Origin of the sequence: Caballeronia choica (assembly GCF_001544535.1) — a bacterium.
Taxonomy (GTDB): Bacteria; Pseudomonadota; Gammaproteobacteria; order Burkholderiales; family Burkholderiaceae; genus Caballeronia; species Caballeronia choica.
The window spans coordinates 113,301-166,925 of sequence record NZ_FCON02000003.1; the positions used below are offsets into that span (position 1 = coordinate 113,301).

General features: G+C 58.5%; 40 protein-coding genes, 1 tRNA gene and 5 pseudogenes (1 of these 46 cut by a window edge). 33 read left to right on the forward strand and 13 right to left on the reverse strand.

Annotation, left to right across the window (positions count from 1 at the left end):
- Positions 1 to 877: the 5' end (the start) of a polyphosphate kinase 1 gene (ppk1, locus tag AWB68_RS02425; RefSeq protein WP_200828609.1), read on the reverse strand. The gene continues 1,187 nt to the left of window position 1, outside the view; 877 of the gene's 2,064 nt are visible here — the first part of the coding sequence; its start codon is at positions 875 to 877; its stop codon lies off the left edge, out of view.
- A gap of 221 nt (positions 878 to 1,098) precedes the next feature.
- Here ppk1 and ppx point away from each other — a divergent pair, with 221 nt between their 5' ends.
- Entirely contained in the window at positions 1,099 to 2,607 is a 1,509-nt protein-coding gene (gene ppx, locus AWB68_RS02430; RefSeq protein WP_087642765.1) for an exopolyphosphatase, read from the forward strand.
- A 98-nt stretch (positions 2,608 to 2,705) separates the two neighbouring features.
- Here ppx and AWB68_RS02435 read toward each other — a convergent pair whose 3' ends face one another.
- Together AWB68_RS02435 and AWB68_RS02440 are read right to left on the reverse strand one after the other, a co-directional pair.
- Positions 2,706 to 3,518, reverse strand: a complete 813-nt coding sequence (locus AWB68_RS02435) for a GNAT family N-acetyltransferase (RefSeq protein WP_087642766.1) — start codon at positions 3,516 to 3,518, stop codon at positions 2,706 to 2,708.
- 105 nt (positions 3,519 to 3,623) lie between these two features.
- A complete protein-coding gene (locus AWB68_RS02440) occupies positions 3,624 to 4,082 on the reverse strand; it encodes a SixA phosphatase family protein (protein ID WP_087642767.1) in 459 nt (152 codons plus the stop codon).
- 163 nt (positions 4,083 to 4,245) lie between these two features.
- Here AWB68_RS02440 and AWB68_RS02445 point away from each other — a divergent pair.
- The 7 genes from AWB68_RS02445 to AWB68_RS46255 all read left to right on the forward strand — a co-directional run bounded on the left by AWB68_RS02445 (position 4,246) and on the right by AWB68_RS46255 (position 10,970).
- A tRNA-Pro gene (locus tag AWB68_RS02445) sits at positions 4,246 to 4,322 on the forward strand.
- A gap of 663 nt (positions 4,323 to 4,985) precedes the next feature.
- Entirely contained in the window at positions 4,986 to 5,594 is a 609-nt protein-coding gene (locus tag AWB68_RS02450; RefSeq protein WP_125482854.1) for a hypothetical protein, read from the forward strand.
- A gap of 153 nt (positions 5,595 to 5,747) precedes the next feature.
- The gene (locus AWB68_RS02455; protein ID WP_087642769.1) at positions 5,748 to 6,728 is read left to right on the forward strand and encodes a hypothetical protein; all 981 of its coding nucleotides are present in this window, start codon (positions 5,748 to 5,750) and stop codon (positions 6,726 to 6,728) included.
- Positions 6,729 to 6,926: 198 nt separating this feature from the next.
- The gene (locus tag AWB68_RS02460) at positions 6,927 to 7,658 is read left to right on the forward strand and encodes a hypothetical protein (RefSeq protein ID WP_087642770.1); all 732 of its coding nucleotides are present in this window, start codon (positions 6,927 to 6,929) and stop codon (positions 7,656 to 7,658) included.
- A 151-nt stretch (positions 7,659 to 7,809) separates the two neighbouring features.
- Complete coding sequence (locus tag AWB68_RS02465; protein ID WP_087642771.1) at positions 7,810 to 9,126, forward strand: hypothetical protein; 1,317 nt, start codon at positions 7,810 to 7,812, stop codon at positions 9,124 to 9,126.
- A gap of 277 nt (positions 9,127 to 9,403) precedes the next feature.
- Complete coding sequence (locus AWB68_RS02470; RefSeq protein WP_125482855.1) at positions 9,404 to 10,528, forward strand: HNH endonuclease; 1,125 nt, start codon at positions 9,404 to 9,406, stop codon at positions 10,526 to 10,528.
- Positions 10,529 to 10,778: 250 nt separating this feature from the next.
- Positions 10,779 to 10,970 (forward strand): hypothetical protein, encoded by a 192-nt coding sequence (locus AWB68_RS46255; RefSeq protein WP_125482856.1) that lies wholly within the window; start codon positions 10,779 to 10,781, stop codon positions 10,968 to 10,970.
- Between the two features lie 609 nt (positions 10,971 to 11,579).
- Here AWB68_RS46255 and AWB68_RS02475 read toward each other — a convergent pair.
- The 3 genes from AWB68_RS02475 to AWB68_RS02485 all read right to left on the reverse strand — a co-directional run bounded on the left by AWB68_RS02475 (position 11,580) and on the right by AWB68_RS02485 (position 18,222).
- Positions 11,580 to 13,889, reverse strand: coding sequence for a pentapeptide repeat-containing protein (locus tag AWB68_RS02475; RefSeq protein WP_087642773.1), 2,310 nt, complete (start codon positions 13,887 to 13,889; stop codon positions 11,580 to 11,582).
- Between the two features lie 707 nt (positions 13,890 to 14,596).
- Entirely contained in the window at positions 14,597 to 15,625 is a 1,029-nt protein-coding gene (locus AWB68_RS02480) for a 5-methylcytosine restriction system specificity protein McrC (protein ID WP_087642774.1), read from the reverse strand.
- The gene (locus AWB68_RS02485) at positions 15,622 to 18,222 is read right to left on the reverse strand and encodes an AAA family ATPase (RefSeq protein ID WP_200828610.1); all 2,601 of its coding nucleotides are present in this window, start codon (positions 18,220 to 18,222) and stop codon (positions 15,622 to 15,624) included. The genes AWB68_RS02480 and AWB68_RS02485 overlap by 4 nt, the downstream gene beginning before the upstream one ends.
- A gap of 533 nt (positions 18,223 to 18,755) precedes the next feature.
- On the opposite strand from AWB68_RS02485, the gene AWB68_RS02490 reads away from it, so the two are divergent.
- Positions 18,756 to 19,163, forward strand: coding sequence for a hypothetical protein (locus tag AWB68_RS02490; RefSeq protein ID WP_087642776.1), 408 nt, complete (start codon positions 18,756 to 18,758; stop codon positions 19,161 to 19,163).
- Here AWB68_RS02490 and AWB68_RS02495 read toward each other — a convergent pair.
- A protein-coding gene (locus tag AWB68_RS02495) for an IS3 family transposase (RefSeq protein ID WP_087642777.1) occupies positions 19,141 to 20,702 on the reverse strand; the annotation gives its coding sequence in 2 pieces (ribosomal slippage) (positions 19,141 to 20,264 and positions 20,264 to 20,702; 1,563 coding nt in all). The genes AWB68_RS02490 and AWB68_RS02495 overlap by 23 nt on opposite strands.
- Positions 20,703 to 20,810: 108 nt before the next feature.
- On the opposite strand from AWB68_RS02495, the gene AWB68_RS02500 reads away from it, so the two are divergent.
- The 5 genes and pseudogenes from AWB68_RS02500 to AWB68_RS02525 all read left to right on the forward strand — a co-directional run bounded on the left by AWB68_RS02500 (position 20,811) and on the right by AWB68_RS02525 (position 27,018).
- Positions 20,811 to 21,305: a BCAM0308 family protein gene (locus tag AWB68_RS02500; protein ID WP_087642778.1), complete on the forward strand. Its 495-nt coding sequence runs from the start codon at positions 20,811 to 20,813 to the stop codon at positions 21,303 to 21,305.
- 603 nt (positions 21,306 to 21,908) lie between these two features.
- Positions 21,909 to 24,335, forward strand: a pseudogene (locus AWB68_RS02510) (ATP-dependent Clp protease ATP-binding subunit); the annotation flags it as partial.
- Positions 24,332 to 25,004, forward strand: a pseudogene (locus tag AWB68_RS02515) (phosphoribosyltransferase). The pseudogenes AWB68_RS02510 and AWB68_RS02515, both read left to right, overlap by 4 nt.
- Positions 25,004 to 26,320 carry an erythromycin esterase family protein gene (locus AWB68_RS02520; RefSeq protein WP_087642780.1) on the forward strand — a complete coding sequence of 439 codons (1,317 nt, stop codon included), beginning with the start codon at positions 25,004 to 25,006 and terminating at the stop codon, positions 26,318 to 26,320. Before AWB68_RS02515 ends, AWB68_RS02520 begins: the two are co-directional and overlap by 1 nt.
- Positions 26,321 to 26,367: 47 nt before the next feature.
- A complete protein-coding gene (locus AWB68_RS02525) occupies positions 26,368 to 27,018 on the forward strand; it encodes a dienelactone hydrolase family protein (protein WP_200828615.1) in 651 nt (216 codons plus the stop codon).
- A 60-nt stretch (positions 27,019 to 27,078) separates the two neighbouring features.
- On the opposite strand, the gene AWB68_RS02530 is transcribed toward AWB68_RS02525, so the two are convergent.
- From AWB68_RS02530 to AWB68_RS02540, 3 genes are all read right to left on the reverse strand, one after another.
- Positions 27,079 to 27,396, reverse strand: a complete 318-nt coding sequence (locus AWB68_RS02530) for a hypothetical protein (protein ID WP_087642782.1) — start codon at positions 27,394 to 27,396, stop codon at positions 27,079 to 27,081.
- A gap of 105 nt (positions 27,397 to 27,501) precedes the next feature.
- A complete protein-coding gene (locus AWB68_RS02535) occupies positions 27,502 to 27,945 on the reverse strand; it encodes a hypothetical protein (RefSeq protein WP_087642783.1) in 444 nt (147 codons plus the stop codon).
- 154 nt (positions 27,946 to 28,099) lie between these two features.
- On the reverse strand, positions 28,100 to 28,435 hold the full coding sequence (locus tag AWB68_RS02540; protein WP_087642784.1) for a c-type cytochrome: 336 nt from the start codon (positions 28,433 to 28,435) through the stop codon (positions 28,100 to 28,102).
- A gap of 769 nt (positions 28,436 to 29,204) precedes the next feature.
- On the opposite strand from AWB68_RS02540, the gene AWB68_RS02545 reads away from it, so the two are divergent.
- From AWB68_RS02545 to AWB68_RS02575, 7 genes and pseudogenes are all read left to right on the forward strand, one after another.
- Positions 29,205 to 29,678, forward strand: a complete 474-nt coding sequence (locus tag AWB68_RS02545; RefSeq protein ID WP_087642785.1) for a hypothetical protein — start codon at positions 29,205 to 29,207, stop codon at positions 29,676 to 29,678.
- A gap of 255 nt (positions 29,679 to 29,933) precedes the next feature.
- Complete coding sequence (ppsA, locus tag AWB68_RS02550) at positions 29,934 to 32,348, forward strand: phosphoenolpyruvate synthase (protein ID WP_087642786.1); 2,415 nt, start codon at positions 29,934 to 29,936, stop codon at positions 32,346 to 32,348.
- A gap of 197 nt (positions 32,349 to 32,545) precedes the next feature.
- A pseudogene (locus AWB68_RS46260) lies at positions 32,546 to 33,474 on the forward strand (1-phosphofructokinase family hexose kinase).
- A 479-nt stretch (positions 33,475 to 33,953) separates the two neighbouring features.
- Positions 33,954 to 34,697 (forward strand): HAD family hydrolase, encoded by a 744-nt coding sequence (locus AWB68_RS02565; protein ID WP_087642789.1) that lies wholly within the window; start codon positions 33,954 to 33,956, stop codon positions 34,695 to 34,697.
- A complete protein-coding gene (locus AWB68_RS02570; RefSeq protein ID WP_200828611.1) occupies positions 34,694 to 36,508 on the forward strand; it encodes a glycoside hydrolase family 65 protein in 1,815 nt (604 codons plus the stop codon). Before AWB68_RS02565 ends, AWB68_RS02570 begins: the two co-directional genes overlap by 4 nt.
- Positions 36,426 to 36,983, forward strand: a complete 558-nt coding sequence (locus tag AWB68_RS50750) for a glycosyl hydrolase family 65 domain-containing protein (protein ID WP_268810911.1) — start codon at positions 36,426 to 36,428, stop codon at positions 36,981 to 36,983. The genes AWB68_RS02570 and AWB68_RS50750 overlap by 83 nt, the downstream gene beginning before the upstream one ends.
- Positions 36,983 to 37,303: a hypothetical protein gene (locus tag AWB68_RS02575; RefSeq protein ID WP_087642790.1), complete on the forward strand. Its 321-nt coding sequence runs from the start codon at positions 36,983 to 36,985 to the stop codon at positions 37,301 to 37,303. The genes AWB68_RS50750 and AWB68_RS02575 overlap by 1 nt, the downstream gene beginning before the upstream one ends.
- Before the next feature lie 370 nt (positions 37,304 to 37,673).
- Here AWB68_RS02575 and AWB68_RS02580 read toward each other — a convergent pair whose 3' ends face one another.
- Positions 37,674 to 38,513: a universal stress protein gene (locus tag AWB68_RS02580; RefSeq protein WP_087642791.1), complete on the reverse strand. Its 840-nt coding sequence runs from the start codon at positions 38,511 to 38,513 to the stop codon at positions 37,674 to 37,676.
- A 620-nt stretch (positions 38,514 to 39,133) separates the two neighbouring features.
- Between AWB68_RS02580 and AWB68_RS02585 the strand changes: the two are divergent.
- The 9 genes and pseudogenes from AWB68_RS02585 to AWB68_RS46265 all read left to right on the forward strand — a co-directional run.
- Positions 39,134 to 39,710, forward strand: a pseudogene (locus AWB68_RS02585) (lipocalin family protein); the annotation flags it as partial.
- 356 nt (positions 39,711 to 40,066) lie between these two features.
- Positions 40,067 to 40,492: a hypothetical protein gene (locus AWB68_RS02590; RefSeq protein WP_087642792.1), complete on the forward strand. Its 426-nt coding sequence runs from the start codon at positions 40,067 to 40,069 to the stop codon at positions 40,490 to 40,492.
- A 421-nt stretch (positions 40,493 to 40,913) separates the two neighbouring features.
- Positions 40,914 to 43,547 (forward strand): magnesium-translocating P-type ATPase, encoded by a 2,634-nt coding sequence (gene mgtA, locus AWB68_RS02595; protein WP_445344357.1) that lies wholly within the window; start codon positions 40,914 to 40,916, stop codon positions 43,545 to 43,547.
- Positions 43,548 to 44,639 carry a lysylphosphatidylglycerol synthase transmembrane domain-containing protein gene (locus AWB68_RS02600; protein WP_235028168.1) on the forward strand — a complete coding sequence of 364 codons (1,092 nt, stop codon included), beginning with the start codon at positions 43,548 to 43,550 and terminating at the stop codon, positions 44,637 to 44,639.
- A 245-nt stretch (positions 44,640 to 44,884) separates the two neighbouring features.
- Positions 44,885 to 46,021: an ABC transporter permease gene (locus AWB68_RS02605; RefSeq protein WP_087642794.1), complete on the forward strand. Its 1,137-nt coding sequence runs from the start codon at positions 44,885 to 44,887 to the stop codon at positions 46,019 to 46,021.
- Positions 46,022 to 46,023: 2 nt separating this feature from the next.
- Positions 46,024 to 46,722: an ABC transporter ATP-binding protein gene (locus AWB68_RS02610; RefSeq protein WP_087642795.1), complete on the forward strand. Its 699-nt coding sequence runs from the start codon at positions 46,024 to 46,026 to the stop codon at positions 46,720 to 46,722.
- Positions 46,719 to 47,804, forward strand: coding sequence for an HlyD family secretion protein (locus AWB68_RS02615; RefSeq protein ID WP_087642796.1), 1,086 nt, complete (start codon positions 46,719 to 46,721; stop codon positions 47,802 to 47,804). The genes AWB68_RS02610 and AWB68_RS02615 overlap by 4 nt, the downstream gene beginning before the upstream one ends.
- Entirely contained in the window at positions 47,782 to 49,272 is a 1,491-nt protein-coding gene (locus AWB68_RS02620) for an efflux transporter outer membrane subunit (protein ID WP_087642797.1), read from the forward strand. The genes AWB68_RS02615 and AWB68_RS02620 overlap by 23 nt, the downstream gene beginning before the upstream one ends.
- 270 nt (positions 49,273 to 49,542) lie before the next feature.
- Positions 49,543 to 49,671, forward strand: a pseudogene (locus tag AWB68_RS46265) (IS110 family transposase); the annotation flags it as partial.
- A 237-nt stretch (positions 49,672 to 49,908) separates the two neighbouring features.
- On the opposite strand, the gene AWB68_RS49230 reads toward AWB68_RS46265, so the two are convergent.
- Positions 49,909 to 50,241 (reverse strand): hypothetical protein, encoded by a 333-nt coding sequence (locus AWB68_RS49230; protein WP_235028169.1) that lies wholly within the window; start codon positions 50,239 to 50,241, stop codon positions 49,909 to 49,911.
- Positions 50,242 to 50,826: 585 nt separating this feature from the next.
- On the opposite strand from AWB68_RS49230, the gene AWB68_RS02635 reads away from it, so the two are divergent.
- The 3 genes from AWB68_RS02635 to AWB68_RS02645 all read left to right on the forward strand — a co-directional run bounded on the left by AWB68_RS02635 (position 50,827) and on the right by AWB68_RS02645 (position 53,195).
- Positions 50,827 to 51,327, forward strand: a complete 501-nt coding sequence (locus AWB68_RS02635) for a hypothetical protein (RefSeq protein WP_087642809.1) — start codon at positions 50,827 to 50,829, stop codon at positions 51,325 to 51,327.
- 495 nt (positions 51,328 to 51,822) lie between these two features.
- Positions 51,823 to 52,035 (forward strand): DUF2934 domain-containing protein, encoded by a 213-nt coding sequence (locus AWB68_RS02640; RefSeq protein ID WP_235028170.1) that lies wholly within the window; start codon positions 51,823 to 51,825, stop codon positions 52,033 to 52,035.
- 509 nt (positions 52,036 to 52,544) lie between these two features.
- Complete coding sequence (locus AWB68_RS02645; RefSeq protein WP_087642798.1) at positions 52,545 to 53,195, forward strand: BON domain-containing protein; 651 nt, start codon at positions 52,545 to 52,547, stop codon at positions 53,193 to 53,195.
- A gap of 9 nt (positions 53,196 to 53,204) precedes the next feature.
- Here AWB68_RS02645 and AWB68_RS48090 read toward each other — a convergent pair.
- Positions 53,205 to 53,625: hypothetical protein (locus AWB68_RS48090; protein WP_160109948.1), on the reverse strand; the 421-nt coding region annotated here is incomplete at its 5' end.

Here is a 53,625-nt window from a genome sequence, read left to right on the forward strand (position 1 = left end):
TCACGCGATAGCAGTCGCGCTCGTTCAACTGGCTTTCATCGAGCAGGCGCCGGATCATGTGCGGCGGCGTCTCCGCCGATACTTCGAGCCGCACCGCATTGCCGAGATGCCGCGCCGGCAATTCGCCCTGCAGCGCGACGCGCAGGTTGGTGATTTCGTCTTCGTCGACGAAGAGTTCGCTGTTGCGCGTGATGCGAAACTGGTTGCAGCTTCGCACGTTCAGGTGCGGAAACAGCTCGTTGACGAAATGCTGCATCAGCGAGCTGAGCAGCACGAAGCCGTGCGGATACCCCGAGAGCGCTTCCGGCATGCGCACGAGGCGCGGCAGCGCGCGCGGCGCCTGCACGATGCCCATCACCGCCTGACGTCCGAAAGCGTCCTTGCCCTCCAGTTCGACCACGAAGTTCAGGCTCTTGTTGAGCACGCGCGGAAACGGATGCGCGGGGTCGAGGCCGATCGGCGTGAGGACGGGCAACAGCTCGTTCTGGAAGTATTCGCGCGCCCACGCGGTTTGCTGGGCGCTCCATGCCTCGACGCCATGAAAGAAGATGCCTTCGCTTTCGAGCGCGGGCAAGACGGTCTCATGCAGCATCGCGTATTGCTGGCGCACGAGCCGGTGCGTGCGCTCGACGACGAGGTCGTACACGTGCTGCAACGACATGCCGTCGGGCGAGAGCGACCCGGGGTTGTCGCGCATCTGTTCCTGCAGGCCCGCCATGCGGACCTCGAAGAATTCGTCGAGATTGCTGCTGGTGATGCAGATGAAGCGGAGTCGTTCGAGAAGCGGTACGGCGGTGTCGGCGGCTTGCGCGAGCACGCGTTCGTTGAATCCCAGAATGCCCAGTTCGCGGTTGAAAAGCGGGTAGCGTGTGGACATCGGTGAGGAGAAGAGGGGGTCGATGGACAGGACGAAAGGACGTTCGGAAGGTCTCACAGTAAGATTAAGTTTTCGTGACACTGCAAGTGTCACAAATTCTACGCGGATTGGGAATAGCGTCGCGTGAGGCGCGCCCGTCATCGTCCGCCGACTTCCGACACGCTTGGATTAGAATTGGTGCGCCGCCGCGAAGCGCCCCTTCACATGAATCTGGACATTCGATGGTCACTCAACCGCATCTTCTCGCCGCCGTAGACCTGGGTTCGAACAGCTTCCGGCTGATCGTCGGACGCGTCGAGGAAACGGCGGCCGGCAGCCAGATTTATCAGGTCGACGCGCTGCGCGAGCCGGTGCGGCTCGGCGCGGGGCTCTCGCGCGACAAATATCTCGATCGCGCCTCGCAGTTGCGCGGCTGGGATGCGTTGAAGCGCTTCGGCGAACGCCTGCGCGATTTCCATCCGGACCATGTGCGCGCGGTTGCCACCAATACGCTGCGCGTCGCGAAAAACGCCAACGAGTTCATGGCCGAGGCGGAAGTGGCGCTCGGTTTTCCGATCGAAGTGATCGCGGGCCGCGAGGAAGCGCGGCTCATTTATGCGGGCGCCGCGCACTCGGTGCCGGCGAGCGCGGGCAAGCGCCTCGTGGTGGATATCGGCGGCGGCTCGACGGAATTCATCATCGGCTCGCACTACACGCCGATCCACATGGAAAGCCTTTATATCGGCTGCGTGAGCCACAGCCGGCAGTTCTTCGCGGCAGGCAACGTCGACGAGTACACGATGCGCCAGGCCGAACTCGCCGCCAAGCGCGAGATCCAGATCATCTCCGCAGAATACAAGCACACGGGCTGGGACCAGGCGATCGGCTCGTCGGGCACGGCACGCGCGCTCGCCGAACTCGTCGAGGCGAACGGCTTCAACGATCCGCACGTCACGCACGGCATCTCGCGCGGCGGGCTGGAGCGCCTGAAGCGCGCGCTCATCAAGGCGGAGAACGTGAACCGGCTGAAGCTGATCGCGCTGAAACCCGACCGCGTTCCGGTGCTGGCCGGCGGCCTCTCGATCATGCTCGGCGTGTTCGAGGAACTGGGCATCGATTACGTCGATACGACCGATGGTGCGCTGAGGCTCGGCGTGCTCTATGACCTGCTCGGGCGTTCGCAGCATCAGGACATGCGCACGGTGACGGTGGAAGGCTTCAAGCGCCGCTACGGCGTCGACGCCGCGCAATCCGGCCGCATCGCCGAACTGGCGATCAGCTTCTACGACCAGCTCGACGAACCCGACGAGGAGCGCCGCCAGGAGAATCGCATGTTTCTCGCGTGGTCGGCGGCGCTGCATGAGATCGGCTTGTCGATTGCGCACAGCGCGTATCACAAGCACTCGGCGTATATCGCGAGCCACGCCGACATGCCCGGCTTCTCGCGCACCGACCAGGCGCGGCTCGCGGCGCTCGTGCTCGGTCATGCGGGCAAGCTGGGCAAGCTCGCGCATGCACGCGACGTCGACTGGACCCTGCTGTTCTGTCTGCGGCTCGCAGCGCTTCTCTGCCGGCGACGCACCGATGCCGGCCTGCCGCGCATCGAGGTGAAGCAGGCGGGCAGCGGCTTCGACGTGCGCCTGCCGAACGAGTGGGTCGCGAACAATCCGCTCACCGACTACAGCCTCGTTCAGGAAGCGACCGAATGGGAGAAGATGGGGCGGCCGTATCGCGTCGTGTATACGGACTGAGTGTGCGTTGCGCGTTGCGTGCTTCGGATCGGAGGCCCTGCCGGGTGACAAGCGCGGTAGGGCCTGTTTTTTGACCCGGCGATGCGTCGATCCGTCGATCAGCGTGCGTGCGCGTCGCCCATGAAGTGGCGTGCGTAGCGTGCGTTGATGTCGGAGAGGCGGAACAGCGTCAGGAAGTCCGCCGTGTTGAAGTCCGGGTCCCACGCGGGCGCGCCGCAAATCTTCGCGCCCAGCCGCAAGTAACCTTTGACGAGCGGTGGCGGGCTCACCTCGACGCCCGTGCGCAACTCCTCGACCGGCAGCGGCGTATGCGGGAACGCGCGGTATTCGGGGGCAGTCAGCGCGTCGCCGGCGAGCGAGCAATACAGGTTCGCCGCATAGTGCCCGCCATCGATCATGCCGACGCTCGCGCAACCGAGCATTGTCTCGTAGCCGTTTTGCATCATGTACGTCGCGAGACCGCCCCACAGCGACATGATGACCGCGCCGCTGCGATAGTCGGGATGCACGCACGAGCGGCCGACCTCGACGAGCTTCGGCCTCAGGTGCGTCAGGCGCGACACGTCGAATTCGCTTTCGGCATAAAGACGCCCGATGCGCGAAGCCTGATGCGGCGGCAGCACGCGATACGTGCCGACCACTTTCAATGTATCGAGATCGCGCACCAGCAGGTGGTCACAGAAGGCGTCGAATGCATCGACGTCGAGGCCCTCGGGGCCCGACAGGCGTGCGCCCATTTCCTCGGAGAACACGCGATAGCGCAGGCGCTGCGCTTCGCGCAGCGCGTCGTCGGTGCGGGCCCAGGCGACCTGGAGGCGATGTTGTCCGGCAACGGCAACGGCGGCGCGCGGAAGACGGCGTCGCGAGTCCTGCGTAAGCGGGGCGAGCGTTTTGAACGGTGAATCTTGCATTGGCGTTCCTCGATGGGAGGCTTGAGTCCCCGCCAATGTAGTAACCGCGCATGACGCTCGCATGGCGTGCCAATGACGATTCGATGAAACGCCGTATTCAGGCGCTCAAAGCAGATCGGGGTTCGCCACCGCGCGCAGGACGATCTGGCCGTCGCCGCCGCGCGCGCGTTGCTGGAACCACCAGATGCCGGCTTTCTTGACCGACCAGTCCGCAACGTCTCCGGTGAGCAACAACGACGCGACGTGGCCGAGCGTCGGCTGATGACCGACCACGACCACCGTTTCCGCGACGCCTTCCGGCCAGCGGACGGCATCGAGCACGGCCTGCGCGCTGCCGCCGGGCGCGAGTTCCTCGACGACGCGATAGCGGTCGCCGAACGCTTCGGCCGTCTGGATCGTGCGCGTGGCGGGGCTGGCGAGGAACAGGGCGTCACCGTCGATACGGTTCCTGAGCCACTTGGCGACCGCCTGCGCCTGCTTGCGTCCGCGCGGCGTGAGCTGGCGGACGAGGTCGCTCGCCGCCTGGTCTTCGGCTTCGGCATGGCGCCAGAGAATGAGGTTCATCGATTGTCTCCGTGGGACTGAATGCTTCCTGAGTCTGCGCTCTGAATTCGCGTTGACTCCGTTGGACCGCCAAACGCATCGCGCGTGCTGCTCGGAGCCTGCAATCTCTGTCGATGCTTTTCATTGCGCATGGTTCGGGAAAACGCTATCATCTGCGGCTTGTCGGAGCGTAGCGCAGCCTGGTAGCGCATCTGATTTGGGATCAGAGGGTCGAAGGTTCGAATCCTTTCGCTCCGACCAATGAAATCAAGGGGTTAGCCGTCATTGACTGCTAACCCCTTTTCCGTTTTGGGAGATGGTGGCGAATTTCCACAACTTTCCCACAACCGGCTCGCTCTGCTTGCGCCGCGTGCTATTCGGTGCAGCGGCGCCACGCAAGCGGACGCAATGTTCGCAAAGCAGGTTCGGGCTATGCATGATCCCTTTCCGTATAGCTTGGAACCGCTACACCAGCAGCCAATTGCCCTGAACCGTCGGGCAAATACGATCGTGATACCCCCGGCGTCTCCCAGGGCGTTATCAAGCGGTATAGGCCGACGGTGCGATCAGTATCGCCCCCTCGGGCACGTGCGCACACATTGACGACGGTCGACCGACCTGGTGTATGAATCCTTTTTCCTCGACAACCCCCCACCCCGACCGGGGGAGCGGACCCCGAGCCATCGACCGGAGGTACCCGACCTTCACCGCGCGCTCTTTTGGGGGCCCAAAAATTCAGATGTTTACCATGTGCTGTATTACGATAGGTAAGATACGCAGCGTAAACAAAAGCTCGTCGCGTCTCGCGCACTCAAAGCTCCGACGAGCCGAGGTCAGGCTCCACGTGACAGCACGCAGCGAGCGAACGAAATAAGTATCACTCAGCGCGGGGCGACGAAACGGATGCTTCGCAAGCGTGCAACTATGTCTTATTTCGATGCCGACTACCTTACTGCACTCGACGCAAGAGCAATCGCCCGCTATCACGCGATCACCGGCCTGCGCGCCGACTACAGGTTGCACACGGAACTCGGACCCCAGCCCTACGAAGGTGACATCGAGAACGCTCGTATTGTCGTCCTGATGAACAATCCCGGCTTCGACGCGACAAGCACGCTCGACGACCATCGCTTTACGCGCGACGGCTGGCCTTACGCCTCTTTCCATCCTGACGCCCCCGCTGGAATGCGCGACTATAGCATCCCGCGTTTTCGCGACCTGATCGCGGAGTTCGGTGCGCAACAAGTATCGCAGCGGCTTGCAATGCTGCAAATTCACCCTTGGGCGAGCGCTGCGCTGGATGACCCGAAGCGGTTGGCATTACCGTCTATGACACTTGCCCTCGAACACGCGCGCAATGCAATACACCGTGGTGCACTCGTGATGATCGGACGCGGCGCATGGCACTGGCTCCCCGCGCTGGGACTCCCAAAAGGAGCGCTATTCGAACATCCAAGTCCGCGCGTCGTGTACTGGAACCGCCAGTCCCTCCCTGCTGACATTTTCGAGGCGATGCGTCGCGCCATGGAGTAGCCGTGCGTAAATATTGATGCTATCCAGTCCTCTTGAGGCGCTATAGCTGTTAACAAGCACCCGCGCTCAACTAAATAGGCGGCTCGCGAAAATTGTATTTGTTTGTGGGGGGAGATCGAGAAAGGTCTCATCCATATAGGTGAACGTCCATCTATGAAAAAGTTGGCCAGAATTTCCTTTAATTCGTCAGGCTGGAATCGCCCAACCGGCGAAGCCCGTCGTCTGGAAAAAGATAGCTTTAATACGGAGAACGGTTTTGGCTTCGAGGACTGGCTATTCAGAGAGGAATGGCTGCTAGACGGTTGGCGCTATTCGTTCCTGCAGGGCGTAAACGACAGTAGAAATCCTCTGTTGAAGGAGGGTAGACCGTTCGATGTCACGCTTTTTACTATCGAGCCGGACAAGCGCCGCAGATATGTGGCGACACTACGCGATGCGGAATGTCTTGACGACACGCAGGCGGCTGATGCTATCAAGGCATTTGAGCAGAATGGGTGGCTTAGTCAAATGAAACTGGAGATCGGGAACGTCGGCGGCAATCTAGGAGCGCTGACCGACCACAGTTGGGCACCCTACATCCTCAACCTTCGGTTCCGTATCGAAAACACGGAACGATATGCCCCAGATGCGTATGCTGTCGACGGAGATCCAGTCTTCAGGCTCAACCGCTACAATCTTCCAGACCAACAAGACAACAACGATAATCTTGGCGGCTCAATTCGTACCGGTCGCGAGTCTTCTCTAGACGCGCTGTCGTACATGCGTAAGGCAATCGGTCCGGTGAAGTGCTCGCCGGAGCACGCTCGAATGCAACACCGCCTCATGTCGGAACTCAAACAAGAATATGCAACGGCGCGAATCGTTTGCGAAGAGAATTTTGTCGACGTCACAGTTGAGACCGACAACGAGCTAATTTTCTATGAGATCAAATCTGACCTTGCGCCGCGTACAGTTCTACGGCAAGCCGTCGGGCAACTTCTGGAGTATGCGTTTTATCCGAGAAAGCAAACTCGATACGCAACCCGCTTGGTAGTGGTTGGTCGTCGACAACTGTCGCCAATGGATCAGGCGTACTTGTACACGCTGTGCGAACAATTTTCTCTGCCACTCGAATATCGTATGGTGGAGATATGAGTACGCCTTCAGGGTACGGGGAATATGGATAGGGAAAAGGGAAAGCTTTACAACGAAACTGACGATATCATGGAGCGGATCGCGTGGAAGAAAGGGCAGCTATAAGCGGGCTTGCGTCCCCAAAAAGAGGCCTCCCCCTCCACAATGAACCGCACTACGTAAGATTTTCTCCGACCGGGGCGGAAAGAGGGACTTCATATGGACACTCAACGAGATGCCGTAGAGGTTGACGATTATTCGTGGGATGACCCCGTACATGACAGCACCCTGCGTCTCCTTGACTACAGGGGCGCCGTCGCGGATGAGATACCGGGGCAGGCGGTGCCGATGGCGAAAATCGCCGCGGCTATCCACGAGAGCGCCAGATATCTCACAGCGGACCAGCACGAGCAGGTGATTGGATGGCTCAAGACCTGGAAACTGTGTGATATCCCGCGAAAATACAACGAGTCGACGTTCGAGAGCCAGTTTGCACGGCGTCTGAATTGGTTGAAGGCCAGCGAGATGCAAACTGGACTGTTATCGAAGGTCAAATGGAGTTTGTTCGCGGCAAAGGCATGCGCCATTCTTTTGGCGCTATGTGCCGCAACTGTCGCTGTCGTTTTCTTTGACGGTCACACATGGCGCTGGTACGAATCGTTCGGCGCATTCGTGGTATTTGTTGCCATTTATGCAATTTGCTCCACGTTTGATACGAAAGCGCAGCTCGCGGCGAAGGAGCAGGACCGACGCTATTTCCTGGCATCGCTCAGAGAGGCGCAGACCGTCAGCGAGCTCAGTCAGGCTGGGCTTTTTGCGTTCATTCCAGAGTCGACGCCACAGCCGGGAAGGCCCTTCAACGAGTGGGCGAGCGTACTTGCGATGCGCTCAGCACAAGAGCACCTAAGCGACGCGCTCTACACTGACCCCGACTGGTTCCTTCGGCGCTGACCAATGTCCGCGCAGCGTCAGCGTGCCGGGCAACATCGACTTGCAGCGCCCCTCACATAGCCGTGCCGCAGCCGACGTGCCGCCTGCTTGACGCATCGGAGCCTCCGGGTACCCGCGAGACTCCGCCGCGATAGCAAAGGAGAAGTCGCCAATGGCCTGGGATCACACCACGAATCCGGTGATTACACGTAACCGGCTGCGCTTTTCGTCCCCGGACGCCGTCTATGAGGCCCTGGAGCAATACGGGGCCTACTTGCGGGAAAACCAGTTCCGGTTGGGCGATGAAGACCTCGAGCAGGCATTAGCCGGACGTAACGCTCCCCTGATAGACCTGGCGCTTGCGAAAAACGCGCGTTCTCACAGTCTGGTGGCGCAACTTTACAAGCGCGCGCTGGCCGGCAGCGGCGACGCTGACTACGACAGGGCGATACGCTTGAACTGTCTGTCGAACCGGGGTGTCATGGGCGCGCTGTACTCGAAAGAACTGATCGATCCCCAGTCGCCGGCAGTGAATGAGGGTCACCGGCTGGCTCTGGAGGGCGATGAGGAAGAGCTGGCAATCCTGATGAGCAATCCGGGTATTCGCGGCTTTCTTGCTGCGGTCTATACCCGGAAAGACTGGTTGCAGGATATTCCGGATGAGCGATGGCGGCTGCTGGTGCTGAAATCGGTGGGCAACCCCGCGATTAACCGGGACGACACAGACAGCAGGAACCCCGACCTGTTAGCCTGGGACCTCCGGAAAGCCCTGCGCGGGCTACTGGGCAGCGCGCCGGCGCAACCAGATTGGGTCCTCACGCTGCACCAGTTGCTGCTCGAACTGAGCCCGCCACGTGTTTGGGGATTCGACAGCGAACAGGCCGTGATTGACATCCTTGAACGGTGGAAAGGCATAACTGTGAAGAGCGAATTCGGCGACCGGGAACATGAGGGCTACTTTACGCCCCAGCCGATCGCCGAAGAGTTCCGCTGCCTTGTCGCGGCCTTGTACGGAAGCGTGCTCGTCGACAAAAAGTTGGTGTCTGTGGGAAAACCTGACTCTGACGACGTCGCGCTGCGTTGTGCGTACTACGGTAACTCGGCAAAGACAGTGGAGGAGATGAAGGCGGCGTACGAAAAAGACGGTGACATTTTCACGTTCGGTGCGCTGTTCAACAACAGCGTGATGCTTGAGCCGGCATGCCGTGCGGAACTTGAAGCACACCTTACGCGGGACACCGACTGGCTGCGCAAAAAGCGTTATAAGCAGTTGCAGGCGGAGCACGACTGGTTCGATCCGCGACCAGTGAGCGAATTGCTGGAGATCGCCGATACTGGCGCTGCCGAATCTGCTGTGCAGGAGAATCCCGAACTACGCGCCCTGGCTAGCCAGATGACGGATCTGAAAACGCAGATCGCCGGCCTGTCAAAAGTGCTTGTCTGGGGGCTGATCGTAATCCTAGCCATCCTTGTGTTCTGGCGCCGATGAACACTGCGGCACTGTCGACTCGTCAGGCTACGGCAATTAGTTGATTCGAAAAGTCGACCCCAGGTGGAAGTATGTCCGCTAAAGTTCAGAAGCCAACCCTGCGGTTACGACAAGGGAAGTTCGTGGGGATGCCGGGCATCCGGGGAGCACATAGACGCCGAACTTCCGAAGGCGGCCAGTTTCGGCCGCTCGACCAAAGCTTCTTAATCCGCGACAATTTGGGCGGCCGGCGCTGCAAGAGGCGTAACCGAACCGCTTGAATCCATGGAGACGAAAATTGTCGGAAAACACCTCTGTTTGCTCAGTGTGCGGTTTTTCGTTCCCCACTTCTAGTATGGTGCGCGAACATGTATTCCCAAAATTCCTTATGGGAAAAACCGCTAAGAATAATGTTGTCTTAGTGTGTCGCAACTGCAACGCTGCCATGAATATGCGGCCGACCGAGATAGAGTTCACTGCGCTCCTTGTTTATCTGATGGGGAAGACTCCCGGATATACCGATATTGTTCAGGAATCTATATTTGGCCAAGAGGAACGCTATATAGCCGACATCGTTGCCACTCGCGTGCGAAATTTGCAGCGCACGAGGCTCCTAATCGAATGCAAATCTTCACGTTTTGTTTCGTTCGATAGGATCAATGACGTAGTCAGTCAGCTTAAAAAATATAAAGAAGCCTACGGCGAATGCCAGCCTGTGTTTGCAATTCCAGCAACACTCAGTGAAAGCGAGGCTCAAGCGTTAAAGGTTGAGGGAGTTGAATTATGGGATCTAGATTTCTTGGCAAAGACTTTCGCGAAGCAGTTGGAAGATGCGCCTATCGGCTACTTCAAAAACATTCTTCTAATGAGGGCGCGACGAGGTTCTGCGACAACGCGCGCAAGTGAGCTGAGCGCTTCACTGAAGGCGTGCCAACCCGGCAAGCAGGACTGGAGCATCTATCAAAGTCTTGTTGGAAACATCCTCGAATACTTGTTCTGTCCAACCCTCACGAAGCCTCTATCTGAGCACGCCGACGGCACGAAGACGAATAGACGTGATTTCATCATACCCAACTATGCGGAATCAGGTTTTTGGTCATTTTTGCGAAATCGATACATGGCCGACTATCTGGTCGTGGATGCGAAGAATTACAGCCGTAAAATACGGAAAACCGAAATCCTGCAAGTAGCCAATTACCTTAAGCCGCAGGGAGCTGGGCTCGTTGGACTGATCTTCTCGCGTAACGGTGGCGACGCCGCGGGATGCGCCCATACACTGCGAGAGCAATGGCTAATTCATGAGAAGATGATCCTCGTGTTTAACGACATGGAAGTTGAGTCAATGTTGAGTGCCAAGGAGGACGGCAGAGTGCCTGAAGAGATGGTTGAAAAGAAGATTGAACAATTCCGTCTATCAATTTAGCTCTGCCGGAGCGTTCGATGCGTCATGCGTAATCGTTGGGTTGCCCTTCCGAGAAGGTTCGCCTTGAGGCCGGTCAATTGGCTGCTTCGGGTCGGCTATGGAAACTCGTGACTGACAGAAGTCCGCCGGCCTTCGGGCCGCCGAGGAACTTCAGGACTCGGCCGGATCCGGCCCTTCGACAGCGGCATGCAAATCCGTCACAATCAGAGTACAGCGGTCTTGCAAGCCGCGACGATTAGCTGGAGAGGATATGACTAAAGACATTAAGCGCTCAGTTCGAGACAAGTACAAACGACGACTACAGTGGCTGGCGCCCGCCATAGAACAATACGAAATTGCCGCATCTGAACGAATTGAGCACGGTGGAAGGATTCAAGATCGAGAAGAAATAGATGCAATTCTACGAGCGATTGAGCCTCTGAAAGATCTTAACGGGGCATAACTCTTTGGCCGGCGAGATTGAGTTTCAGTTGCACACCGATAATTTCACGGAGAATACCTCCGCCGCATTAGTCCCGCTGTCGCTTTCGAGATAGATCGGAGACTGCGCCGAGCTGGAAATGATCTGTGCCGAAAAATATGCTGTCCGCCGTCGAGACGTTGTTAGCGCGAAGTGCGGACACTTCGCCTGTTGGTCCGATTGTTGCAGCGGTTTTTGAACGACCGCTGAGGAGAAAGATGACTGTCTCTTGTGGGTGGACTTCTGTCCTACGCGGACCGATCGACGGCGAAGCACTCCGCCTATTCAACGTCGGACCGGATTCGGCTCAGGCCGTGTCAAAACGTGCGCCGTGAATGTTCCGCGAAAATGCCAACTCATCAGGACGCCCTGTGTTGGCTTCGCAGCCCTTCGGGAGGGGTAAAGTGACACCCGAAAACCGAGAGCTTTTGAGTTTTGACACACCCTCGGCCAGTTGCTGCAGTTCGCCGATGCCACCATTCGGACATTCAAGCGGCCGATTCACTCAGCAAACGGCCGTTCGATCGCCGATGTCGATCTTCCATTCTTTGCCATTGCGGACCCTGCCGTTACCGGTGCTCGAGAGCGCGGCTATGATGCGCTCTCCGGCCGCTTTTTGTTGCAGGCATCCAAAAGTTGCCGTAAAAATACGTCCACCCGGCCATAATATTGTGAAACCTCATTTGGGTCTTCGGTGACTGTTTCGTGCATGGGCGAGACACGCGCCGATGAAATTATTAACGAAGGTACGGACCAGGTTGAAAAATTAGAAAGCCTCATCATTTCTCCTTGACAGGATTGAACTATAAATGATCTTTGAAGCGATTTTCGAATCTCATCGCGTGTAGTGTCCGTATCTTGCTCTCCATTCGGATCCGATAAATATACTCCTAGCGTCCACAAAATAATGCCTCTCATGGGCCACTTAATATCATTTTCTTTTCGTTGAAAAGAAATACCTGCGGTATAAGCGGCGCGTCCCGCCTTGACTGCAAATCGAGAATCGTATTTGTTTTTTGCGCATAACTCCGCAGGACCAACGCACTCATATGGCGGAGTCGTTTTCCGAATAGACGTATCTATGCCAACCATTGCCAGGATGCGAGACATCGCTTGTCGCGCTCGGGGCAAAGATGGAGAAAGCGAAGCCAAGGATGGCGTATCTGCAAAAAGATTCGCATTTGCTATCGTATCTGCGACGTTTGCACTGATATGGCCGGTGACAATCCTATCCAAATTGGCGAAGTCAAAGCCATCGGGTGGTCGCCCAAAATCAGGATCCAAAGGCTCGCGGTTTGGATTCAAAGCGCCAACGTCAATCGTGCCACTCAGATCAGCTTTGACGAGGACTGCGCCTACAAATGTAGCATACTGCAACGCCGTCGCCTGCATTTCTGTACGATAGAGACATGCCGCACGGAAGTTGGCGGAAGTCAGAATGGCTCCAGCCATCTTGGCGTCCGTTAGATTTGCGCCGACGAAGGATGCCCCCGCCAGATTCGCGCCCGTTAAATTCGCGCCCTCAAAACTCGCTCCGTCGGCGGAAGCCACCGATAGGTTCGCGGCGACTAAGCTACTTCCGATTGCAGAAACCCCTCGCATGTTCGCATGATGCAAGTCAGCGTCATAAATGGTTGCATAGTCAAGATTAGCGCCTTCAAGATGAGTAGTTTCATCCGCGAGCAATCTTGGGATTACTGAAAATGAGAAATCGGCGAATCTTAAGTCGCGGTCGGTAATGTCCACAGTAGGCAATTTGAGGATCTCGTCGGCCAACGTTTGCGAGAATCCATCAGACGTAGATCCCAAAGTGTGTCCGATAATTCTTTGATGGGAAAGTACAATATTTCGATTAACAATAAGTGCTTTTCTATCGACGAGGTTGTCACCACATTTTTCATTTTCGAAGAGCCAGCAAGTCACGATAAACGTCTCGCCACCCCGCAGGCGAACACCTTTAGCAACAAGTAGATGCTCGGGCAGCATTTTGATCAGTTGTCGTTCGAACGTGTCGCCGGGAATCGTCGCGATATAAATAGAGGTAAGGACAGAAGCAAATCCAATGAACATGAGTCGATGTTGTCCTTGAGTTCTGTCTTTCCTAAACAAGCGAACAGACGCTCGAAGATTGGTCGATCTAAGGCGGATCAAGCGACAGAAAATCAAGTAGCCCATTTTTGCGGAAATAGGGCTCATTGAGCGGGCCCATTGGCGGAATGTTCTCGTTGTACGACCAAAAATTCTAGGCCACAAATAAACCAGTGCCATCACATCAAGCACGATCAAAAATCGATGGAAATTTGTGGCAAACTCACTATGGTATGCAAGGAAGCGGATTTGTGCCCCAATCAATGACCCGAGTGGCAAAATGACAAACGACAACCATGTTACGAAAGAGAACCAAAATCGAAGGCCATCATTGCCGCGACGGATTACCAAATGATTTAGCGGAAAAGCACTTAGAGAAATTATAGTCTGCGTCCATTCGATATCCTTTGCTTCGGCCAGAGAATTATTTAATATCCCTAATTTGTCGCCAAGTAGTCCTAGCTGAGCGAGAATACCAATATGTAGCGTAGTCAACAGAAGTGGTGCGAACAAGAAGAACGCTTGCAGTGGTACAGAAATATCTGCCACTGGCAATTTTAGTGATTGACCTAACAGGAGATCAAGGTCTGTGGTCTGCCAGATAACGACGCTCAAGTAGAGAGCGATGATGACATAGGTAATAAACCATGTCCCCAGGACCTTGCCCGCTTCATTAATCGAACTCACTAGAGCGGGACGATCTAAGTCGAACGTTTTACTCGCCGAAGTTCCGTGTTCGACAAGACGCGGCTTCTGGCCATTCAGAACTACAAGTGTCCTACGCCTGTGCTTCATTCTTGTCGTTCGCCACATGTGCGTCTCCTCCCCTAAGCCCGCCAACTCGGTTTGTCCGTCTAATTCAAAGTGTGGACATCTTATGCCTGTCGATTTGTTGCCTACCTAACATATCACCAAGATCGTCTATTGCGACGACCAAAATCGCCCCAACGGTACCCGAACACCCCCGTACAATCTTTATATCGCATCGACAGACACATAGGTCGGAACTTTAGATACGCTTGCAGCAGGAGTTGTCGTTGGCGCTGCCCTGATACAAATTTCGGAAATCGACCTTCGAGCGACAGGTGGTGCTGTATCAGCGAATGGCCGTTGAACTTTGGAAACTGCCGTAGAGGTCGGCCCGCGGCGAAGGGCAGTTCAGGGTCGGCTGCGGAAGCTCAGCCTGGTCGGTGGCCGCGCGTTGCAGTACCGACCCCGTGCTTACGGGTTCGGCCATTTGCGGCCGTTGCCCGTGCTTTCACACGGATATTAAAACGTCGGCTCCGCACCAACCTACGGACCTTCATGCACGGCTCATGTTCATCGTCGTCGGCCGGAATTCCACCACCCTCATTAAATCGGGAACGGTTGTCGCAGACGTCAGTTCGCCCCGTATGCCGAAAGTCGGGTGATTTCACGGAGTCAGTCGCGATTTCTCGCGGCTTGATACTTTCCTGATCGAGACGACGGGTCGGCCCGACCTGGGCATGTGGGTCAATTTAGCGTCGGTGTCAACAAACTCAGACGATAAGCGCATTGAGAGTGCCTTTTATTTTCTGCCAAGACTCTTGTAAATCGATCGTTGCTATCCTAAGGTCTCGTCCTTTGATCTGATAACTCACGTCGAAATGATGCGACGCTGCTGGATATAAGAGGATGCCCTCCGGAACCGGTCGACCCGAGGCGGCATTGGGCCCCGCCTGCTGGTCCACATAGGTTAATATTTGGTACAGGTGCTCAGATCGCAACGAATTCTTTCTAAAATACGGTTTAAATAAGTCAGGTGTATATTTTGTATCAAGAATTATATGACGCGTGTCGCTTACAAGCGTCACGTCGGTTCGCATGCGAGGCAGTAAATGCGCGTCCGCATTTGGGGCGGCATCCCATTTGATATGAGAGCTTGTTACCTTGTATTGCTTCGCCTCGATTCGGAAGTAATTTAGTACGAAATCTTGGAAGACACGCCACATCTTTTTCTCGTCTCGAAAAAATTCGGTAGCGCGATATCCACTGCCTGCTGCCTCAGGCACCAAATAATCAAACGCCAGTTGACAAACTTCCAACATTAACGCGTAGATGCCGAATAGGCGGATTCGCCGGGCTCGGTCGAAAATCTCACGATCGAGCATGATGGATGAAACCGATGCCAGCATAGGCCGCAATTTCGACAGTCTGTTGCGAAGCTTCTCGTCTACAGATTCGCAGCGTGCGAAACGATCGACCGTAGCTTTTATTATTCGATTGTGTAGCGTGTCCTCGGACAATTCGTCGTAAGTACACCGCGCAATTCCGCGCTCAAAAAGCATTCGCTGTATGGACTGCCCACACTCGACCCTACCCCGAAGTGTTGCCATGTCGTCTGCGCGCTCCACATATTCCTTGTGTAGGCCCCGCTTGAGAAGCGATGCGACGCCGTCAGCTAGCATGAGACTTAGCAGATTCTCCAAATTCTCGACTTCCAGGCCACCCGTTTCAATAATCTTTAACGAATCCAATCTGTCCCACGCGTAGCAAAGCATGAGATATAGGTTTTGAATCGGGATCATTGGAAAAGCTCGTCAACAATTAATTCTATATCTGACGGATTTTTATCAAACCAATATTCGTGCAGCAGCGGCCTGATTTCTGTATCGATGATTTGGTAATAATAGTCTTCATCCGACAGCGACGAAGGTTTTGACGTGCAAAAATAGCTGTGGCCGATACAAAACCCGTCGCGAAGTTCCAGATCGTCGGCTATCTTCTGATTTAAAATTTCAAAGCGATCGACGATATGATTCGCATATGCCTCGGACCATCCGAGTTCTTGCAAAAATTCTGAGAATTTCTGATGCCCAAAGCCTGGGATTATTGGAACAAAAGCGAATCGCCGACGTAGAGCGTAATCGATAGACGTCAGTGAGCGATCAGCCGTGTTCATTAGTCCAATTATCAAAAGATTTTCCGGTACGTAGAATTTTCCATCGTGTTCGTCGGAATAGGCAAGCTGCAGAGCCCACTCGGGGCTACGCTTATCAGCCTCAATCAGCATGAGAAGCTCACCAAAAATTTTCCCCAGATTTCCACGATTTATTTCATCGATGACGAAAACGAATTTTTCATCTGGATTGTCCCGCGCTTTTTCACAGAATCGATAAAAAACTCCGTCGCGTATCGCAAAGCCACTGCCGTCGCGCTTCGGCCGGAACCCCTGAATGAAATCCTCGTAGGAGTAGGCTTGATGGAACTGAACCGTTTCTATCCGATCCGCGGCCCTGAATCCGATTGTTGCATATGCGAGCCGCTTTGCAACGAACGTTTTCCCGACTCCAGGTGGCCCCTGCAGGATTATGTTTTTCTTAATTGAAAGGAGCCGCTGCGCTCTCTCGAAAACCGATCTCTCGATAAATAAATTCGCGAGCGCGTCATCAATTGCATACGGTTCAACGAGTGGAGCTTCAATTTCCTCGTGCTCGAGGCGAGCGAATCCGAAGGCGTTTTGATTCAACAAGTTTGATGGCTTCGACCACGGCTCAACGGCTGAGAATGCGGTGATAGCAAGGGGCGGCTCCAACTCGTCGATTTTTCGGACTAGAAGCCAGGTTTTGAATATTTCACTTTGTTTAGGACCTGCGCAACGGATTCCTTGCTGCGCAGGCGGCGTGTGTTCGGTCCAGGGACTGACAAGTCCGTCAAGTCCACGGGAACTGATGTATCGATCGCATTGCAGTCGATGTGTAATCCGTCCATATCCAGAATTGATGTACAGGAAGAACGAGGCGCCCAACTCTCGGCCCGCGGGCTCGGGAATTAGAAAACTCCACCACGATGCGAACGCTCCCGTTTCTTCGATTAACTTTTGAGCGTCAGACAGCCACTGATGCTCTTTTGACGTTCCAATTAGACACAGTTGATCAGCTTGTGAGGGGGGCCAATGGCCTTCGAGCACGCAGTCGAAACCGAGTTTCTCGAACACGTGCTTCGCTTGTACATCCGTATAGAGCGCGTAGTCCGCTACCCCTGGAAGCTTGCTGAATACCGCACCAACGGGCTTCCGCGTATCACCAATGCGGATCATCCAATGCCCGTCACTACCGGCCGATGTCGGGACCTCTGTCGTACTTCTCTCATACGCGTCTCTGACGTCGGATGGGTTCAATCGAAGCGTCAAATTTCCAACTTGGAACTCTTGCCGCGCGTCCTTCATGGCTTCAAGGATCGCCTCATATAATGCCGCCGATAGTGGTCTTATCGCGTGTTGAACGTTGTAACCTTCTTGGTTCTTCAGGCGCAAGCCGAGATCAGCGGGCAGTGGCCGCGCCGGGGACACTTCCGACCAGTCTATGAATCTGGCTTCGAAGTATGTGTACTCCGGCGACTCCTCGGGGCTGGGAACGCGCCTTATCGCAGGACCGAGTCGTCCAAAGCCGAAAATTTCAACGCCATTTTGTGATTTGCGATCAACGATTACCCAACCCCCGCCGATCAACTTTTTGTGATTGGGTACATTCGACCCATATCGATAGATCTGTCCCTCCAAGTCGCCCCAGAGACTATTGGTGTTTGAGCGAATAAGGAGGTAGTTGTTAGGCGCGGATACGGATGGATCGGACTGAGGAAGCGCGGTTTCGATTGAGGCTGCTGGTGGGTTCAAAAGCATCTCACGTACGAATTCGTCAAGTGAGTCAAAGGCGGACAATATTTTGGAGTGGTTGTCATCTCCAACGCGAGCAAAACCAAAAAACTGTTTAGGTAGATATGCGGTAAGTGCAGAAAGAGGGATTTCGACCGGCGTCGGTTTCGAAAGGAAGAAGATGTATTGCCAAGTCTTGCCGTCGTCTGTTTGACCCCACAACGCTCGAGCTAGATTTATGCTATCCACCTTGTATAAGACTTTTGCCACAAAGCGGTATTTGGCCCCGAACACGCAGAACATCCAGTCTCCGATCTCCAGCGCAGGGTAATAACTGTCATTCATCTTGCCGGGAACCGCCCCCCAGGCATATAGGCCCCCGTCCAGATTGATTTGCTCAAGCGCCGGCAAGTGTTCGGTCCCGACGTTTTCACGCACCGTCGCGGCATTTATCGGCCGCGTGATTGAGACGTCGAGATGCTTCCTGGCCTCCGGGTCACCTGCAGTGAAAACGAAAATGTTTTGCGTCACGTCCCTCTCCATGGCATCTAGTTCGACGAGAGGATGCCACATCGCGGCGCGGTGCGGCCATTGGCCGCCGACTTCGAACCATGTGCTAACAGTTCGCGGCTTTTCGGACTTCGCGGCCGGCCCGCTGCGCTCACCCTTTTGGATTGGAATGACAGGCGAGCGCCTCGTCACATTGAGCCGCGGACGTTTGTAACGCTTCGCGCCAGGTATCAGCGGATGGCAGCTTTCAAGCGACGCTTAGGATAAGGGCGACTTATGTCTATCATTTGACACCGCGCGATCTCAGCGAATGCTTCCGAGACTCAACAGTTGCTGTCTGAGAGAAGCGTAGGTCCCTGATTCTTTCAGCGAGGCTACACTATGCGACCGATGACTTGACGCGAGGCGGCGTCGAGTTCTCACAACGATGTCCGCCGCGACAGCGCTTAATCAGCGACTCGTGCAGACGAAAATCTGCTTGGCTTGGGGCTCGGAGGTCAGATGCGCTGCCTGCGAGTGGGCCAGTCGAAAACAACATTTCACAGGAAAAATAGATGATTTTCGAACCTACTCCGGAGCAAATAAGTCGACTCACGAGCATCGAATTGGTCCAACTCATGAAGAGACTGCTATTGGCAGAATGTCGGTTGGTCGACATCCCTCTTCGCGCTGCAACGGTACCGTTGCAGATTACCATCGGTGACGGTGGTGAGGACGGGCGGGTTGAATGGGCCGGAGGTGTGAACTCGACCGACTTTTTCCCTTCCAGATTTTCCATCTTTCAATCGAAAGCGCAAAATCTAACTGAATCGGCGGTTTTCGACGAAGTCGCCAAACGTCCGAAAAACGGGCCGCCGGTGCTCAATAACGCTGTGTCCGAGATGCTCGCCAAGAAGGGCGCCTATGTGACGGCGCGTGTCAAGGTACTTGTCGCCTCAGTCATGCAGCCAAAGGCTGTTTAAGTGTGGCGTGCGAGGCTACCGTGACGACTGACTCGCGCTCCGGATTAAGGGTGACGGCGCCGATTGGTGTCCAGTCTCGCGTGCAGCGTGACCAGCGGGCCGGGTTGCGTTCCCGCGCCTGCACATACACCTCGTGACGCGCCGCGAGGATCACGTGGTCGTCGCCGTCATGGCGCTGCGCCGGGCTCACGTAGCGGATGCTGCTGTGGCGATGGTCGAAGTTGTACCAATGCACGAAGTCGCTCGCCCAGTCGCGTGCAGCATTGAGATCGGCGAAGCCCGTGTTAGGGAACTCCGGGCGGTACTTGGCCGTGCGGAACAGCGCCTCGGCAAAGGCGTTGTCGTCACTGACGCGTGGGCGCGAGTACGAGGGCTTCACGCCAAGCCAGTGAAGCATGGCCAACACGGTCGTGGCCTTGAGCGTGGAGCCGTTGTCTCCGTGCAGCACCGGCTTGTCCGCCAGAGTGGCGATGCCCTCGGCCAGCGCTGTGCGCCGCACCAGATGGGCCGCATGGCTGGCATCGTCGCGCTCGTGCACCTCCCATCCGACGATCTTCCGGCTGTACAGGTCCAGGATCAGGTACAGGTAAAACCATTGACCGGCGACCTCAGCGGGTAAATAGGTCATATCCCAACACCAGACTTCCCGTGGTGCGCCAGCGATGTGCGTGGTCGGCGGTCGGCCAGCCCTGGGTGCTTTGGCCCGGCCCCGATGTGTGGTTTGCCCGTGCTCGCGCAGCACGCGGGCGAAGGTGGATTCGCTGGCGATGTACACGCCTTCATCAGCCAGCATGGGCACGATGCGCGCAGGAGGCATATCGGCGAAGCGCGACTCGTTGGCCACGCGCAGCACCTCGGCACGCTCGGCGGCGCTTAGCGCATGTGCCGGTTGCGGGCGTACCGCATGGAGCCTGCCATCGCCCGATACGAGGCCCGTGCCGGTATTCCAGCGCTGCAGCGTGCGCACGTCGATGCCGGCCGTGTCGCAGGCCAGGCGCAGCCGTGCGCCGGCCTTGTGCGCGGTGTGGATATCATGAGCCAGCGACTGGCGATCTTCGAGGCCGATCATTCGTCCTCGCCCGTGCTGAAGATCGCCGCGACTTTTTTTGATAGGACCAGCAGCGCGGCCGTCTCAGCTAACGCACGGTCCTTGCGCCGCAACTCGCGCTCGAGGTCCTTGATGCGACGCCGGTCCTGCTGGGTCTGCTGCGGGCTGGCATGCGCCTCCTCGGGCCCGGCCAGCGCCTGCGTGGCGCTTTGCCGCCAGGAAGCGAGCTCGTGCGGATACACACCGTTGGCGCGGCACCATGCGCTCTTGGCAGCCTCGTCCATCGCAGCGGTCGTCAGCACGGCGTCAAATCGGGCCGCCGCTGTCCAGGCCCGCTCGCGAGCGGGCCTGGACAGCGCATCACTGCGCCAGCGCTCCAGCGTCCCCACTCCCACGCCAACCTCACGTGCAACGTCTTCCAACGCCGCGCTCTCCGGCGGCAGCAACCGCGCAACAGCTCTGTCCTTGAATGCTTGTCCGTATTTTGCCAATTCGTTTTCTCATCATCGCCCCCGGTTCATTGATTCTATTGGAGCGACAAGTATTCTGACGCGGGGGGCCACCCGTCCGAGACGACGGGACCGGAAACGGAGAGTAACGTGAAAGCTGGCGCCAGACCGTTTAAACCTGATAGTCGTGAAAAGCTTTTTCCTGAGCAGGGACATGACCCGTACAAGCGGCAGGCCAAACTACGCGAGCCGACAGTCTGTCCCGTGTGTGGTGCTGTCTATCGCGAGGGCCGCTGGCAATGGGCCGCGCGTGTGTCGGGCGCTGAGGAGGTGGTCTGCTCGGCCTGCCATCGCATCGCCGACGGAATGCCCGCAGGGTATTTGTATATCGAGGGGGCGTTTGATTCTCACGATCGAGTCGAGTTGCTTCAGCTCCTACGCCATCACGAAACGCGGGCGCGCTCGGAACATCCTATGGAACGCATCATCACTATTGACGAGCGTTTCGAGCGCACGGTCGTAACGACGACAGGCATCCATCTCGCTCGAGAGCTGGGCGCCGCGCTTGAGAGAGCGTTCCATGGCTGCCTGGAGTTGAAATTCAGCAAGGCAGAAAACTTACTGCGCGCCTACTGGCATCGGTAGGAGCATTGGATGCTGCATCCTTAATCTTTAATCGGGCATGGCTTCGTAAGTTGCGGCCACTCTCGTACCAACGAGGACCGGCCGCCCCGGATGCGAGTTCGCATCACTGCAGGCCGGCGAAGTGATGAGCTATACGCCGAATGGACGGGCGTCATCACCCATTCGGGAAACCGGGCGGCATCCGATCTGCTAGTACTACTGTGTTCCCGCCTGCCAAATTGCACCGTCCGTTCAGCAGCGCGCTGCAAAATTTCTTTTGACTGGTCGCTGAAATGCTGTTGCAGGTTCACTCCGTCGGGTTCGGAAACCGCGCCGGACGGCATAGTGCCCATGGGCGGATGACCGGCCGATATCGGGCCGGTGAAGAAGTTGTCGAACAGTCCGCCTCGGAAAAGCGACTCAAGCGGGGATACCTGACGCTGATGTCGCGTGAGTTGCGCGTAGTGATAGTCGCAGACGTTTATTTGCTTGCGTTGCCTGTCTTGTACCACCGCAACCCGGACCGTTGCCGGCCTCACGCCGCATAGATCGCACATGTGCTGCGCCATATTCTGTCTCCCTCAAGGTGAACCGTTATGTTCGCGGCCTAGTGCGAATGTCTGCCTGCAGGAGTATATCGAGCAGCACGCGCTCAGGGAGGAAGCGACCCCGAGAAGCGCCGACGGCGAGATCGCGGTTTCGCCGCGTTTGAAGAGCGCACTCGAGCGTGCCTTTATCGCATCCCGTGAGTTCGGCCAGAGCTACGTCGGACCCGAACACATGCTCGCGGGACTGGCCGAAGTCACCGACAGTTTCGCCGGCGATTTGTTGATTAAATACGGGCTGACACCCCAGGCGTTGCGTCAGCAAGCGCTGAAGGTGGCTGGCTCCGATGAAGGTGCCGGCCAGCCACCCAGCGAGACGCCGCAACTTGACAAATATAGCCGGGATATTACTCGCCTTGCACGCGAGGGCAAGCTCGACCCGGTCATTGGCCGCGCGAAGGAAACAGAGACACTCGCCGAGGTGCTGGCGCGACGCAAGAAGAACAACCCGGTGCTGATCGGCGAACCGGGGGTCGGCAAAACGGCGATCGTTGAAGGCCTCGCGCAGCGCATGATCAGCGGCGATGTGCCGGAAACGCTGCGCGACAAACGGCTGGTCGAACTGAATGTAAATTCACTGGTTGCGGGCTCCAAATACCGCGGGGAGTTCGAGGAGCGAGTCAAGCAGGTGATGGACGAAATCGCCGCCCACAAGGACGAACTGGTGTTGTTCGTCGACGAAGTGCATACGATCATCGGCGCTGGCCAAGGCGGCGGCGAAGGCGGCCTCGATATTGCAAACGTGTTCAAGCCGCCGATGGCCCGCGGCGAGCTCAACCTAATTGGTGCGACGACACTGTCCGAATACCAGAAGCACATCGAGAAGGACGCAGCGCTCGAGCGGCGATTTCAGCCGGTGCTGGTCGCCGAGCCGACTGTCGAGCAGACTATCAGCATCTTGCGCGGTCTGCGTGACCGGCTCGAAGCGCACCACAAGGTTACGATTCTCGACGAGGCATTCGTTGCGGCAGCCGAGTTGTCCGATCGCTATATTACCGGCCGCTTTTTGCCGGACAAAGCCGTCGACCTGATCGACCAGGCCGCCGCGCGAGAACATCTCTCGTCGACGTCTCGGCCCGCCGACATTCTCGAACTCGAATCCGAGATCGCGCAACTTCGACGCGAGCAGGACTATGCGTCATCCCGCAAGCAGTTCGAGCGCGCGAAGGAACTCGGTGACCAACTTGGGGTGAAGGAGACTCAGTTGGGCGACGCGACTGCGATCTGGAAGCGCCGTGTCACTTCGAGCAAAGCTGAGGTGAGTACTGCGCAAGTCGCCGAAATCGTCGCGAAGCTGACGGGCATTCCTGTCGCGGAACTGACCCAGGAAGAAAAAGACAAACTGCTGAAGATGGAAGCACGTTTGCATCAGCGGGTAATTGGTCAGGATGAAGCGATCGGCGCGGTCAGCGACGCCGTGCGACGCAGCCGGGCCGGCCTGCAGGGCGGGCACCGGCCCGTCGCAGTGTTCCTGTTTCTCGGGCCCACCGGCGTCGGCAAGACCGAACTTGCGAAGGCGCTAGCCGAAGTGGTCTTCGGCGATGAGGATGCAATCGTGCGGGTCGATATGAGCGAGTATATGGAGCGGCACGCGGTCGCGCGACTGATCGGCGCCCCGCCGGGTTACGTTGGCTATGAAGAGGGCGGCCAACTGACCGAGCGCATACGGCGCCGCCCGCATAGCGTGATCCTCCTTGATGAGATCGAAAAAGCCCACCCCGACGTGTATAACGTGCTGCTCCAGGTCTTTGACGATGGCCGCCTGACCGATGGCAAAGGCCGCGTGATCGACTTCGCCAACACACTGATCATTGCGACCAGCAATCTGGCGTCGGACGTGATCATGGGGTCACGACGCAGCCATCCAGGCTTTCTGCCGGCCGGCGGCAATGGCGCCGGCAAGGGCGCCAGGGCTCGTAAGAGCGGCAAAAGCGATGGCGTGCGCGAAGGCGTGATGGAGGTGCTGCGCTCGCATTTCCGGCCAGAGTTTCTGAACCGGATCGACGAAATCATCATCTTCGAATCGCTGCAACTCGACCAGATTCGCGCCATCGTACGGCTACATCTCGATCAGGTCGCCCGCGTGACAAAGAGCCAGGAAATCGAACTGGCGTTCGACGAGAGCATCGTCGAACAACTCGCACTTGAAGGCTATCGACCTGAGTATGGCGCGCGAGAATTGCGCCGGCGTATCCGTCAGGTGATCGAAAATCCGCTCGCCAAGGAAATGCTCGACGGACGCATCAAGGAGGGTTCTCGAGTCTGCTGTCGCTATGACGCTCACGAGGACGGCGTGGTGTTCGAACTCAGTGCTCAAGCGCATGATGCGGCCGAGGCAGCAGAGATGTCCGAAGATGCCGAATTGGTCAAGGCGACTGGCAACAAGCGCCGACGCCCCGCGCGCAAACGCGCCTCCACCGACGGTCCCGCGCGGGTGACACAATGAACGCGGAGATGATGGGCATCGTACCTTTGTTCCGCGATCGTGCCGAAGCCGGGCGCCTGCTGGCACGCCAACTGCGCGACTACGCCGGCGACCGCCACGTAATTGTGCTCGCGCTGCCGCGCGGTGGTGCCGGTTGGACATGAAGTGGCCCAAGCACTTGGAGTCGAACTTGACGTGTTGGTCGTGCGCAAGCTTGGCGTGCCCTACTATCCGGAATTGGCGATGGGCGCGATAGCGTCCGGCGGGGCGACATATCTCGACGAGCACACGATTCGGATGGCCGGGGTTTCTCAGGAAGCGGTCGCGGGTGTACTAAACGATGAGCGCCGCGAGTTGCTACGGCGCGAAGCGCTGTACCGCGGTCAACGGCCGCAGTTGAGCCTTAAAGGCCGGACCGTAATTGTCGTGGACGATGGCGTCGCGACCGGGTCCACGATGCGCGTCGCTATTGCAGCGCTGCGCGCCAGTAAGCCCGCGCGCATCGTTGTCGCCGTGCCCGTCGCGCCAGAGAGCACGGCTAGTCAACTAGCCGCAATTGCTGATCACTTCGTCTGCGCGCATAGCGCGCGTGACTTTGGCGGCGTCGGCCAATTCTACAGGGATTTTGGCCAGACGAGCGACGCCGAAGTGCGCGCGCTTCTCTCGCGATCACATCAGGACACACTGTAATGCATACCGCCGCAACGCCTTTCCTGGCCGTGCGCGAACTCGCGCGGCGCCTCGACGAAAATGATGGCGACTTTGACGAACTGCTTGAAATGGCCAAAGGTCGCCAGTTTGTGCTGCTGGGCGAAGCGACACACGGGACGCAGGATTTCTATCGAATGCGTGCGCAGATTACCCGCCGTCTAATCACCGAGGGAGGCTTCGATGCTGTCGGGATTGAAGGCGACTGGCCTGACGCGTGGCGTGTGAATCGCTTTGTGCAAGGCGAGGGTGACGATGATGCTCATGCCGCCCTCGGGGACTTCGAGCGTTTCCCCACCTGGATGTGGCGCAACCGAGAGATGCTGGACTTCATCACGTGGTTGCGTGCACACAACGCTGGGTTGTCTTCCGAAGCGCGTGTCGGCGTCTACGGGCTCGACCTATATAGCATGTATCGCTCGGCGGATGCGGTGATACGTTACCTCGAGCAGGTCGACCCCGAGCAGGCCGCGATGGCCCGCCAGCGATACGCAGCGCTTGATCATGTGCGCGAACCCCAGGCCTATGGATATGCCGCCGCGCTCGGTGCGCGGCCGGACGCGCGCGAAGGCGTAGTCGACCAATTGCTGCAGTTGCGAGCCGACGCGCTCACCTATCTGACGCGCGACGGCCTTGCCGCGTTCGACGCGCAGTTCTTTGCACAGCAAAACGCCGAGGTCGTCGTTCATGCGGAGAATTACTACCGCTCGATGTTCGGACGACGCTTCAACACCTGGAATCTGCGCGACGCACACATGCATCGCACGCTCCTGGCGTTGTCCCGCTACCGATTGCAACGGAGTGGCCAAGGACGCATCGTCGTGTGGGCTCACAATTCGCACATCGGTGACGCGCGTTCGACCGAGTCGAATCTGCGTGGAGAATGGAACCTCGGAGAACTGATGCGCGAATCCGTCGGCAGCAAGGCACTGCTGGTCGGCTTTACCACGTTTACGGGGCACGTATCCGCCGCTTCTCAGTGGGATGGCGACGTTGAACACAAGTGGGTGCGGCCAGCGCTGCACGACAGTTATGAATACCTCTTCCATAGCACGGGCCTGGATCGTTTCTTTTTGCCGCTCGTTGGACCCGGGGCCGAACCGTTGCGCGAACCCATGCTCGAACGTGCCATTGGCGTCATTTACCTACCGCAGAGCGAGCGGGAAAGTCACTATTTTGGGGCTTCGCTGGCAAACCAGTTCGACGCATTGTTTCATCTCGACGAGACGAGCGCCGTCGAGCCGCTTGACACGCCGCATCACTGGCACCATCGGGAGGAGCCAGAACAGACGGCCTGAGCGGCCTCACGTGAGATCAGATACAGCGGAGCAACGCAATGCACGATATTCAAGTCGAAGAGGTAATGATATCGGCCGGCGGAATGGTACTGGAGGGCGTGCTCGCTGTTCCCCAGCGGGCCCACGGTGTGGTTGCATTCGCACACGGCAGCGGCAGCAGTCGCTTCAGCCCGCGTAATCGGGACGTCGCCGCCGTGCTGCAGCAGGCTGGGCTGACAACCCTGTCGTTCGACCTGCTCACAGCCGACGAGAGCGACCAGGACTTGGAAACGGGCCTCTACCGCTTCAACATTCCGCTGCTTGCCCGACGACTGACCGATGCCGTCGACTGGCTGGGGCATTTCCCGGCGACGGCAACGTTGCCTGTCGGCTTGTTTGGCGCCAGTACCGGAGCGGGCGCTGCCCTGATCGCAGCGGCCGGGCGTCCGGCACGGGTGCACGCGGTCGTGTCTCGTGGCGGCCGCCCGCATCTCGCCGACGATGCGCTCGAGCACGTGCGGGCACCTACGCTGCTGATTGTCGGCGAGTTGGATACGTCGGTCATCCGGCTGAATGAAATGGCTGCCCGCCGACTGACATGCGAGCGTCGGATCGTGCTCATTCCCGGCGCCACCCACCTGTTCGAAGAACCAGGTACGCTCGAGCAGGTTGCCCGGCTCGCGAGGGACTGGTTCTCAATTTTCCTCGCACCGCGCTAATGCTAACACCGGTGACGATCCTCGACGCCACGAGGGCCGACCATGTGACAAGTGCTCGGACTATGGCAGAACGATCGACTTGCTGCCTGTCGATCTGGCCGTGCATTGCGACTTGCGGCCTTGAGCCGGCCTGCGGGAGCCAGCGCGGACATCAGAAGCCCAGTTCTCGTCGATCCACCCGATCGCCCAGTTAAGCGCAAAGACCACGGCCTCGTCGGGCGTACGGAACGATGCGACGCCCCCGGACAAATTCTTACGATCCTCGCTCGATGCTTCTCCTTCGGTCCGCAATCGACAAAGGGCTGCGGTCGGGAAAAACGTGCCGCCGGCCTCCCGTGCCGTGGCATCGATAGTGCAAGACTTATAGTCGAAACGCATCGAAATTTCTCCATGCTGGATGAGCGGGCATCGATAACGATGCCAGTCCGTTATCGACGCCCCTGTGTTTGCCCTCTTCGATGGTGGCAAACGGCCACGCGAGCGTCAGTGCCGCACTTCGGTGTCCTTCGGGCGCTCGGGTTCGGACGCCTTCAACTCGTTCATGGCAGCGTTCCTGTCGGCCTTGCGGTTGATCTTCGCGTTGGCGACTTCTTCATCGTAGAGGGCCTTCGCATCGTCGACGACAGCCTCCATCTGCTGTTTGGAGGTTTTCTTTGATGCGCGATATTCGGCGTTCGCCTGGGCGTTCGCATTGCGCCGTTGCACGAAGGGGTCGGTGGGAACCTGCGCCACGGGTTGTCCCTGCGCGGGCGTCGTAACGCCGTCGGAAGAAGCCTGATCGTTCGGAAGATTGAGCGCCGATACGTCGGCCACGTTCCGGTCGGCGCCTTCCTGTTCCGGCATCGCGGGTCTCGCGCTCAAGCTATAGGTTAGGGTCGTGAGCGCAGCCAACACGCTGACAAACATACGAATCTGAGCCTGAGTCATATAACGCTTGCTCCGAAAATGTCCTGATGTCCACATGGCGCCGAGGGTCGCCATTCCATCGCAACTAGCCGTGGATACGCGATTGTCGACCCGCTGTTTGGACGCGGTCGGCGTTCGCATGCTTGCATCAGTCCACGGGCTCGCGAGCCTTTTCTCACTGGCGAAGTACCCACTGAACGAGAACATGTGCGTCTTCGCGCGAGAGTGCACCGGCGCCGCGTCCCGCGGCCGACGGCATCGCCATGTCTCCCCAGTGCGCCCGGCCTCCCAGTCGCAGCTTGCCTTCGAGCATGGCGCTGGCATCGGGCACGCGGTGGTAGTGCGCGGCGATCTCTCGAAAGGAGGGGGCGCGAAACGGGGTATCGACGGTGTGGCAAAACATGCAGCGATACCGGTCTAAGAGAGCCGTGGGTTCGCCCTCGGCGAACGCGCAGCCAACTCCACCGAGCAGCGTTGTAACGATGCCAAGCACGTGGAGCAGATGCCTCATGTTTGGGCGATTCACGATGACACTCCAAGAAAGCCACGTTCTCGGCATAGTGTGGTCGCGCACAGGTCTGCTGCCTTGATTCAGGTCAAGTGTCGGAGCCGTCAAGAAGTACAAATTCGAAATCGTCTGATGCGCGACGCTTGAGGTAGACCGTCAAAGGTTGGCCCACCGCCATGAGACCGAGCATCGACGCAGGTGTCAAGGCTGCCTTTTACAGGTGGCGCACAGCTCCTCGAACACCTTGCTCGAAGCAACCTGCAGTCAGGGAATCGTTGGTTCCGAACTGCGAGGACGTTCCGAGGGGGCTTCGAGCGCCTCGCCGTGACCGAATTGATTTCGACGAGGCCTTTCGATCGGCTGCTGGTGCGAGAGAAACCCGATACGTACTTCGGCATGGACGCGCACGAGTGCGGCGTCACGTGCCGATAGGAGCGTCTTCCCGCTGTATCAGCGAGCCAGACCCGGAGTACCGCCCTCGGATTGACCCAAGTCAACATGCCAAAAAGTTTAGTGCATAGCCTTACAAGGGTGGAGCGAACACGCTTTGCGAATGAAGGCGGCCGACGCGATAGGAAGGGGGTGCGCTCCCGCTAGGATGCCGACCGTTTTCCGAGCGGCCGTATGCCACATGATCCAGCATCGGGAACTAACGGAATGTCTGGATGCGTGTGACTTCCGTCGAGGTGATGGCGATGGAAGGGGATGCGGTTCGGTTGTTCACGATCGGCAGCCGGGCATGTTGCACATCTTACGTTTAGTGGAGGTTGGAATGAACTGGCTGACAGAGTACTTCGCGCAACGAACGAGTCCCTTGAACCTTGCTCTATGGGCTCACCCACCGCTCGCGCTCGGGCCCGACGGGCCGATCGCTCGACCGGCGTACCACCTGTCTCATACGGGAGTGCAACTTGTCTACGTTCCCGCACTAGTCGTCAAACAGGGGGATCGCCAATATGAGCTGCCCGCCCACTACGACGCGGTTGAACCAGTAAAGACGTTTGCGTTCGGGGCAGCCCCTGATGAGTATGTTTCGCAATTCTTCACTGACGTTTCAATCTATCCGCCGTCGCGCTTCAACTCAGATTTTCTGATCAGGATTAACGATACGTTGGCGTTCACGCCAATTTTTTCGGCGGAGGGCAGTCCGGGGTTTGCTGGCTCGAGCATTGACAGTAAGGAGACGGCTACTTCCCCGTCTCAATTAAAGCTCCCCTGGACGTTCCAAGGCTATATCAGCATTTGAGCGATCCCGACGGGACCGGCTCGTGAGGGTATGTATATCGAGCCTACATAGAGCCAAAGTGCAATTGGTGGGGCATGACCAGCATCGAACGAAGCAACGCAACCTCTAATCGTCGTGGCCCGTTCAGCCGGCCTGCGAAATGACTAGCGGACGTTAACCAGCCGCCGACAGTCCTCCTCGGAAGTGCTTGCGACGAGCAACGCGACAATCGACAGCCTTCCGAATCCCGATTTGACTGGCGCAAAGGAGCCACACATGACCAACGACACATCGCAGCTTGTATGGTTCGAGGACCTTCGGCGCACAGACGTGGCGCTTGTCGGCGGAAAGAACGCCTCGTTGGGCGAGATGGTCGCCAACCTCGGCGCCAGGGGCGTGAAGGTTCCGCCTGGGTTTGCCGTCACGGCCGGCGCGTATTGGCGCTTCCTTGATGCAAATGAATTGCGAGACACGATGTCTTCGGTACTTAAAGAACTTGGGGATGGTCGGCGGTCTCTGGCCGAAGCCGGCGAAGCCATTCGTCGCGCGATTCTTCGAGGCGAATGGCCGGAGGAGACGGCTCAGTCGATTCGGCTCGCGTACGATGAATTGAACCGCCGGACCGGGGAGGCGGACGCGGATGTTGCAGTTCGATCAAGCGCGACAGCCGAGGACCTGCCCGACGCGAGCTTCGCCGGACAACAGGAGACCTATCTCAACATCAGGGGCGAGCGTGCGTTGCTCGATGCCTGCCGCCGGTGCTACGCGTCGCTCTTTACCGACCGAGCGATCAGCTATCGGCAGGCAAAGGGCTTCGATCATCTCAAAGTCGCGCTGTCGGTGGGTGTGCAACGCATGGTGCGGTCGGACCTGAGCGGGGCGGGTGTAATGTTTTCAATAGATACAGAGACCGGTTTCGACAAGGTGGTACTCATCAACGCCGCTTGGGGGCTGGGCGAGAACGTGGTCCAGGGTTCCGTTGACCCTGACGAGTATGAAGTGTTCAAGCCGCTTCTTTCAGACGGGTCATTCTCGCCGATTATCGGCAAGAAACGAGGCGAGAAGGACCGCAAGCTGATCTACACGAGGGACGTTGGGCGATCAACGAAGAATGTTCCGACGTCGAAGGCGGAGCGCGCAGCCTTCGTCTTGAGCGACGAGGAAATCCTTGCGTTGTCGCGTTGGGCGTGTGTAATAGAGGAACATTATGGCCAGCCGATGGACATCGAATGGGCGAAAGACGGCGAGACCAACGAAATGTTCATCGTTCAGGCTCGGCCTGAGACTGTCCAGTCGAGACGCGAAGCCAGTGCGGTGAAGACCTATCGCATCAAGAAGGCGGGCCGCAAGCTCGTTTCCGGTGTGAGCATCGGCGAAGCGGTAGCAACTGGCACGGTCTGTGTTATTGACAGTCCGCGTGAAATGGCGCGCTTCGTCGACGGCGGCATTCTTGTGACTCGGACGACCGATCCGGACTGGTTGCCCGTCATGAGACGTGCCTCTGCCATTGTCACCGACGCCGGGGGGCGTACGTCGCACGCGGCCATTGTGAGTCGCGAACTCGGCCTTCCGGCCATCGTGGGAGCAGGCAATGCGACTCACATATTGCACGACGAGCAGGAGGTGACCGTGTCCTGCGCGGAAGGCCGCGAGGGATTCGTCTATGAAGGCACCGCCGACTACGAAGTCGAGGAGATCGATTTCCAGAGTATCCCGGCGACGCGCGTCAAGCTCATGTTGAACCTTGCCAATCCTGCTGCAGCATTCCGCTGGTGGCGGATCCCGGCCGACGGCGTCGGACTGGCACGGATGGAATTTGTGGTCAGTAACCATATCAAGGTCCATCCGATGGCTCTCGTCCGTTACGAAGCTCTCAAGGACGCGGAGGCGAAACGGACCATTGCGGAATTGACGGCAGGTTACGGCGACCGGACCGAGTACTTCGTAGATCGGCTCGCGCGAGGGTTGGGGCGTATCGCTGCCGTGCAATTTCCACATCCGGTCATTGTGCGCATGAGTGACTTCAAGACCAACGAATACGCGAACCTGATCGGCGGGGCCGAATATGAGCCGAAGGAGGAAAACCCCATGCTTGGCTTCCGCGGCGCCTCACGGTATTACTCGCCGCGGTATCGCGAAGGTTTTGCGCTCGAATGCCGGGCGATTCGTCGCCTGCGCGACGAGATGGGTTTCAGGAACGTGATTGTCATGATTCCGTTCTGCCGCTCGACGAAGGAAGCCGACCGGGTGCTCGAGGTGATGGCAGAAAATGGTATCCGGCGGGGCGAAGCGGGTCTTGAAATCTACGTCATGTGTGAGATTCCTTCGAACGTGATTCTGGCGAAGGCTTTCGCGCAACGCTTCGATGGCTTTTCGATCGGCAGCAATGACTTGACGCAGCTAACCCTCGGTGTGGATCGCGATTCGGCAGATCTGGCCGAACTTTTCAACGAACAGGACGACGCGGTTAAATGGATGATTCAAAGCGTCATTGAGCAGGCGCATAAGGACGGTGCGAAGGTCGGCTTGTGCGGTCAGGCGCCAAGCGACCATCCAGAATTTGCCGAATTCCTTGTTGAGTGCGGCATCGATTCCATGTCGGTGAGTCCGGACAGTTTCATCGCGGTTAAGCGACGGGTCGCGGTCGCCGAGCAGGCAGCGATGATGGGCGGCAAGCCGGACCGTGCCTGAGGTCAATCGAGGGCGCCGCGCGAACGCCGATCAGTGCATCCAGTACCGTCGGACAGCCGGTTAAGGGCCAGCAGCACGATATACGTTGCCGTGACGGCGTCGCGAAGAAGGATATTCGAAGAACACTGAGGTGGCGTCGGCCATTTCGGCGACGCAGATGGGGTACGGCCATGTCCCCGTCCGAGGCGGAGGCAACGATGACAGATATTGTAATGGTCACGCTCAATCCAGCAGTGGATGTGGCGACCTCAGTCGAGCGGGTGCTCGACACGCGCAAGCTTAGATGCAGTGCGGCGCGCCGAGATCCCAGCGGCGGCGGGGTCAATGTAGTACGTGTCGTGCAACGCCTAGGCGGCGACTGCGTCGCCGTCTATCTTGCTGGCGGACCCCTCGGTCACACACTGCGCCAACTACTGAGGGGGAGTTTGTGGCGAGCGCGTGCATCGAGATTGCAGAGGAGACGCGTGAGAACTTCCGTTCGAGAGACTTCAACCGGGCGCGAATTTCGCTTCGTGCTCCCGGGTCCGACTGTGACACAACCGGAATGGCAGTCCTGCATCGATCACCTCGATGCGCTGCACGTTCACCGCGCTATCTGGTGATGAGCGGTAGTTTGCCCCCCCGGCGTACCAATCGATGCATACGGGTAACTCACGCGCTCGGCGCAATTGCCCGGTACTCGTGTTGTTCTGGACACGGCGGGCCCGGCGCTCGCGGCAGCCCTCGACGCCGGCGTCTACCTCGTCAAGCCAAGCCTCAATGAGTTGCGCGGGCTTACCGGCCGCGCGCTGGTCAGCGAAGACGAATGGCATGACGCGGCACAGGGGCTAATCCGCGACGGGCGCGCACAGATGGTGGCGCTCACACTGGGGAGCAGGGCGCGTTACTCGTGACCGCCGATCGAACCTTGCGGGCCGCGGGATTGCGAATGAAGGTTTCCAGCGCGATAGGGGCGGGCGACAGTTTTCTCGCCGGCATGGTTTGGGCGATGAACCGAAATGCCAGTCTCGAGCAAGCGTTTCGCTATGGACTGGCAGCGGCCTCCGCCACACTTCTCAGTATCGGGACTGCGCTTTGTGACCCGGTCGACGTCGAACGGCTGTATCGTGAAGTCGCACATGCATGAGGCGTTGCCGGGCTCCGTTCTATGAAGTCGAGACGTCAAATATTGCATGACCGGGGTGCCCCAAGCTGCCAACGAACGAATCATGTCCACGCCTGAAAACGACACGAACCAGATAACGTAAAGACCCGCGATCCCACACCTATCCGGCCTGGTGAGGTACTCGAGCGAGAGGAGCTGCCGGCAGCATCAGCATTGTGTTTGGGCGGATATGGCACCTGTTGCCTGACCGATCGTTGCGGCGTTTTCCGCTGTCTGATGCCTCGGCTACTCCGTTCGAGATGTGATTTAAGCGCCGGCGTGCGTGATAGCATGTCGGACATCGCCGAGCGCGAGGCCTGTCATGCACTGTGCGATTGGCGCGGCTTTCTGGAGTTCCGATATGCGATTGGTTCGATACAGCGCCCTCCGATCGATCAACGCTATGAATGCTGCCGATGGGGGCCCGGAGGCTTCCAGCGGCGTCCGACCATTGCGTCGATATGAGTAATCGCAATGTCCCCGGATCAGAAGCCAACCACCCCCATCGCCTGTGCGTTGGCATCTTCGATGTCGATGGCGTCCTGCTCGCTTCGCCGCATGAACGCGCCTGGCGGGAAGCGCTCGGCGGTCTTGCCGAGGGAGCGCGCTTCACGACTAGCGTTTACCAATCCCATGTAGCAGGCAGACCGCGGCTCGATGGGGCACTTGCTGCTCTGCTGGCACTAGGAGTCTCCGATGCGGAGCAACATGCCGCAGCCTATGCAATGCGCAAGCAGAGGCGTCTCGAGGCGCTGATCGACGAAGGAGCCGTGGACACGTTCCCCGACGCACTGCGGTTCGTTCATGCGGTGAGGGGGCTCGGCTGGCCGATCGCCGCCGCGTCATCGTCGAAGAACGCCAATGACATGATGCGGCGCATCCGCCTCGACGACGATCACAGCCTCCTCGACGTGTTCAATGCCAATGTGTGCGGGCGCGAACTGCGGCACGGCAAACCAAACCCGGAAATCTACCTGCTTGCGGCCGCGGAATTGTCCGCAGCACCTGCAAATTGCCTTGTGGTGGAGGATGCTCCAGCCGGTATCGAGGCCGCCCGCGCTGGCGGCATGGCGGCGCTTGGCGTCGCGCGGCTTGACGACTCGGAGATGCTGCTTGCAGCTGGGGCTCATCTGGTGGTGACCAATCTCGATCAGATTGACATGGATGAACTGCTACGCGGGCACCTCCGCCGGCGGCTGCCGTGATCAAGCCGGGGACCATGGACCGGGCGTTGTCGCCGACTTCCGATCCCGGTTGGACGATCCGGGAGGTCGGGCACGATCCGCTACGTGAAAATAGCCGAGGGGCGCGCTTCGCAATCAGCAACGGCTTTCTCGGGGTGCGCGGGGCCCGCGCGATACACCACGGCGGGCGATGGGTCGCAAAGTCGCGCACATTGGTTGCCGGGCTGTTCGATACACCCGACGAAGCGCAGGGCATACCGGTACTGGTCGCGACGCCAGATTGGACTCACGTCCGGATGATGCTTCAAGGAAAGCCGCTGGTGCACTGGCCCGGTGATGAGTCTTCGCAGCAGCGCATCCTGGACATGTGGCGTGGCGCTCTGCTCACGGAAAGTCGTTTGTTGAATGCCTCGGCCATCGGTGTTCGCTTTCAAACTCTGCACCTCGCCTCTCTCAGCCAACGCGCAATAGCATTGCAACTCATCCAGTTAGAGATTGAAGAGGGCGGAGTCGACGTCACGCTTGAAGCATCCTTTGAACGGCTGGACAACGGTCTTTTACCGGAGCGCGTCGAGCAGGATCTCGGCGTATGGCATGCGATATCTTCCAATAGACGTCTCGCGATAGCTGCTGCGTTGTCACTCCGGATCGACGGCCGTGACGTTCCTGCAACCCTGTGCAGCCCGTTTCGCTGGTCATGGACCTGGAGGTCGCGCGAAGGCCAAATCGGCTGCCTGGAACGTCTGGTGGCCGTGACGCGGAGCGATACCACAGACGCCGACCCGGCCAGCGACGCACGACACGCGCTCGGCATCGCACAGGAACAAGGCTGGTCTGGGGTAGTGGCCGCGCATGAGGCTGCCTGGGCAAGCCGCTGGCGCCGCAGCGAAGTCGTAGTCGAAGGCGATGCCGGCGCTCAGCAGGCGTTGCGCTTCGCTCTCTACCACCTGAATGGCGCAGCCAATCCTGATGACGAGCGCGTCTCCATCTCGGCGCGAGCATTGACCGGCGACGACTATCGCGGACATGTGTTTTGGGATACCGAAATTTATCTGCTGCCGTTCTATATCCTCACTTGGCCCGAAGCGGCGCGGGCCCTGCTCATGTATCGGTTTCACACGCTGGATGGCGCCCGAGCAAAAGCGGCCCGGATGGGCTGGCGAGGCGCCCTTTACGCCTGGGAGTCAGCTGACAACGGCGACGAGACGACACCCTCGCACGCGATCGGCCCCGATCGCAAGGTCGTTGAAGTCAAGTGCGGCCAGCAGGAGCAACACATTAGCGCGGACGTCGCCTATGCGGTCTGGCAATACTGGCAGGGAACCGGCGATGATGTCTTTCTGTGCGATGTGGGTGCCGAGATTTTGCTTGAAACTGCCCGTTTCTGGTCAAGCCGCGCGCAGCCAGAGGCGGACGGCCGGTGCCACATCCGAGGGGTCATCGGCCCCGACGAATACCACGAGTCGATCGACGACAATGCCTTCACCAACGTCATGGCACGCTGGAACATCCAGCGTGCGCTTGACGTGGCCGCATTACTGCGCGCGCGCTGGCCCGCGCGCTGGACCAATTTGTCAGGTCGCCTGTGCCTGCACGATGGTGAACTGGAACACTGGCGCAGTGTCGCCATGACGATAACGACTGGTTTTGATCCGGAGACCGGACTCTTCGAGGAATTTGCAGGCTATTTTTTCCCTCGAAGAAATCAAACTCGCCGACTATGCTGGCCGTTCGGTGCCCATCGATGTCGTGCTTGGCCGAGAGCGCACGCAACGATCCCAAGTCGTCAAGCAGGCCGACGTCGTTGCGCTTTTGGCGTTGCTGCCGGATGAGTTTCCCGGCGATTTGGGCGTGACGAATTTCGGCTACTACGCGCCGCGTTGCGGCCACGGAAGCTCGCTCAGCCGTGCCATGCATGGAATCGTCGCGGCAAGGCTCGGTGACACCGAAGCCGCGTTGGATTTTTTCCGCGAAACGTCAGCCATCGATCTTGCCGACAGCCACGCGGCTATCGAGGGTGGCGTGCACATCGCGGGACTAGGTGGACTATGGCAGATCGCGGTGTTCGGCTTCGCGGGTCTGTCGCTTCACGGTGACTACCTGTCGTTGGACCCAAAGCTGCCAGCGGCATGGCAAAGCCTTGCGATCACACTGGAGTGGCGCAAGCGCCGTCTCAGGATCAGGATCGCACAGGCAGCGGACAGCGTCGAGGCGACTCTGGAAGCGGGGGAGCCGATGAAACTCGTCGTACGCGGCAAAGAGTTCGAGTTGACGCCCGCGCAGACACCCCAAATGTCGAAAGGCTAATGTCCGGTCCCGGCCCGGCCGCGATTGTTGTCATCGATGAGGCTGCGACGCCTGAACATTCTCTCGATCTCGACGACGAAGACCACGCCGAGGAAGGAGATAAGCAGTCAGTTCCGCGCGTTGTTACTTCCCCGCGGCGATGCACACGCGCGCTCGATCCGCCAGCGTCATGCAAGGCCGCATGGGTTAGCACGCTCGCGGAGCTACGTCGGGAGAACGTTCATCTGCATGACGGCGTTTCGGAGGGGGAATTCGTCGCAATGCGAATCGCCCCTGACAATACACTTGGCATGCCCACGCTCATTGCTTCCGTCCATTAAGATCAATATTCGCGTTGGGGCAATGCCGGCGCCGGAGAACGACGGGGTAAACTACCTCCAAATCCCTATTAACTTTTTTTTGAAAGTCCCACCTGACGCCGTGCGGGGTCCGACCGCGACGGACATTTTAAAGGCGTCCCGCGAGGTGAGCGGCGGTGTCCCCCGCAGACTTGCGACGGAATAAGGGATTGTCGATTCGAGGGGCGTAGAGTCGTTCGGAAAGGCGTTGGCATTAAGTCTGCGTAATGCAAACGGTACTTTGATAAGGTGCCTGTGGATTACCCAGGCTTGACTGAGCGGCGCAGCCGTGGAGGGACCGCAGCACTGCGGCGCCGATATCAACGCGCCCTCCGATTTGCAAACGCTCGATCTAATTGGACATAAGCACTGGAACCTGCGTGGCCTCCAGCACCGTCCGGGTGGCACCGCCCAGTATCAATTCATGCCACCGCGAATGACCGTAGGCGCCCATGACGATTAGATTCGCACCGAATTCGGATCCAAACGACAACAGGTTTTCGCCGGTCCGCGCACCGTCTTTTACATTAATCTCGCTATACTCGACTCGCGCACCCTGCCTTGCGAGCGCTGCGACGAGGTCTAAACCACGAGCGTGAGGGCCTCGACGCTTATCGGCCTCGCCGACTATCGTAATCATGACGGTTCGCTTTGCGAGCTGCAAAAACGGCAGCGCATCATGAACTGCTCTCGTCGCTTCGCGGCTATCATCCCAGGCCACAAGGACCTTAGCGCCAACGGGATTCATCGCACCGGTGTGCGGGACAACCAACACTGGTCTGCCGGCGGATAGCACCAATTGCTCTGGATAGCGATCGGCAAGATAAGCCTCGGGGTCGTCCGGGTCGTGTTGACCGGTGATAGTCAAGTCCGCGCAGCGCGAATAGCGCGAAAGCGAAATGGGCGCGTACCTCTCCTTGGCGACCCAATTACCCGCCACTTTCGTCTGGGCAAGCCTGGACCGAAACATGTTCTCGACCCTCGCCCGACGTTCGATGCAGGTTTGTTCAAACGATGTGCAATATCGCTCCGCACCCGACCGTTCATAATAGAATCTAGGATCCAGCGTGAAGTCCGAGTAGACACCAGTCAGATGCGCGCCGAAATGCCTCGCAAGATGCAGGGCGTAGTCGATCCGCGCAGCGGTGCGCTTACTTGTGTCCAGTTGCACGACGATAGTTTTGTAGCTCATTGCTGGATTTCCCGTCGGATTGGCCAAACATTTCAAGTCTAGGACGCATCCGTTGCTCTGGCCTGACCCAGATCAAACGGTACGGAACGGAGGGCCGATCCGATGCCATACGTCTCGCGATGGCATTTACGGTGATCGATCCCTCGGTTGGGTGGAAGCCGGCGGTGATCGGAATCAATTGACCCATATCAATCGCGCGTCCTCGCTTCGCACCTAAGCTGACTACATCTTGATTCCAGCCCTCTGAGGAGCACTGCATGTTTAAGCGACTCGTTTTTCTTGTCCTTCTTGCGTTGCCGGGAGCATTCCTCGTTTTGACAGTTGTGAGCATCCATCCGCGTTATCGCGGGCAGGTTATTCAGCTCGCTGGCTTGCCCGCCGCGATCTCGCTGCTTGGTCGGACGTACCGCCGATTTCGGGGGCGAATAGATGACACGACAGGCCTTCCGACGGCCGTCCGAGTTCGTAAAACGGCCGGCACAGCAAGATTGCGGACGATCTAGGTGGCGCGAAGCGCAACGACAAAAGTGTCTAGCGGTTATCGCGCCGCCATTCTCTCATAGGAAGGCGCCGGGTTCGCAGGCGCAGGATGGCCCTGTTCACTCATCTCCGAGGGCCGTATGCGACGCCTCGTCTGCAGCGGTATCACCTGGGCGTTGCTGTGTCTTGCCGGCTGCTCGGCGGAGCCGCCCAATCTGAACCCGCGCGCGCCGGCACCCCTCGTCACGGGGCCTGTCGATTTTCCCCGTTATATGGGGCGTTGGTATGTGATCGCAAACATTCCGTATGTGGGCGAGCATGACTACGTCGGCAGCTACGCGCAACGGACGCTGCGCGATGACGGATTGATTGACGATGCCTTCCTCGGGCGCAGATATGGGTTCGACTAGCCCGAAACGGGGAGCAAGTTCGTTGCGAGCGCCGTACCGGGTACTCAAAACGCGATATGGCGAGTCCGCCTGTTTTGGCCCTTCGACATGACGCTTCTCACGCTCTGCGTTGATCCAGATTACGAATATACGATTCGCGGTTTTCCGGACAAGAGTCTGGGGTGGATATTGTCAAGGCGACAGGACATGAGCGACGAGACCCTATCGCTATCTGTTACCACGACTCGACGTGATGGGCTATGACACTTCTCTCAAGCGTGTGCCGCAGCGCCTGGATCAACTCGGAACGCCCGGATTCCAGTCGCCTTGGTCAGGCAAGACCAATCCGACTCGCCTCGAACGTTTCGTGGCACTTCAAAAGCTATGCCGCCTTGACCGCGTGCTCGGATGACGACTACGCGCGTGCGCTTGGTTCCCGAAGACTCACGCGCGACCTGCCGTGGAGACTGGCATCAGTCAGCGCTTGCCTCGGTGTAGGGCGATTCCTACAAGGCCTGCCATATTCCCACGGCGATATCCGCTACGGCTGATTGGTTTCATGCCAGGCGCGACCGATACTGGAATCACGCAACCGAGCCGCGATGCATCCGCCGACAAAATCCGGGCGCATCCCAGATGGCTCGCTGTATCAATCCCGTGCTGAAAGGCGGGGGAGGAATCGACATGGCTAGCCAACGATTTTTGTCGGAGCAGGACATTTTCGATCGTGTGGTCGACCACCTGTTTGCGCAGCGCGGTGCCGCGCTGCTGCCCAGGGGCGGCGCCGCCTATCGAGGCGGCTGCGGCGGCTGCCCGATCGGCAATTTTATCCGGCCGGCCGACTATATGACCGCAATCGAGGGCGTGCCGGTCCGCTTTCTCAATCCGGATGCCGGCGGCAGACCCTCCTATATGGACATCGGCATCAAAGCGCTGCGCCGCGCATTGCTGCGAGCGCGAATCAACGTGGATGATCCGCACACGGTCGACCTGCTTAGCTGTCTTCAAAACGTGCATGACGTCTTCGGGGTCTGCGAATGGCGCGAAAGACTGTATTCGATTGCGAGGCAGTTCGGTTTGAACGGCGCGTTGCTCCAACGGACTGCATGAGGGCGCCAGACCTAACCGAGGGCTTGGCGGGCGATCTTGACCCCGTTTTTCCGATGTTGGACAGATCGTGTATGTCGGCGGTGTATCCGGGTCGAGGAGATGGAGCGCCACCCGGACCGTGACGTGGGAAGAGACCCCGTCGGCCGCGCCGTACAACGACAGCGGGAACGAGCTAAACCTGCCAGTTCAAAGCGGCCATCCGCCTCAGTGCTCCCGCGTTGACATACATCAATGGCGAACCGCGCAATCTCCGCGACCCTGTGAACGTCGCGGCGCGATCCGACTGGCCTGCCGCCGTCCGCCCGGCAGAAGCGCTCGCCTTCGCGCTGATTCGCCTAGCAGCCAGCGGATCCTTCCAACGACACTACTGGTAACCGACAGTACGATGCCTCTTCTTGACTCCAGGTACAGACTCAGTGCCGTGACTACAATCTTCGGCCGCAAGCACGAATCGCAATCGGCCGTCAGGTCGTCTGCCGCGAGCAGCGAAATTCTGGTCGAGTATGCGCGTCTGGAGCCCGCGGATGTGTTGCAACGGCTGTACAGCGCGCCAGAAGGTCTTGCTTTCGGCGAGGCAGAGCAGCGCTTGCGCGCCGTCGGCCGCAACGAGGTTGCGCGGGCGGAACGTCACACGATCGTCGGCGAACTCCTCAATCGATCGATCAATCCATTGAACCTGCTCTTACTGTCGCTTGCCGCGGCCAGCTACTTCCTCGGCGATCGGCACGCGTCGAGCCTGATTGTCATAATGGTCGTGTTGAGCATTACGCTGGGCTTTCTTCAGGAGCACCGCTCGAACAAGGCAGCCGATGCGCTGCGCCGGATGGTGCTGACGACTGCCACGGTGCGCCGGTGCGGGCAGGGTGACGTACAAGACCATATCGAAGTGCCGATCGAGCAGGTGGTTCCGGGCGATATCGTGCTGCTGTCGGCCGGCGACATGGTTCCGGCCGACTTGCGGCTGATTTCTGCGAAAGACCTGTTCATGAATCAGTCGACTCTCACGGGCGAGGCGATGCCGATCGAAAAATTCGCGCACGCCAGTCCCGGCGCCGCCGATACGCAGTTCGACTTGCCGAATATCTGCTTTACGGGCAGCGCGGTTCTGAGCGGGATCGGCTGTGGCGTCGTGGTGCTCACCGGGTCACGAACGGCTTTCGGCCACGTCGCGGGCATGATCGCGGCGCAACGCGTTCTGACGAGTTTTGACAAGGGCATCACGCGATTCACCTGGATGATGATCGGCCTGATTCTGGTCATGGTTCCCCTTGTCTTTACAATCAACGGACTGACGAAGGGGGACTGGTTCGAGGCCTTGCTCTTCGCCGTAGCCGTCGCAGTTGGGCTTACGCCGGAGATGCTTCCGATGATCGTGACGGTCAATCTGGCGAAGGGCGCAATTGCGATGTCGCGCAAGAAGGTGATCGTCAAGCGTCTCAACGCCATCCAGAACTTCGGTGCGATGGACGTGCTTTGTACCGATAAGACCGGGACGCTGACGCAAGATCGCATCATCCTCAAGCGCCACCTCGATGTGCACGGCGACGAATCAGATAAGGTTCTTGAATATGCCTATCTGAACAGCCTCTATCAGTCCGGCCTCAAGAACTTGCTCGATGTTGCCGTGCTCAAGCACGTCGAGCTCGAAGAGCAACTCAAGGTTCATGAGCAATACAAGAAAATCGACGAGATGCCGTTCGACTTCGAGCGCCGTCGGATGTCGGTTGTGCTCGCGCGCGGTGACGGTGCACACATCCTGATCTGTAAAGGAGCGGTCGAGGAGATTTTTTCGGTCTGCACGCGATATGCCGTCGGAGGCGAGGAAGGCTTGCTCGATGAAAGCCACTTCCCCGAAGCGAAGGAAACCACGGCCAGGCTCAACGCAGATGGCTTCCGGGTCGTGGCGGTCGCTTATAAGGCGATACCGCCGGAACAGGCCGCGTATGGCGTTGCCGACGAGTGCGACCTGACTCTGCTCGGCTACATCGCATTCCTTGACCCTCCGAAGGAAACCTGCGCGGCTGCGATTTCAGCCCTGAGGGCGAGCGGCGTGCAGATAAAGATCCTCACCGGGGACAACGACATTGTCACACGTAAGATTTGCCATGAGGTCGGCATTCTTGTGGACCGCGTCGTTCTCGGCAAGGAACTCGAATCGTTATCGGCGGCGCAACTCCAGGACCTGGCGGAGACCGCTTCCGTTTTTGCCAAGGTATCGCCTTCGCAGAAGGCCGCGATCATCGACGCACTGCATGGAAAAGGGCATGTTGTCGGCTTCCTGGGTGATGGCATCAATGACGGGCCGGCGCTCAAGGCGGCGGACGTCGGCGTGTCGGTCGACAGCGCCGTGGACATCGCCAAGGAGTCGGCCGACATCATCCTCCTCGAGAAAAGCCTCGCGGTGCTCGGCGACGGAGTGCGCGAGGGTCGAAAGGTGTTCGGCAACATCACGAAGTATATAAAGATGGGCGCGAGTTCGAATTTCGGCAACATGTTCAGTGTGCTCGGTGCCAGCGCCATCCTGCCATTCCTGCCCATGGCACCGATCCAGGTTCTGACCAACAACCTGCTCTATGACTTCTCACAAACGACGATCCCGACAGATAACGTCGACCCGGAGTATCTTGCGGTGCCGCGGCGATGGGACATCGGCAACCTCATGAAATTCGTGCTGGTGATTGGGCCAATCAGCTCGATATTCGATTACGCCACTTATTTCATGATGCTTCATTTCTTCAAGGCGTGGGACAACCCCGCCCTGTTTCAGACCGGCTGGTTCGTCGAATCGCTGCTGACCCAGACGCTTATTATCCACATCATCCGCACGGCCAAAGTGCCGTTCTTCGAGAGCCGGGCGAGCGGTGCGCTGATCGCGACGAGTTGCATCATCGCGGCCGTGGGCGTTGCGATGCCATTTACTCCGCTTGGCGCCTTTTTAGGGTTCGTTCCTCTGCCTGCATCATACTGGATGGGTCTTGTGCTTATCCTCGCAAGCTACGCGCTCCTGACGCATGTTATGAAGACATGGTTCGCCCACCGGTTCGGGCTAAACTAGATGACCGCTCCTTCAATGCAGCCCCGTCCGACGACGAACGGCGATGCCGACCAGGTTTCCCAGCTCGGTGATGCTTGCATGGAACACCCAGATATCGGGTTTCTCGAGATCGTCCCCGCGCTCCTCGGCAAGACGTCATTGACGCGCTCGCTGGTTCTCTGGGCAGTCGGGCTAACGGGCCTATTAACTCTAGTTTTTGTAGTCTTACATTTCGGCTCTCTCGAACGAATCGTCGAACTTGCACGCTCAGCGCGACCCACATGGCTACTGCTGGCGATCGTTGTCCAGGGTGGTACTTACGTCAGCGCGGCCTTGGTCTGGCGGCAAGCCCTACGTCGCGCCGGACACCCACGATCGCTTCGAACGCTGATCCCGCTGGGCATCGCAAAGGTATTTACGGACCAAATGTTGCCTAGCGGCGGGATCAGCGGCACGATGCTGGTCGTAAGCGGCCTCATCCGGCGGCGAGTGCCTGCGGCGGTTGCCATGGCTGCCATGCTGGCAGGGCTAGTCTCTTATGATATCGCCTATCTGAGCGTGGTAGTCGCGGCCGCCACCATGCTGCGGCTTCACAATCGCGCCAATCTTCCTCTGCTGATTGGTGTCACCATTTTCGCGATTGTGATGATCGCGATTCCATCTATTGTGCTCGGTCTGAAGCGACTAGGTGACCAGAAGCCTTTTGCATGGCTGAGTAGGTTGCTCGGCTTGAGCGCTTTGCTTCGGGCTCTTTCCGACGCGCCCACCGACCTTTTGCGCAGCCCGCGGTTGGTAATGCAGACTGTGGGGCTTCAGCTTGCTATTTTCATGTTTGATACGGTGACCTTTTGGCTCGCGTTCCGCGCAATCGGGTATGGACCCGAGCCGTGGGCGATTTTCGTGAGTTTTACCATGGCCTCGATGGCTGCGACGATCGGACCTATTCCGCTTGGTTTGGGGACGTTCGAAGCGGCCGCTGTAGGCATGCTTCACCTATTGGGAGTGCCGATCGAAGCCGCCTTGAGCGGCACGCTCCTATTACGCGGACTGACAGTGTGGCTGCCCATGCTGCCAGGCGTCTTGCTCGCCCGACGCGAGATCCACCGCCCTTGAGAGCCAGGGTGTCAATCCCGGACCTTCGTGAAAAGGGGTCTGGCCACTTCTACTCCCTATACGTGCCCCGGAGGTCACCGCGTGAACCCCACCTGCAGAAAGCGCCAGGGTTGACCTGCGTCAACCGCGCGTGAGCCGTCGGCGCTACGATTTGTGAATCGTTAAAGCATCGGCAAAGAGCGTGTTTATTGAATGGCGCCGCCCTCGAGGATGTCCTCGATGCGCTACTTCCTCCTGCACTTGACATGATAGGTATACTAAGGCTCGCGTTCAAACTGTTGGTGAACGACAGCGCCAAGTTCACGGCGCTGCTTGTCGGGATTACGTTCGCGGTATTTCTGATGGTCGAGATGACGTCGCTGTTTGCAGGTATTCTGGACCGCTCGTCGTCCACCGTTATCAACGTGGGCGCCAAGGTCTGGGTAATGGATCCCGGAGTACAGACGATTGCGAGCAGCATCGGCATGCCGGATTATGTGCTGGACGCAGTGCGCAGCATCGACGGGGTGAAATACGCAGTTCCGCTCTATTCGGGTGGTGCGCTCGTTAAGCTTCGCGACGGCAGGTATCAAGCCGTCACCGTGATCGGTCTCGATGACACAAGCCTGTTCGGTCGCCCCATGATGAAGCAGGGAAGGATCGAGGACATTTACGCGGAGAATGGATTCGTCGTGATCGAGGACGCGGAGTTCGTGAAGCTCCAGAGTCCCAAGCTGGGAAGCGATTTCGAACTCAACGACCACCGAGGCGTGGTCGTCGGGATCGCCACCGTGGCAAGCAGCGGGTTGTTCGGCTCGCCCACGCTCTACACGACCTACCGCCGGGCGATCGAATACATCCCTTCGAGCCGCTATACAACGTCGTACATCCTCGTGGAGCCTAAGTCCGAGGCCGACATTGCCCATATTAAGCAAGCGGTCAAGGAGCTCGGATACGTGGCGCTCACGAAGCAGGAGTTCATGAAGAGCATCTCGGATTTCTACAAATACGAGACCGGACTCGGCACCAACATCCTGCTTATGACGGTTATCAGTTTCGTCGTGGGACTGTCGATATCGGGCCAGACGTTCTACACGTTCATTCTGGAGAACCTCGAAAAATTCGGTGCGTTGAAGGCGATCGGTGCGAAAAGCCATGAGCTTGTCGCGATGATCCTGTTTCAGGCGACCTTTACGGCGCTCACCGGCTACGGGCTGGGCATCGGATTGTGCGCAGGGCTCATCAGCCTCGCGCGACTGCGCATTCCGGACTACGCGGCGATGATTACGTACGGCAATCTGTTGCTCGCCTTCGTGATGGTAATCGTGATTGCCGCGACTTCGAGCTATATGGGCGTTCGTCGGGTTTTGCGCATCGAACCCTTTGACATATTCCGGGGATAGGCATGACAACGCCCGCCATCGACGCTCGTTCGGTCACCAAGTGGTTCGGGGAAGGTGACGCGCGGACCTACGCCGTGCGCGATGTGTCGATTCAAGCAGAGTTCGGGGAGATGCTGCTGATCGTAGGGCCGTCCGGCAGCGGCAAGACAACCTTGTTGAGTGTAATCTCCGGCATCCTGAGACCGGATTCGGGCGATGTGATCGTGGATGGCACGGATTTGTGGAAGCAGCCGAACGATTCGATTGCCGACTTTCGGCTGAACCGCATCGGATTCGTGTTTCAGGATTACCATCTCTTTGGACGTCTCACGACAGCCGAGAACGTTGCGATTCCGCTTATCCTCAAGCGGCGCGCCTGGGACGATGCGCTCGCCGAGGCGCTTAAATACCTCGAGATCGTGGGACTGACGAGCCGAGCCCAATTGACACCTGTGAAGCTCTCTGGAGGCGAGCAGCAGCGTGTGGCCATCGCGCGCGCGATCGTGAGCCAACCGGACATCCTGATTCTCGACGAACCCACTGCGTCGCTCGATGGCGATACGGGCCGCAACATCATCGAATTCGTCAAGCATCACGTTCTCAATGAGCATCGTTGCATTGTGACCGTCACGCACGACAGCCGCATCTTCGAGTATGCGGACCGCATCCTGAAGATGGAGGATGGCCGCCTGACCCATATCGAGCGGGGCGGGGCGCGATGAAGACAAAGATCGTGTTCGCGATGGCGTTCGTGGGATTTTTAGCCGGTATCCTGGCGGCATACGTGTACGGGATTCAGCAGCCACCCCAGCCACCGGTGTTCAACCCTGCATCGAACCCTTATACGCGTGGCGTTTACGCGAACGGGATCGTTGAAAGTGACCAACCGGCAGGGGAAAACGTAAGCATCTACCCAGATGTCACGGGTGCTGTCACGCGTATCTTCGTGCATGAAGGGGAGCAGGTACGCTCAGGGACGGTGCTGTTGACCATCGACGACTCGGTGCAGCGCGCGAACGCGGCACAACTCGCGGCGCAGGCCGACGCTGCGGCGACGCTGCTCGATGAGCTGAAATCGCAGCCGCGTCCGGAGACCCTCGATATCGCGAATGCGCAGGTCGGTGCCGCTGCCGCGAGCCTCAAGATGGCTCAGGATCAATTCGATAAACAGCAACGCGCGTTCGAAATCGACTCGAAGTCGGTCAGCAGGGACACAATCGACAACGCAGCGAACGCGCTCAAGGTAGCGCGCGCCAACCTCAAGGTCGTGACGCGCCAATACCGGCTTACGCGCGCGGGTGCGTGGGTGTATGACATCCGCAATCAGGAAAAGCAGGTCGATGCGCTGCGCAAGGCATCCGCTGCGGCCGAGGCCCTGCTTGCGAAATACACGATCCGCGCCGCTGCGGATGGCGTCGTTTTGTCGATCAATGCGTCGCTCGGCTCCTATGTGTCGCCGCAGGGTGTCTATGAGCCATACGCGCAGGCGCAGGCACCGATGCTGGTGATGGGCACGGCGCCGGAGCAGCTTGCCGTGCGCTGTTATGTCGACGAGATCCTGATTGGCCGTCTGCCGGATCCGCATGCGTTAAAAGCGCGCATGTTTGTGCGTGGCACCAGCCTCGAGGCCCCGCTCGAATTCATGCGTATCCAGCCGTACGTATCGCCAAAGATCCAGTTGTCGGACCAGCGCACCGAGCGCGTGGACGTACGCGTGCTGCCGGTCATTTTCCGTGTCGTGTTGCCGAAGGGCGCACGGCTCTATCCCGGGCAGATGGTCGATGTCTATATCGCTGCTGAATGATCCGCGCGCGCTCCTACGCAGGTCGCTGCGCACGTTGTTCTCCGCCGCTGCTCTGGCGAGTGCGCTGGCCCTGGCGGCTTGCACGATGGGCCCTGATTTTTCGAGGCCGACGCCGCCGCGCGTGTCCCAGTTCGAGCGTGGGGAGTCGGTACGCGGGCCTCTCGTCGCGGCAGGCGCCGCGCAGACGTTCGCCGCCGACATTGGCCTGCCGGTCGACTGGTGGACGCTGTTCGGATCGCCGGCAATCGATGCAGCGGTCGACGACGCATTGACCGGTAGTCCAACCCTCGAGCGCTCGGAGGCGGCGCTGCGGCGAAGCGAAGACGAAGTGCGGGCCGGCGCGGGCGTCTTCTTCCCGCAAGCGGACGCGGGATTCAGTGGGTCGCGGCAAAGGTACTCGCCGCTGCGCGTGGGGGCAAATCAACCGTCATCTCTCTTCAACCTTTTTACTCTTTCGGCGAGCGTCAGCTACGCCCTCGATATCTGGGGCGGCGAGCGCCGCATGCTCGAAGGTCTGCGCGCGCAAGCAGACGCCCAACGCTATGCGCTGCTCGCGGCGTATCTGACCTTGACCGCAAACGTGGTCAACACAATGATTGCGCGTGCGGCCTACAGCGAGGAGATTGCGGCGACGCGCGAAATGGTCGGACTTTTGCGCGAGCAGATCGACGTGACGCAGGTACAAATTCAGGCGGGGGTCGCTGCATATTCCGCGGTGCTGACCCTTGAGAACGAACTGGCGACGCTTGAGGCATCGCTGCCAGCGCTTGAACAGAAGCGCGTGCAGGCGGAAGACCTGCTGGCGACGTTGTCGGGCGCTTTTCCGGCCGACTGGCATGCCCCCAATCTGTCCCTGCGAGATGTCTCCTTGCCCGCGACCCTGCCAGTCACCGTACCATCAGACCTCGTTCGCCGACGTCCAGACATCTTGCAAGCGGAGGCCGCACTGCATGTCGCGAGCGCCAACATTGGCGTCGCAACAGCCAACCTTTTCCCCAGCGTTACGCTCTCTGCGAGCGGCGGCTATGACAATACCTCGATGGGCGCGCTGTTGCATCGAAAAGGCCAAGTATGGTCCGTAGCGGCAGACGTCACTGCGCCGCTGTTTCACGGAGGTACGCTCTGGTTCCAGCGAGAGTCAGCGAGCGACGCCTACGCACAAGCCCGAGCCACGTACCGAGAAATCGTACTCGGAGCATTTGCGCAGGTGGCTGACTCGCTGCGTGCGTTGGAGAATGACGCACATGCGCTCGAAGCGCAATCACGAGCACTGCATTCGGCCGCTGAGGCATTGCGACTTGTCAGGGCGGACTATGAGGCTGGCACAGTGGGCTATTTACCGATTCTCATTGCCGACGGGCAATTTCACCAGGCGCAGATTGCCTATCTGCAGGGCATCGCGCAGCGTATGCAAGATACCGTTGCGCTCTATGCGGCGCTTGGCGGGGGTTGGGACACTGAGCCGTGAAATGGAAATGGCGCAACTCGACGCGCTGGTTGCGGCGATTGCTCACATTCGCGGCAACCGCGGACGTCCCTGATAATAATAGGGCTGGCATCGTCGAAGGCGACAGGGGCTACGATTCCAAACCGCATCGGCCGCGCCCGCGCGAGCACGGCATTGGTCCCTGTGCCTGTGCGCTTAGGCCTGGCCCATGGAGGCGGGCTTGGAAAGCGCGCCCGGTCGGCGATCGTTAGATTGCATGGTTGTACTCGACCCGACCGCTTCAGCCGCTGAGTGCGCAGCCTCATAGAGCGCCGCGGCTACCGGCTCGTGGCTGTGGCGATCGCGGCCAGGAATGCACGAATAGCATGGGCGGTCCTGAAGTATGGCGACGACTTCAAGCAGGAGCCGATCGTCGCGTGACCTCCAGACGACTTCATAAAACGCGCGCCAACGAAAGGCAACTTACGACGAGCCAATTAACGATCACTTTGCATTGCCAGCGGTGATGTGAAGCGGGTTGGACCCGTGCGGGTATATCTGATAAGGCTACAGGGTTCACAATCCCAGTCAGCGAACGAGGCCCTCGTGCGCGTCTTTGATCAGGGCCCGAGCCATTGACCCAACATGAACAGTTTTGTACAGCAGTCCTTCACCTTCTCACGTGACGCCGGTAAGGCAGCATGGCAATAACAGAAATTCGCATTTGTGCTTGCGCAAAAAAGGAAGCCCTTGTGGTAGCCTTAGGTATCGATTAGTAACCGGCGCACATCGAAGGCCCTGCCGGAGCGGTTGGAACACACACCACGAACCGTCGTCATGCCGGAAGAAAATGATCGTAATCGCCTCGCCCGAGGTATGTCGTTCCGGTCGCACATAGCGAGCGCGATTCGCAAGCAGACGACCAACCTGTGTCACGCGCGCCGGCATTAACCGGGTCGGCGCGAGCCATTTGTCCACGAGTGATCGCAAGGAAATGTAGTTGCTGTTCATCGCGCGCTCCTAAGTCCAAATTCGACTGCTGAAGAAAGTCGCTCTCGAGTCCTTGAATCTATTATCGGTCGGTCCCGCGGAGATTCAAATCACCACGGTCTGAGAGTTTCGTAGCCGTTTTGCCGGTCCCTGTAGGCATTCCCCTACGGTCCCAGTAGGCTGCACGATGGTGCGACCCTAATGATGAACGCCCTTTATGCTCTTAAGCGGTACGGGACGACGGGCTCGTAGATCGCAACGTATCTTATAAGCGAGGCTCGAAAGCCACACGTCCACGGACTGAAGTGATCAAATGTTCCAGTGCGTGCGTTCACAGGGAAATGATTCACAACAGAGCGAACAGATCTCGATCAAAGGGACTGCGGCTCATTAGAAACTCGAACCTGTTGAATGGTAAAAGGTTAGGTTAACCTTCTTCGCGAGTTGACTTAGATCAAGCCCGCCGGTTCTCAAACATCGAATATATGTCTCGGAGGGGTGCATAACCGCGCATCGGCCTTCAAAAAGATGATGCGGTCGACGCACTTTTCGAAGCAGCGATCGGCGCGGCGCGATGTCGAAAGCGAGGACGCTAGGGAACTTCATATGCATTTCCACCACTTTGTTCGCCGGATCCCTGATTGGCGTGCAGCCGCAATCTCGGGAAGTGTTGCCGCTGTGGTGCTCGCGTTCGTAGTCTTGATGCTCGTTTGGGCTACCGGTGGTAACGTCCTAGGGCCACTGCGGATGGTGGCGGCCATTGCGTTCGGCGATGCACTGTTTGTGAGCTCCAGTTCGTTTGACTTTGCGATGACGTTGGTGGCGGCGGTTGTCCATCTTACTCTGTCGGTGTGCTTTGCACTTATGCTCGCACTGGTCGTTGCGCAGTTTAAATTCGACTCGAGCGTACCTATGGCTTCGGTCGTGGGAGCCATCTTTGGTCTGCTGCTGTACGTTTTCAACTTCTACGTAGTGACTCGCGCGTTCCCCTGGTTTGCGTATGCGCGAGGATGGGTGACCAGCTTGTTGAACGTCGCTTTCGGAGTAATAGCGGCGATTACATACTTGCGGCTCGCGCGGCAGCATGCAGCGGCGGCAGAACGTTAGACGGGTTAGGAAAGTGTTGGAAGAAAATCGACAGCGTCCGACAAATCGAGCTGATGCTGCTGTCATCCGACGCCGCATGACCACCAGACCGTTGAAATACCCAAGCCAAAGGAGCCGGTCCGCTAGTGGAATGGCAGCCGAGTTCGTAACCGTATGGAGTTAGGCTGAAAGGCTCTGCAGCCCAGAAAGCACTGTTGGCCGGTGCTTCTGGGTCAACGGTAAGTGCCGCGGGATGCAACAGCGCAGGAAGAAATCTTCTTGGATTCGACCAGCTGGCGGATGGTGTACGGCAGACGCTCGCTCCCCCACTCGTTCGTTGCGGTTGAGTTGAAAGCGACCGCCTGCAATGGGCGATCTGGGAGTCTGGACGCTATCATCCCGACATGACCGACTGCGGCATCTGGAAGGTGGCAGTTCGATAAATTTTAGCTGACGACAGCGCATTGCAGTGACGCGCAGTTGAGCTCGATCGCACATTTCGCAAAGGGACAGACGATGAGCGTGAAGATGTCGGAGGATCAGATTCGTACCCTCGCGTTTTACCTGTGGGAACTGGATGGACGCCCAAGCGGGAGGGCCGATGAGTATTGGGAGAAGGCGAAATCGCAATTGTGCGCAGGAGAAGATGGGCGTCGTGAAAAGGGTAATGACTCGTCTGGATTCGGCGATCCACCGGAAAAGCTACGAGTCCGTCCGCTGGCCGAATAGTTTGAGGCTGCGGCTTGGCCGCTGCTGCACGCTGACGGCCCATTGTTTGATGAATCGATGAGTTAGCAGTTGGCTGGACTCGCGGTACGTCAAGTTCGATGTTCACGAGGAGTCGATCATCTCGGCCTACGCGATCGGCACGCGCGCTCTTTCGTGGGCTGGCATAGCAGAGCGGCCCCGTCGCGCGCGTTATCCCGACGATTTTCTGCAACAAGCCGACGCCGATGGATTGGTTTTCAGGAGACAACGCCGGGTGAGTCGACTCTCCGCTCCCTGGCCGTTGCTCAATTTTCCTAGTCGAAGCGGTTGCACTATGTGGGCGCATACTGTCGGTCATTTCGCACGTGCCGATCGGTCAATGGTGTGTCGGGCACGCGAAGCAATTGATCAGCATCAACATGTTCCGAACGTCCGGGTGGATGCTAACCAGTATGCGTCGCAAACAGAACGGGATGCGTTGCCGTACCGGCGTCTTCCGATGTCGCCGGCCTTCACCGCAGCAGCCACAGATGAAGTCAGATGAAGTCCTCAAGCATGATATCGAGCAGGAATTGCTCTGGGACCCCGCCATTGATGCAGAACAGATCCGGGTGAAGGTCAACGCCCGCATCGTGACGCTCGCCAGCTCGGTATCGAGTTGTGCCCAAAAGCTCGCGGCGCAAAAAGCGGTGCAGCGTGTCGCTGGAAGCCGCGCAGTTGTCTTGGAGCTTACCGTTAGGAGACCGTCTCCGACGACGCACTCCGACGAAGAGCTCGCAGCCGCCTTCGTATCGGCATTGAAGTGGCAGGAAGGATTCGAGGGAACGGAGGTTCGGGTCGAGGTGGAACGCGGTTGTGTCACGCTCAGCGGAGAGGTCACGTGGGTCTATCAGCGCCACGCTGCCGAAATGCTTGTGAGCCGTATGCGCGGGGTCGTGGGCGTCGCAAACCAGCTCGCAGTTCGAAGCAACGAAATCGCCAAGGATGTCCATGCCCAGATTGCCGCAGCGCTGGCGCGGCGCTCCCTGCACGAGTCCGTCGGTATCTCGGTTGATGCGCACGACGGAGTCGTCAGGTTGACCGGGACGGTGAATTCGCTGGCAGACAAACGCGCCGCCTGTAACGCAGCGTGGGGAGCCAAAGGAGTCCGATGGGTCGTAGACCAGGTCAACGTTGCGTGAAAGCTCGAGCTATGCCCATGACGAGGCCACTGGCGGATGATCTTCTAAAACGCTCTCCGTCGTGCCGCGCTGGCTTGCGTCGCAGTAGACATGCATTTGCTTCGCGAACTGCGCCTCAGACTCATCACTACCGGCCGAGACGATGTCGCTAAGACCGGAAGAAGTCATTGTCGCCACCACCTCGGCGTAACTCCATTGAAAAACTAATTCGAATTGAACCGCCTCCAGATTTTTCTGGACACGATTTTGGGGTAAAACGTGTTTCTGGTAACGGAGTTGAACATGCTGAAGAAGTCGAATGTCACTGAGGTTGTGCCGGGGGCGGTGGAAGGAGCGCGTAGCGCGACTGGAAACGCCGCCGGCGCGGCCGCCGAAGTGAAACGGTGGTCGGGCAATCGGAAGAAACAAGTCGTCTTGCGCTTGTTGCGCG

Coding starts and splice junctions, on each gene's coding strand:
- ppx (WP_087642765.1), top strand. CDS start 1,099: ATGGTCACTCAACCGCATCTTCTCGCCGCCGTAGACCTGGGTTCGAAC.
- AWB68_RS02435 (WP_087642766.1), bottom strand. CDS start 3,518: ATGCAAGATTCACCGTTCAAAACGCTCGCCCCGCTTACGCAGGACTCG.
- AWB68_RS02440 (WP_087642767.1), bottom strand. CDS start 4,082: ATGAACCTCATTCTCTGGCGCCATGCCGAAGCCGAAGACCAGGCGGCG.
- AWB68_RS02450 (WP_125482854.1), top strand. CDS start 4,986: ATGTCTTATTTCGATGCCGACTACCTTACTGCACTCGACGCAAGAGCA.
- AWB68_RS02455 (WP_087642769.1), top strand. CDS start 5,748: ATGAAAAAGTTGGCCAGAATTTCCTTTAATTCGTCAGGCTGGAATCGC.
- AWB68_RS02460 (WP_087642770.1), top strand. CDS start 6,927: ATGGACACTCAACGAGATGCCGTAGAGGTTGACGATTATTCGTGGGAT.
- AWB68_RS02465 (WP_087642771.1), top strand. CDS start 7,810: ATGGCCTGGGATCACACCACGAATCCGGTGATTACACGTAACCGGCTG.
- AWB68_RS46255 (WP_125482856.1), top strand. CDS start 10,779: ATGACTAAAGACATTAAGCGCTCAGTTCGAGACAAGTACAAACGACGA.
- AWB68_RS02475 (WP_087642773.1), bottom strand. CDS start 13,889: ATGTGGCGAACGACAAGAATGAAGCACAGGCGTAGGACACTTGTAGTT.
- AWB68_RS02480 (WP_087642774.1), bottom strand. CDS start 15,625: ATGATCCCGATTCAAAACCTATATCTCATGCTTTGCTACGCGTGGGAC.
- AWB68_RS02490 (WP_087642776.1), top strand. CDS start 18,756: ATGATTTTCGAACCTACTCCGGAGCAAATAAGTCGACTCACGAGCATC.
- AWB68_RS02520 (WP_087642780.1), top strand. CDS start 25,004: ATGCATACCGCCGCAACGCCTTTCCTGGCCGTGCGCGAACTCGCGCGG.
- AWB68_RS02530 (WP_087642782.1), bottom strand. CDS start 27,396: ATGCGTTTCGACTATAAGTCTTGCACTATCGATGCCACGGCACGGGAG.
- AWB68_RS02535 (WP_087642783.1), bottom strand. CDS start 27,945: ATGACTCAGGCTCAGATTCGTATGTTTGTCAGCGTGTTGGCTGCGCTC.
- AWB68_RS02540 (WP_087642784.1), bottom strand. CDS start 28,435: ATGAGGCATCTGCTCCACGTGCTTGGCATCGTTACAACGCTGCTCGGT.
- AWB68_RS02545 (WP_087642785.1), top strand. CDS start 29,205: ATGAACTGGCTGACAGAGTACTTCGCGCAACGAACGAGTCCCTTGAAC.
- ppsA (WP_087642786.1), top strand. CDS start 29,934: ATGACCAACGACACATCGCAGCTTGTATGGTTCGAGGACCTTCGGCGC.
- AWB68_RS02565 (WP_087642789.1), top strand. CDS start 33,954: ATGAGTAATCGCAATGTCCCCGGATCAGAAGCCAACCACCCCCATCGC.
- AWB68_RS02575 (WP_087642790.1), top strand. CDS start 36,983: ATGTCCGGTCCCGGCCCGGCCGCGATTGTTGTCATCGATGAGGCTGCG.
- AWB68_RS02580 (WP_087642791.1), bottom strand. CDS start 38,513: ATGAGCTACAAAACTATCGTCGTGCAACTGGACACAAGTAAGCGCACC.
- AWB68_RS02590 (WP_087642792.1), top strand. CDS start 40,067: ATGGCTAGCCAACGATTTTTGTCGGAGCAGGACATTTTCGATCGTGTG.
- AWB68_RS02600 (WP_235028168.1), top strand. CDS start 43,548: ATGACCGCTCCTTCAATGCAGCCCCGTCCGACGACGAACGGCGATGCC.
- AWB68_RS02605 (WP_087642794.1), top strand. CDS start 44,885: ATGATAGGTATACTAAGGCTCGCGTTCAAACTGTTGGTGAACGACAGC.
- AWB68_RS02610 (WP_087642795.1), top strand. CDS start 46,024: ATGACAACGCCCGCCATCGACGCTCGTTCGGTCACCAAGTGGTTCGGG.
- AWB68_RS02615 (WP_087642796.1), top strand. CDS start 46,719: ATGAAGACAAAGATCGTGTTCGCGATGGCGTTCGTGGGATTTTTAGCC.
- AWB68_RS02620 (WP_087642797.1), top strand. CDS start 47,782: ATGTCTATATCGCTGCTGAATGATCCGCGCGCGCTCCTACGCAGGTCG.
- AWB68_RS49230 (WP_235028169.1), bottom strand. CDS start 50,241: ATGAACAGCAACTACATTTCCTTGCGATCACTCGTGGACAAATGGCTC.
- AWB68_RS02635 (WP_087642809.1), top strand. CDS start 50,827: ATGCATTTCCACCACTTTGTTCGCCGGATCCCTGATTGGCGTGCAGCC.
- AWB68_RS02640 (WP_235028170.1), top strand. CDS start 51,823: ATGAGCGTGAAGATGTCGGAGGATCAGATTCGTACCCTCGCGTTTTAC.
- AWB68_RS02645 (WP_087642798.1), top strand. CDS start 52,545: ATGAAGTCAGATGAAGTCCTCAAGCATGATATCGAGCAGGAATTGCTC.